The sequence below is a fragment of the Amycolatopsis sp. PSD-21 genome, assembly GCF_055561455.1.
Genome location: NZ_CM145712.1, coordinates 1682391 through 1738525, shown reverse-complemented (window position 1 = coordinate 1738525; position 56135 = coordinate 1682391). Strand labels below are relative to the sequence as shown.

The window sequence follows — 56135 nt, the reverse complement described above, 5'->3', positions numbered from 1 at the left end:
GCGCCGTGAACATCGTCCGGGTACACCCGCGGTTCAGGACCGAAGACCTGCCTCCCCACGACGGAGACGACAACGCCGACCACGACACGTCGGACAACAGCCGCCGCTCGCCTCACTATCGCCACCGGTACTGGCGCGGCCCGTATCGAGCAAACATGTGTATGAACACCTGGGGGCATAGCGAAGGAAACTGCGAACACAAAGAGGTGTCCGTGGGTCGGCATTTGTGTCGTCTGCCACGGCCGTGGGACCACCACGTGGCCAGTCATGGGACCACCGACAGCGGTGCAGAACTGGAACAGGTTATCGCGATGGCGATTGGCGGACGCTGTGTTCCCGGATGGCCGGTCAGCGGCTATGAGCGGACGTTCAGGCGGCCCGGAATCTGGCTGCTGATCTTGATAGTGCGGGCCAGCGGCCGAACTTCACCTGTGAACACAGTCAGTGCTGGGCGGCAGCAGCAACCGCGGTGGATTCTCAGACCGTGCGGCGCTCTTGCCGGTCGAGTTCGGCCAGCGTGCGTAGCGGATTCACGATCAGATCGAACAGACAGCTCGTCCGACGAGCCCATTGCATCGGGTTGTTGCCCTCGTCGAACGCAGCGGCGGACGCGAACTGGTCCTGGAGGTTCACCGGCAGCTTGCCGGCCAGAGCCGCACCGAGCTCGCGACGCAGGAGAGCTTGCGGAGACGACGGCCGAATGAATCGACTAAGCCTGTCGGTGGCCGGGACAGGGGTGTCGGAGGTGCCATCGAGAGCCGTGGCGGCTTCTCGCACCCAATCGTCGTCGCAGGCGTCAGGGAGCGGTACGGCGACCTGCTGGACGCTGGCGATCGCGCTCCGTCCCAGGGCGAGTGAGAGTCCGCCGGGGTCCTCGTGATAGTTGAGGTAGCGGGCGACGTCCACGCCTGGAGGGCAGACCTCGTCGAGAACTACGTCACCCATGAAGTCGCTGGGGTCTATGAGCCAGCCCTCCCGCACAACGACGGACGGCACCAGAAGAACGCGGTACAGGTAGAACTGGCTGCCGCGGTCAGCTTGGTCGCGCATCCGCCTCAGCATGTTGTGGACCGCGGACTCGTATGTGCCGACATGGAGGGCTTTCCCGCGCTGGCGCGCGGCCCACGCGGCGACCCGCTTCGCGCCGCCCATCACTCTTCGTGTCTCGGGCGTGAGATCGGCCGCCGGGTCGAAGTCCCTCGTCGGCCAGTCCGGCACCGTGGTCGTGTGGTACCAGGCGAACTGTGCGATCTTGTCGGCGTCGAGCGCAAGATCGTCGGGATTGACCGTCACCCGGGGAGCGTTTTCGTGTTCGCACGTCGTTCCGCACCCAGGGCACACCTCTCTACCTTGCTCCCAGCGGTCGATCCAATCGAGTCCGACCAGCCACTCGTGGGCGCAGATCCCGCACAGCATGCGGCGGTCGCGCGAGAAATCGATCGGCCGTTCCATGGCTCCATTATCCGGAGGGAGGTCGATGGCGGCGGATCGAGCCGTTGTTACCGCAGGTGCAGCGCTGGCGTCCGTGTCGGGTCGGGCCACTCTCGGCCGTCTCATCGCCGACCCATCCATAGAGACACTGCCGTGTTGATCGCGTCGCTCAGTGGCCTGTGCCAGCGGCATCAAGGTCACTGCGCAAACAATCGGAATCGGTCATCCACCGTTCGACCGCACATCGGCATTACAGGACATTCGGTCGCCATCGCCATGATCGCTCCGCGACGCAGATCTGGAACACGTTTCTCTCGGTAGATTACCGCTGTCGCTGGTCCCATGACTGGCAACGTGGTTGTCCCACGACGGTGGCAGACGACAATTTGCGCGGGCCGGTCGGCGCGCCATTCCGCGAGCGTGTCACGGAACTGCGGGGCTCACCGGCTCGTAACTCCGGCACCGGCCAGCCCAAGCCGTAGACCGCGACCTGCACGTCGATGATGAGGCGAGGCGCCCTCGGGCTCGATACGTCGCATGCTCCGAGGTAGTCGGCTCGAAACATCAGATCAGAGCTGGCCTGCCTGTTACGCCTTCTCGGGCCGGCGGTCATGGCTCGAATCGGAAACCGTAGGTTCGGTCGCCGATGGGCACGCGACCGTAAGGTGATCGGCGCTGCAGGAGGATGCCCGCCAGCGCCTGGTCGACGAGGTCTTCAAGATCGGCGATGCTGCGTCGTTCCAAGAGCATGACGTAGTGCGTTGCGTGGGGGCTTTCCCTTGGGCGGTTGCCAGGCGGAGTCTTCATTGATGCGGAGGCAATGTTCGACGCCGTGTCGTGGGCATCTCCAGACGGCGGGTATCTCGGCGTCTGTCGAGAATGGCACGGTGAACTCGTGTCCTTTTCGGCACGCGAAGCGGACTTGAATCCGCGGCGCCGGCCGCGCATCGCGATCCGGTTCGCCAGTGTGCGTTCCCAGGCGGTAGCCCCGCAAGACGCGTCTGGGCATCATGATCTCCGCTCGCGTATCGGATGGGCTGGTGTCGCGAGCCGTTCTCGTGCCCGCTGTCGCTTGGCTATGGGGCTTTGGTTTTGGTCCGGGTAGCGCCGCCGCGTCCACGCAGCACCACGCCGGACTCGGTCAGGATTCGGTGCACGAAGCCGTACGAGCGGTCGGTGGCCTCGGCCAGTGCACGGATGCTGGCGCCCTTTTCGTACTTCTTCTTCAGGTCAGCGGCCATCTTGGTGCGGGCCTCGCCGGTGATCCGGCGTCCCTTGGCCGTGGTGTGTGCTGCCATGTCGTTCGCTCCTCTTCGCGTTCAGGCGGTCGGTTGGTCGGAGTCGAGGGCGTCGCGCCGGGCGATGACGGTGGCCTTGCTCTTGTCGGCGCCGGGGCCGGCGGCGGTGTAGTAGTCGATGGCCTGGCTGTAGCAGCGGTGGGCCTCGGCGGTGTCGCCGAGCGCGGCGTGGACCTCGCCGAGCACGGTGCATAGGTCGGCCAGGTAGCCGACCGAGCCGTAGTCGCGCACGGCCTGCTCGATCGCGGCGAGCTCCGACACTGCCTCGGCGGCTTGCCCGTTCAGGGTCAGGGCCCGTGCCAGGTGCAGGACGGTGCGGGCGTGGCCGATGTCATCGCCGATGCCGGTGAACATGCTCGCCGCCAGCCGCAGGTGGTGGAGTGCGAGCGGGGCGTCGGCGATCTTGGGGTGCAGGGCGGTTTCGCCGAGGCGTCGGTGTCGCAGCGCGATGCTGCGGGCGTCGTTCATCCCCTCGGCGATTTCGAGGGCATGTTCGAGGTCAGGGAGGGCGGCGTGCGGGTCGTCGGCCTTGAGGTGGGCGCGGGCGCGGGTGGACAGCGCGCCGGAGTGCAGCCACGGGTCGCCGACTTCGGCGGCGCGCTCGACGGCGATCGTGCAGATGGCGACGGCGGCCTCGTGGTGGCCGAGGTTGGTCTCGCCGAAGCCCTGGCGGGTGCGGCAGACGACCTCCAGGATGTGCCCGGCGTCGGCGGCGGCATTGGCCCCGAGGAACTGCGAGCTCACCAACTCACCGGCGGTGTAGTTGGGGCGCAGCGGGTTCCACAGGACCTCGCCGAACTGGTACACCAGCTCCGTCCAGCCCTGGTCGGCGGCGTCCTGTTGAGCGGCGAGAAGGTTGGCGCGTTCGGTCTCGGCCCATTCCAGGGCGGCCTTCGCGTCGGCGAACATGCCGGTGTCCAGATCGGTGTAGACGGGGCTGAACCGGCGAGGGAAAGGATTGATGATCTTGTCGGCCGCCGCCGCGCGCCGCAGGTACCACTCGATCATCCGGCGGCGCACCGCAAGCCGCTTGGCCTGGTCATCCTGGCCTGCCAGGGTTTGCACGTGCTCTCGCAGGACGTCGTGCAGCCGGTAGCGCTCGTCCCCGGACTCGGTGACGAGGTTCGCCTCCACCAGCCGCCCGAGCCCGCGGCCGACGTCGGTGACCGGCACGTCGAGCCCGGCGGCGAGCGGCTCGGCGGTGAACTCGACGCCGGGATGCTCGGCCAGACCGCGGTAGAGCCGGGCGGTGGTGGCGTCTAGGTCGTGTCCTGCAATTCATCGTAGCCAGAGGATGATGGCGGCGATGGTGAGTTCTGCCTGGTAGTAGGCGGCGCGTTTGGCGTAGCGGGTGGCTAGGTCGCGGAACTGTTTGAGCCGGTTGAAGCAGCGTTCGACGACGTTGCGCTGCTTGTACAACTCGGCGTCGAAGGCGGGCGGGCGTCCGCCCCGTGAGCCGTGCGCGGCGCGGCGGGCGATTTGGTCGTCGCGTTCGGGGCTGACGAACCGGATCCGGCGTTGTCGCAGGGCGTGGCGGGTCGAGGGGTGCGAATAGGCCTTGTCCGCGATCACCACCTCGGGACGGCGGCGTGGGCGGCCAGGCCCGGTGCGAGCGACACGGATCCCGTCCAGCAGCGGCACCAATTGTGGATTGTCACCAGCCTGCCCCGGGGTGAGCACAACCCGCATGGGCAGCCCGCGTCCCTCGACCACGAGGTGGATCTTGGTGCTCAATCCGCCGCGGGAACGTCCGAGTCCTTCGCCGTCGACCGCGATCGCCTCGATGGCGGGCGTGCAGCCCCCTTTTTCCGGGCTCCCGCAGCATGCTGGTGAGCCCGGACCACCGAGGAATCGACACTGATGACCCACTCCACGTCCCCGACAGCGTCGTCTTTGACGATCACCTCGTCCAGAATCCGCTGCCAAGTACCGTCCTTGGTCCACAACCGCAGCCGCTCATGGGCGGTCTTCCACGGCCCATACCGTTCGGGCAGATCACGCCAGGGCGCGCCGGTCCGAAGCTTCCACAGAATCGCATTGATCACCTGCCGGTGATCCCGCCACCGCCGCCCCGGCCCCGACACCGCCGGCAGCAGCGGCTCAATCCGCGCCCAGGCCCGATCCGTCAACTCACCCCGACCAACCACGGACAAGATCAAACCCCATCCGCAGCTAGATCATTTACAGGACACGCCCTAGGTCCTCGTAACTCATCTGCAGCACTCCTTCAACGGACAGCTCGTGCGGGTCCAAAGCGCCAGTGGACGCCTCGGCGAGGTGGGTCAGCCGGGTGATCAGGCGCGCCGGGTCGCGCCGGGGGTAGGCGGCGAGATGGGCTCCGGCGATGGTTAGGGCCAGCGGATGCCCGTGACAGCGGATGGCCAGCGCGTGCAGCAGCTCCTCGCCGATGGGCTGTCGATCCTCGTCGAGGAGGCCGGTCAGGAGCGCGGCGCCGGTGGCGGCGGGGAAGCAGTCGAGGTCGAGGTGGCGGAAGCCCGCGATGGCCAGCTCGGCGAGCCGATTGCGGCTGGTGACCAGGATCGTGCCGCGCGCCGTGGCAGGTACCAGGGGCTGCACCTGCTCGGCGGAACGGGCGTTGTCGACCAGCATGGCCACCGCCTTGTCCGAGGTGACCGTTCGGTACAGCGCGACCAGCTCGGCCACCTCGCCCGGCAGGTCGTCGGCGGCGACGCCGAGCGCGCGGAGCCATCCGGCGAGGACCTGCGCGGTGGCCGGTGGCGGGTGGCCGCTCCAGCCGTTGAGGTCCACGTGCAGCACGCCGTCGGGGTGGCGCTCGTGGTGTCCGTCGAGCCAGCGCACCGCCAAGCCGGTCTTGCCGACCCCGCCCAGGCCGGTCACCACCACGCGGGTCGGGCCCGCCGTGGTGAGCAGACGGTCCAGCCGCTCCAATTCATCTGCGCGGTCGACCCAGGTGTGCGCGGGCGGCGGAAGCTGCCGGGGAACCGGCACTCGGTGCTCGGGAGCGTGCAGGACGATGGTGTCGGCGGTTACCGTGCGGGCTTGCAGCACCTGGCCGTGGACCGATCCGGACACGGTGTTGATGTGCTCGGCCTTGTTCATGCGCGCTCCGCGGGCTCGGGACGGCGGTCGGCGAGCACGGCGTTGCCCCACAGGCACTCGCGTACGGGCAGGGTGAGCCCGTCCGGTCGCCACAAGCCGATCGGCGCCACGCCGTCCGGGTGTGGTTGCCACGGTCCCAGCAGGTCGGCGAACTGCCGCCGGCTTCGGTGGACGAGCGTGATCCCGGCCCTGGCGAGACAGTCCTCGATCGCACCGGCCGATTCCAGCCCGAGGACGATGCCGTCGGCGTGTGAGGCGGCCAACAGCGAGCCGGGTGCCAGCCGCTCGTGGTACCTGGCCAATGCGGCGGCCGGATCCTCGGCGTCGGGCAGGCAATGCAACACCGACCCGGCCACCACGCCCACCGGGCGAGTCAGATCGAGCAGCCGAGTGGTCACGGCATGGTCGAGCACCTCGTCAACGTGCCGCAGGTCGGCCTCGATCACCCCGGTGCTCGGATCGTCCGCATGGACGATCAGACCGAGACCGGCGATGGCTATGGGGTCGCGATCGACGTAGACGACGCGGACGTCAGGACGTTCAGCCTGGGCGAGATGGTGCACGGGGTGGGCGCTGAACATGCCCGCACCCAGGTCGAGGAACTGCTCGATTCCGGTCGTGAGCATGTGAAGGACTGCGCGGCGGACGAAGGCGCGGCTCTCGCGGACGAATACGTCATACCCAGGCACCAGCGTGGTGATCTTGTCGGCCACGGCGCGGTCGGCCGCGAAGTTGTGCCCACCACCGAGCAGGTAGTCGTAGATCCGGAACAGCGACGGCGCGTCGGGGTCTACCTGTTGTTCAAGACCGGACGCGCTCTCATGCGTCGCCATCACCGTGACGTTCTCCCACCCCGTCTCGCCATCACGAGCCGACTCACCGTGCGTCTGGTCGACCCACCTGCCGTGACCTGCGGCGCACCAGCACCAGTCGAACCGGCTGGGTCGATTCGTGTGGGCGATTAGACGGCTGTATCAAGATCTGAACCAGAGCGGCGGCGAGGCGCTGGTGAGGCGCCAATGAGGCGACACCACACGTGAGCTCGACAGCAGCGGCGGCATGGTTCACCCGGTTGAGTGGGAGGGCGGATAGGTAGGCTTCGAACGTGCTGGCCCTGACGGGACCGCTTCGACGAACGGCGCTTGGAGGGCCTGCTCATGGGCGAGCTCGGTGTGATCCGGAGTTACGCCTACTGGTCGGATCGCCGTATCCGGGACATCGCGTCGGCAAACGGCATCGCCCTCGAACGGCGCGTGAGTTGGAAGGCCAAGACGGCGTCGATTCCCTTGATCGGTGGGCTCGAATTTGCGCAGGAGGCGCGCACGCTCGACCGTGCTGAGGTCGCACGTCGAATCGAAACGGCGATCGGAGACCTCGCAGTCGAGGACTTCGTCACCCCGCCGCCGGCGGTGTTCGCCAAGGGCGTCGGCCGTGTCGAGTTCGCCCAGTTCACGGGCGGTATTGAGAAGCGACAAGGCGTCGTGATGTACGTCAGCACTCGCAGCAGCACTGGCGTCCGCGTCGATGTGTGCCTGTTCGGCAGCCTTGAGAACACCGCCGACTACGTCGGCGGCTCCGACAAGCCACCGGAAGGATGGTCGTCCTCCGCAGCTCGGGCGATTGCTCTGTACATCCGGAGCCGCGGCACGATCAACAATTCACAGTGGGACGACCCAGAGTCCATCGCGGTCGAAGCCCTGAAGATCGCGACCGAGCAGGGCGTGACCGGAACCTGGGACGAACACGAGGACAAGCCCTGGACGCGGGGCTTCACGCTCGGCCACGCGACTGAATCCGAGTGGTTCGCGCAGATCTACAGCGACGTCGTGCTCGACAAAGACCGGTGGACCTTTGACCGCGACGGCGGCATCAGCCCAGACGTCGAACGCATCCTCATCGGCGCTCCACTGTGGGTACGGACTCCGGGCGCACACGCCGTCACCCGCTACCGGGACCTACGTCGAGGGAGCGGCGGGGAACATGACGGTCGGCTCCTGCCTGGCCTGGATGGCCAACGCCTACGTCGTTGACGGGACACAATGATCGAGTGGGCGACGACTGGGAGCTGCGCTGGGCATCGGGAGCCCGGCGGTTCTACGTCGCCGAGATCGTGCGGCAGGCGAGTTACGCCTTGGCCGCGGTGCAACAGGCTCTCATTCTCAGCCGGGATCCGCAGCGGCGTTCCGAGGCGTGGCCTGCGGTCCAGTCGTTCCTCACCGCGTCCGCCATCATCAGCAAGCTGTTGTGGCCCGTCAGGGCCGATGGAGCGGATCCCAAGTCCCGTTGGCGTCGCTTCCGCGCCGACCGACTGCGGACAGAGCTGATGATCAGCGACACCTCGGCCCTCCGGGACAGGAAGGTCCGGGACTCCGCCGATCACTTCGACGAACGCATCGACGACCTTGTCCGCGACCAGCGCATCCCACAGTCGTGGACAGACCTGGCGGATGCGGAGTTCGTGCGGCAGCCAGCCCCGTTCCGCGCCATCGACCCTGACACTGGCGAGGTGCTCGCAGGCCATGATCGAATGGCTCTGGGGCCAGTCATCGCGGAGCTGAATGCGGTTCTGCGGCGGTGCGAAGACATCGAGCCCGGATTAACCAGCGCTCCAGACATCGCCATGCTGCTAGCCACGCTGAGGTGGCCGCCGCTGCCGTCCCTGTTCGCCCCCACCGAACGCCCTGACGAACCGGTCATTGCCGGGGCTACGTTTGGAACGACCGGGCCTCAGTCCCTGGAAGAGCTCATCGCACTGGTTGCCGACCAACTCTCCGACCACCCGGAGCCGAACCGACCACACGGCGCAGACGGATAGTTACTACGACCGGCTGGCTCAGTTCTCGTCGAAGTGCGCCTCGGCGGCCCGGCGGATCTGCGCTAGGCGCTTCGAGACGGCGCTGTGGTTGGCGTACCCGAGCACGTCCGCGATCTCGGTCTTCCTGGTCACGCCGCTGTTGAGCAGCACGACGATCTGCCGGTTCCGGGCGTCCAGCAGTGTGAGGAAGTCGTTGGTGACCAGGTTGTCCAGCACCTCGCTCTCCGGCCCTTGGACCGGGATGGTGTCGGTCAACTCGACGAACTTCACCGTGACCTTGCGTCGTTTGCCGTGCAGCTTGCGTTCGAAGTCTTCGCGTGCGTACGACCAGTGGCTGGAGAAGTCGTCCTCGATGCGGTGGGAGCGGACGGCGTCCAGGATGCCGCGGAGCTGGCCGGTCCGGTCGGCGGCTTCCACGGTCTCGACCACGGCGTCGTGGGCGTCGTCCTCGCCGAACCACACGGGCCCGCCCATCCGCGGGTTGCCGGCGATGGCCCCGGCGAGCACGCTGCCGTCCTCCAGGAGGACCGGGCCGGGCGTCTTGCCCTTGTCGACCTCGGGGAAGTCCCGCAGCCGGTCTTGGATCGTGGCGGTGACCGCGGGCACCCAGAAGTCGAGGTTGTGGGCCAGCAGCCGGATCGGGTCGTCGGCTGAGAACGCCTTCATCTTCGACCCCGACATCAGGTGCGGCCAGACCGTCCACGCCCAGGCGCGGGCGAGCCGGGCTTCGAAATCGGTCGGCAGGAAGTCGTCGATGCCGGCCCAGTCGGCCATGAACGGCCACTGGCCGCCACGCAACAGCGGGAGTCCGAACATGTCCAGGATGCGCTTGGGCAGCAGGTGGAACAGCGGCGCGTACTCGAAGTACCGCGCCCGCGTCCGGGGCACGAATGTGACATTGACGTCGCCGAGATCGGCGATCTTCGCCATCGGCTTCGGCAGGTCGTCCAAGTCGAAGAAGCGCCGCCGGAACTGGGCCGCTTCCCACAGCATGTTCCACTGCGCGAGTGCGACGAAGTCCCGGTCCGAGGTGTGGGACATCGGGAGCGTCGCGTACTCCGGCGGAGCCGGTTCGCGCGGGCGGACGACGCCGCCGAAGATGAATCCGGCTGAGATGTTCCGCAGGGATGGGAACTCCTCCGGAGTGGCCTCGGCCTCGGGGAGGAACACGTCATCGCGCCGCCACGCCAGCACCTCGGCCGCAGTCGGCTCGCGATCCTCGCTCACCTCATCCTCCGCCGTTCGCTGCTCCGTGCGCTGACCGGTCCGCTCGTCGATCTGGGTCATACCTACATCACGACAGTCTCCGCGGGATTCGTTCCGAGCGCCGCGAGAGTCACCGGACGTCACCGCACTCCTCGCCTCCGACGCAACCGCCGAGGACGCTCCTAGACCTCAACCGGACACCGTCCGACACACTCGAACGTATGTGCGAAGAGATGGTACGTTGCTGGTCATGGACCCGCGGCTACTCCGAACTGCTCAACCGGACGGCAGGCTGGCATACGGGCGCGACAGCTCCGGCAGGCCCGTGGCGCTCCTGCCGGCCAGCTGCAAGCTCGGCTTGCACACGCTCCCTCCATCCGAGTATCGGGCGGTTGTGCACGATGGCGAGGTCCATATCAGCTGTCCGGCTTGCGCTGCCGAGGGTGCTGATCATTGCTGGCGGCTGACTACCAATGGCCCGACTCCCGACCGCGCTGAACTGGACGAGGAGACCTATCGCGACCTCGTCCTCCGTCGAGCGAGGACAACACCGTCGTTGGCGGGTGGCCAACGTGATCAATAGCCCGTTCACCACCTGGGAAGGCGACGACGTTCACGGCCGAAGGCCCGTGCTCACCAGCGTCTGGGTCCTGCTGGACGACCTGTTCCCTCGCCCGCCCGATGCCCCTCGACACGTCATCGTGACTGGCCTGGATCTGACGGGCAAGGTGCAAGGCCGGCTCCACGGACGCTTTCCCAGCGTCGACGGCAACTGGCTCGGAGTGGTCAACTACGAGATCAGCTACGCCGATGGCCGCCGCGAGAAGCTGCACCTGGTCGACCAGTTGCTGCCGTTCTCGGTGCTGCGAGAACCGAAATAGCTCGATCGAGCATGCGCCCCGCGCCGTAGAGTTCATGCCCTACGGATGGAGGAGTGAGCGGTGGCGGAACCGGCGGCAGTACCCGACTTCGACGAACGGCTTGCCGGATTCCAGTCGACCACGTTCAAGGAGCTTCGGCCTGGTCAGAGGCAGGTACTGGCCGCCTACGCGGCTCACCACCTCACGACACCGGACGTGGCGATCGAAATGCCGACCGGTGAGGGGAAGACCCTGTTGGCGCTGTTGATCGCCGACTACGCCCTCGACCAGGGAATGTCGGTTGCTTACCTGACCGGCACCCGCCAGCTGGCAGAGCGGGTTGAGGACGAAGCCACCAAGTTGGGCCTGGAGGTCGTCCGGTTCGCCGCGAAGGACTACGGCGGCGCCAAGCTCGACGACTACCACCAGGCCCAGGCGGTGGGCGTGATGAACTATTGGGTCTACTTCAACAGCAGGCCCGTTCCGAAACCCGCCGACCTGGTCATCTTCGACGACGCCCATCTAGCGGAACAGCCGCTCAGCGGGCTACAGACCCTGCGCATCCCCGACAAGCCTGGCCCTGCTCGCGTCCTGTATCGAACGATCTGTGATCTTGTCGTCGCGCACACCGACGCATACGCCGGACTGCAGGCGATGCGCGATGGCACCGCTCGGCCGGGCACCCCGCCCGAGCTGCTGTCGTTCAGCGACTGGGCGGCGATCGCCACAGCGTCGCGGGACGCGATCGAGGCGTCGCCGCTGGTCGCCGACCTCGCGCTCAAGGACGAGTCGGACGAGATCAAGGCAGAGGTCAAGAAGCTCCGGGACGAGATCAAGTGGGTGTGGCCGAAGGTCCGTGAGCACCTCACCCACTGCGGCGTGCTTGTCGGGCCGTCCGGAATCGAGATCCGCCCCTACCACCCGCCGACGGCGCTGAACGCGGGGTACAGCCAGGCCAAGCAGCGGATCTATCTCTCGGCGACCCTCGGTTCGATGGACGACCTGCAACGCCGCATCGGCGGCGGCCGGGTCACCCGGCTGGAGACCGAGCAGCCGCTGCTTTCCGGCAGCACCGGCGAGCGCATGTTCGCGTTGAACCCCTCGTCCGAGCAGGCACTCGACCTCGGCGTGCTCAGCTGGGCACTCGAACAAGTCCAGGCAGCCGGTGGGAAGGCGGCCTGGCTGTGCGCCAGCCACAGCGAAGCGGACACACTGCAAGCGATCCTCGGTGGGCTCGGCCATCCCGTCTACCGCCTCCGGGCCGGCGACGACACCGCAGTCGACGGCTGGAGCCGCGCTCCCCAGGGGCAGTTGATCACTGCGGGCCGCTATGACGGGCTCGACTTCCCCGGCGACATCTGCAAGCTGGTGATCATCACCACGGTCCCGCAGGCCAGCAGCGAGTTCGAGCGGTTCGTGGTCGCCTACCTCGGTGACGCGACCTTCATGCGGCACCGTGTCGGACAACGAGTCACCCAGGCTCTCGGCCGGGCCAATCGCACCGCGACCGACCGCTCGCTGTACCTGGGACTCGACCCGACGTTCGCCCAGATCCTCGCCGACCCAGCGGTTCGCGCGTCCATTCCCGAAGGCACACAGCCGATCGTTCGCGCCGCGCTCGAACTCTACGACCAGGGCTCGGTCGCCACGACCGACGCCTGCCGGGCGTTCTGGCAGGTGGCCCAACCGTCCGGCCCCACCGAACCCGTCAAGCAGGCAACGCCGCGGCGACGGCCACGCCCAGGACGTAGCACCGGCGGCAGCGGTGAGGTCGCTAGCGCCGACGCTGAGGTGTCGGCGGCCACCGACCTGTGGATCGGCGACCACGGCCGCGCTGCTGAGCGAGCACGCGAAGCCGCGGACCTGCTCGCATCCGCCGGAGAGACCGAGCACGCCGCGTTCTGGCGCTACGTCCAAGCCCACGCACTGTTCGACCGCGGACGGAACGAGGACCTCGCCGCCGCGCGCACCGCCCTCGAAGACGCCACCACCAACGGGCCTCGCACCGCGTGGTTCCGCCGGTTGGGCCGCACGGTCGCCGACCTCAAGGGACACGAGCGCACCGCTGACGACACCGACCGCCTCTTCCTCGTGTGGGATGAATGGCGTCGTGAAGCCGGAGGCCGGCTCGACCGCGCACTCTCCGACGGGCGCACCCTGCTCGCCGGCAGCCACGATCAGCAATGCGACGGCCTCAAGGTGCTCGCACGTCTGGTCGGAGCCAGTGGAGAACGACCGCCCAAGACCGAACAAAGCGCCACCGACTGCCGGTGGACCTGGTCAACCGTCAAGCGCGGCGAACGTCGCGTTTGGGAGGTCAAGACCGGCGAACCGCACCCGGTGTCCCGCGGAGACGTCAACCAGCTGCTCGGCCAGATCGAAGTCGAGACCAAGCGCGCAGCCAAGACACGGGTCTACGGCTGCTTGCTCACCCCGGCCACCACCGTCCAGAGCGACGCCGCCGAGGCAGCCCGCGACAGGATCACCCTCATCAATCACGACGCCGCCGTCCGGCTCTACAACCTGCTGGCCGACCGCCTTCAGCAGTACGCAGCGCTCTGCGGCGACGGCAACGCCGAAGCCCGCGGCGAGGCTCGCACGAAGATCGAGGCCACACTGCCGCCTGACGGCTGGCTGGGCAAACTGCTCTCCCCAACCCTCGGGAAGATCATCACCGTGGACGACGTGGCGAGCTTGTTCCCCTCGCGCTGACCCGGCCTTCACCGCCGTCATCCTGAGTTCGACCGGGCCACGGCCGCAGGCGGCAACTGTTCGCGATCATCGGAATGGACAACCGCAAGGTGCCGTTGTGGGTGCATCCTGCCGTCTCCTGCAGGTGTGGCGAGGTGCTGGATCGCTGGTTCGGGATCGTGAATGACCACGATCCCGGCGACAGCGTCGGTAACCCACGTTGGCGGGGTCCGGCCAGCGAGCAGGTCTTGGACATAGGCCGGAGGTCGGTGACGTAGCCCGCCGAGGACGTGCGCCAGGTAGGGCACGCCGAAGTGGCCGCGATCACTCGGTAGGTGAGTGAACACTGCGTCTTCAACGCCGTCGTCTGCGTCTTCCGACAGCGCCGCTGAGAACTGTCCCATGCGGATGGAGTGCACGGCTTCCAGCATGGTCTTGGCGACCCGCCGGGCGCCGAGCTGCGGACGGCGCATGAACTCGGCGATGTCCGGGTGAACAGCCGCTAGGGGAGGCAACGGTGGCTGTGAGCGGCCGGGGTCAGCGACGTCCTCAAGTGGCAACGACCAGTGAAACGCCTCGACCGCGACGTTGTCACGCACCCGCGGCATCAGGTAGTGCGGGATGATGCTGGGCACGATCGACACCCCGGCCCGCTCCCGGTCGCGGCAGTTGGCGCCATCGTGATGCGTCAGTCCGCAGGCGAGGCCCGCACGGTATGCGGGCGTACCGCAGTACAGGACGTGAGCAGCCGGGACGCTGAACGTCATGGATGAGACGAGGAGCTTGTCGATCTGCGCGGGCTCGGTCTTCCTGCGGCGGTAGCCGAAGTCGACGTGCCAGCCGGTACCGCGGCGCTTCAGGATCTTGGCCTGGGTCAGCAGTCCGAAGCTGGTCCCGGTCGTGTCGATCCACCACCACAACCAGTCGGCGCCCACGGCGCTCTCTTGCCGCTTGGTGAACTTCCAGTACCGGACATCGGGAAATGCTTCCGTCAGCAGGATGTCCGTCGCGGTTTCCTCTGCCCACATGTCCTCGGCCTGGAGCACCTTCGACATGTGCTGGTCGACGGCGAGACGCCCGCGCTGGAACGCCTGGTACGGATCAGGCCGCCCATCGCCGCTGATCATCCTGCTCTCCAACCAATCACCCGGAGCGGGGCAGGCGCCTGGCCCCGCTCGTGCTCACCGAACGATCCTTCCACGGCCGGGGCAACCGGCCACGCTGGCGAGCACCGCCGCTCACGTCACGCCGCCAAGGCCGTCGGCACACCCCTCGCCGCATCCCCAGCGCCCGCGTCGACCGGACCCCCTGCGACCTCGGCTTGGTACTCCTCGCGGACAGCCTTGACAAGCCGCCGCGCCCGAGTCGCGCCAATCCCAAGCCGTACACGAAGCGTGTCCGCGGAGATCGGCTTCTGGTGAGCAGCACGGTGCGCCGCGTCTTCTCGCCGTGCCTGCGCCAAGAGCGCTTCCGGTGTCCGCCCAACGACTGGTCGCTCGCCACCTTGCTGCGGGACGTCCTCGTCGAGTTCGGGCCCCGTCTCCGGCGCACCGTCATCCGAGTCCACAGGGACAGCCGGCTCAGGCCGATCGCCTTCGCGTGCGGCTGGCACATGACTCGTTGCGCCGATCGCCTGCAATAGGCCAGGGCCGACCTCCGACCAGCCGATCAGGAGGAGTGGCCCTACCGCGTCGAAGGCCGCCTTACCAAACTCGCCTGCGACCAGAGGCTCTGCCACGTTCAACGCGAGCGTGACCACGCTTGCGAAGATCAGCAGCCGACGAGCAGGCCGCAGCACCTCCGGGGATGCACCGGCGAGCGCCAGGTGCCGTGTGCCGAGCAGCAGCCCGAGGATCGAAAGATCAACAGCGGGAGCCACCAGTGGCGCGACCCAGGCGGGCACGCCGAGCCGGAGCGCAAGGTTGAGGACGTTGCCGAAGCCGAAGAGAAAAGTGAGGCCAACGACGATGCCCATGATCACGGTGACGGCTTGAACCACAGCAGCCCTCTCCGAGCCTGATCGCGTCGACACAACTGCACGCCTGGTCATCGAGCACCACCTGCTTCGACGCGCGGACGCCCGTGGGTGTCTCGGGTGGGGATGCCGCGTTCACGCAGCTTATTCAGCACGGTGGTGTGGTTGACGCCGAAGTGGTCGCCGACTCGCGCCAGGGACCAGCCGAGCTTGTAGAGGTGGATGGCGTCGTCGACCTGCTCAGGCGAGAGGCCGCGGCGGCGCATCGGCACGCCGTGCCGATGGAGGATGTTGCTGACCGTCCGCCGCTCGATGCCGAACCGGTCACCGAGTTCGTACACCGTCGCGCCGGACCGGTAGTCAGTGATCAACTGCTCGACTTGATCGGCACGGAGTTGCCGGGCCCGGCGAGGTCGGTCGCGCTTGATCACGGTCGGCTCGGGGGTATCGAGGCTGGGAAGCTTCTCGCGGAGCTCTTCCAGCGCCCTGACCTGGTCTTTTATGTTCGAGTAAGGTCCCCTAACCTCCACAATACGAAAACCCTCCCGAATCAGCGGAAACTCCCGCAGGTCAGGGAGGGTTTTCTAGTTTAACTGATGATCTTCTGTGATCACCTGAAGATCCGCCGCGGATCGATTCAGGAACCTCAGCTGGAGGATTTCCGGAGGATCGATCTTGCTGTTCTGCTTGCTTGATGATTAGCAGTAGGCGCCAGGCCGAGGGCGCGTGTGGCTCGCGGTGAAGCGAGGCAGGGGAATGTCTCAGCTACTCCGCTTTTCACCGCTGCTTTCCCACCACCGTGGCGCGGTGGGGGTCAACGAGCGTTCGCGCAGATCACGGCCGACTGGGGGGCCAGCGTTCACGCAGATCCGGCCTGCCGCAGCACATCCAGTCGACAACAGCCGTGCGCGCTTTGCGCCAGCGTCTCTCGAGGCAGCGGAGCAAGCGTCGCTCGACTTCGGGGGCAACGTGGCTGTAGGTCTCGACGATGCGGTTGTCGAGCCGGTGCCCGAGCCGTCGGGCTTGGGCGATCTCGGGGATACCGTCGGCGATCATCCATATCTTGTGGCTGTGCCGGAGTCCGTGGAACGTCAGGCCCGGCCTGACCGGCTCGATCGGCGCAGCGGCGTCGGAACGGCGAAGGTTTCCGTCCACCGCGGGGCGGAAGACCCGTCGATCGAAGTCACTGCGGCGCAACCAGCAGCGACGCGGACTGGCGAACACGAAGTCGCCATCGTGACCGTCCAGGTGATCCCGCAACAGATCGATCAGGAACGGTGGCAGCGTGATGGTGCGTGCCGACGCTGGAGTCTTGGGCGGTCCGAGCCAGAGCCGATGGTTGCCTTCATGCAACGGCGTTGTCGAGTTGCGCAACACCCCACCCGGGCCGGGCCGGCAGCTGGCGGTAGCCCTCGCCGACGCGCTCTACCTCGGTTTGGAGAAACTGCTCACGGAACCGGCGGAGACAGCCCGTCGGCGGCTGCCGCCGAACAGGCCCATCATGATCAGTCTGACGCCGACCACCGCACTCGACGACGATCAGCCGATCAGGTTCGCCGGCATCATCGCCGGCCAGCCTCTCGTGATCTACAACCTGGCGGCCATCACGAATACCGACGTGGCGGCCCTTCACCGGCACTGCGGCCAAGCGATCGCCGGGGCCATTCTGGCCGCGCTGGGCGAGATGCCAGACCCGCCTGACGACGAGATCCTCGACATCGATCAGACGATCAGCGGCTCCGGCACCGCGGTGGAGATACGGGATTCCATCATCCGGCGATGGAACTCATACCCGAGCGGCCCGCGGCTGGTCCACGAGCGCACGCCGTTCACCAACACTGGCGGAGCCGGATTCGGACCGCTGACCGACGGTGGCCGAGCGAGGGCTTTCCGTGCGCTCGCCCAGGTAGTGCACCGGCGCGGCGCTCGTTCCGAAGTGCTGACCGGCGATGCAGCGGTACGCCTGATCCGTGGTGAGCTGGTGCCCCGGGCTGCTGAGCCTGCTCGACCACGAGGTCGGCCGGCCCGACCTGGACCATGCCCTCCCCGCGGCGGCCGCGTTCGTGGAGCACACGTGGGCCGCGAATCGCCGGCGGGATTCCCAGCGAGCCATGATCGGATCCGCCGACGACGGTGGAATTGTCGATTCAGCGTTGGAGGACACCGTAAGCTGGCGGGCCAGCAACCTGGTCGTCGAGCACATGCTGGCGAAAACGCCCAACGGCACCTCACGGCTCGACGAGCACGACTGGAGACGCCTGGTCGACATCGCCGCCCTCGCCCTCGCCCTCGCCCTCGAACTGGCCGACGCGGAAGCAGTCGGCTTTCAGGACGTGAACGCGCAGGTCCTCGCCGTTGGCGTGCTCTCGGTGTGGTCCGGCGAGCCTCGCGCCGACATGGCTGCTCTCCAGCGAGAACGACTGAGAGTCCACCTGGCCCAACAAGCCGACGGCCTCGAGTCCGAGCCCTCGCGGATGAAGTGAGCACAAGCCATGCGGAACAGCCGTTCACTCCGTTGCGAAGCCTGCTGTACACAGCGCTTGAGAACGGCGGCAAAGAGGAAACACTCGCCGCCATACCGAACTGATGCTCGACGTCGAGAACGCCATACGAACCACTCTAGGCTTCGACTCCGACGCCCTCCTCGCCGTCTTGCAGACCACCGCCTCCTGGCCAGCGGCTGAGGCTCCGATCATCGAGGTCGCGCACACCGATCTCGCTCGCTCCGCAAGCGACTGGTCCGGTGTGACCATTACCGAGATCACTGCAGCAATTCGAGCCCTCACGCTCGATTCACAGCGGTTGAAGACGTCTGGACTGGACTTCTGGAACGTCGAACGACGACAAGACCGTCTCGCCACCCGGCCACTCATCGGCCTCTCAGCGATCGGCCGCGCCGAGCGCCTTCTCCTGCTCCCACGCCAGGCAGCCGCCTCGCAACAGATCTTCGCGAACTACCGGATCGCAGTCCGGCTACCCTGGCCCCATCGATCACTACCACCCGAACTGAAGGCCAGCCTGGCCGAGCTGGCCAGGTTCCGTCAACGGCAGTTCGAACACGAAGTCACCGAGGCCGCCCGACGCCAGGGCCTACGGCACCTCCGGCTAGGCCGACTGAAGGCCAAGGCGGCGAAACACGGGCTCGACATCCCCGGAGAAATCGACCTCCTCGCCGCCGAACCAAACAACTCTGGGTGATCGAAGTAAAGAACACCCAAGCGCCCTTCTCCATCGATTACACCTCCTACGACCTCAGAGACTTCCATGGAACTCGTGGCGACATCCGATCCCACGCCAAGCAACGAAAAACTCCCGAGAAGACATATGTCGGGAAACTCCCCGCCAAAACAGCCGCGGGCCGCTCACAACTCGCGGCCGCGCTGAACGCAACCGGCGTCGACAGAAGCCCGGAGGTCTGGACCGTCCTCGCCGTGGTGGTCACTCCCGACCCCAACGTCGCGGCATTCGTCAACGAACCCCGCGTCCCATTCGCCCGCGTCGCCGGGCTTGAACGCCTACTCTCCGGCGAAACTCCACCCACACCTATACCAGGTTTATCTCATCCTGACGTTGCATTCTGGACACCGCCAAGCCTCACCTGGGCCTGCAGGTGGTCGAGAACGCGTTCAAGACAGGCTTCGTGCGCCGTGAAGCGCTGTGGTTTGCGTGGATGTGAGAGACCACCACCGTCGGGCCGTCGCAGCGGCTCGACAGGAGCTGAGAGCAGGCCGGTCCGGGAGTGCCGGGATGCTACGAACAGCCCTGACAACGTCAGGACGTGCCAGCACTGCCAGATAATCCGGATCCGACGAGCGGGATCGAAAAGAGTACTCGAGGAACCGACGTTCTAAAGCCCCTCAATTCTTTACCGGCTCGAACCTGGTGGATGCGTGAGGTTCACCCATTCACGAGGAGAAACCGGACAAATTTCTCAAGTGCAAGCGACCGACAACGACTCATGGCCACGTTCCGACAAGCTCTTCAAGGTTTACGGGCGGCTCGTCAGATCTTCAGGATTGCCAGCGGTCCGACTACAGGACCTCGGACTCTGCAGCAAAATGTCGACCAACAGGAGCCGGCTTGGAGGAATCGAACCTGGAGTTACTTGTTACAAGAAGAGTCAGCACGGGGCCCCTCAAGTGGAACACTGTCCGGTGCCCTGCACAGACCGACCGCTCTTGATGCACAACCTACCCCACAACAACGTGTCCACCGTCACAATAGCACAGCTGCAAAAGCAACCATGGTCAACTAGGCCAACCTTCACGGTCGCACCCTTTACTGAACCGTGACCTGTCGCTGCCTTGCGCAAGCCGGTCAAGTCGCCCTCTGCGGCAGCCAAAGACCATGCCTGTAGCGAATCGGCGTCGTCTGCGACTTCGGAACATGAGGACACCACAGCGCCCCGCTCTCCGGAGCCTTCGCAAGACCACTCGACAGCGCCAGTGGTTGTCCGGCGCGAATAGAGAACTCCCCCTCCGAGGCGTCCCCCAGCTGAGTCAAAACTCGTCCGCGAACACCTGCCAACCTGCCCAAACGATCGTGCAAGTGCACGTGCACGTAGGTGTCAGACATGAACTAAGCGTTGTAGCCACAACAACGATGTCCCCCTTAAGGGGCGCCAGTACGCCTCACGGACAACTATCCGCCGACGCAACACCACAGCGTGATCGTGCCTGCTTAAACGGTCCACCAGAAGCGAGAGTTAGTCACAACCCGGAAGAACTTCCCAGAAGCCTGAAAGATCTGGTTCGGATATCCGCTTCCGTTGGCGTAAGTTAGGGTGCTCACAGTTGGAAAACTCGACTATGGAGTACGACCGGCGACGCACGGTATGGTTGCTACGGGGAAGTCCCAACAGCACGGCGTTGGGTCACTCGATCGGGGAGCGAGCGGATGGGCGCTGAGCCGAGGCCACGTAAGCCTGCCGATTGTGTCGACGAACCCTTCACACTCGTAAGCCCGACACCTACCTCGGTCACGCCTTACTCACTTGCCGACGTACCTCATCAGCTGCCACCGCCACCACACCGGTTCGTCAACCGCACGCGCGAGCTCCAGGCCATCACCGATCGTGTCGAAATGTCGAGGCAGGACCGGGCGACCGTCGTGGTTCTCAGTGGCCTCGGCGGCGTCGGGAAGACCGCCACAGCTCTGACGTGGGCCCACCGATACTTGGCCCGCTTCAGCGGCGGACAGCTCTATGTCGACCTCGCCGCCTACCGGCGCCCTGGTGGAGTGGAGCTCGCTGAAGTCCTGGGCAGTTTCCTTCGTGCACTTGGCGTCAGCGACGACTACGTCCCGACCTCTCTGCCCGAGCGGGCAGCCTTGTTCCGGACCAGAACCCAGGCGCGGCCACTGCTCGTACTCGCCGAAAACGCGGACCAGGCAGCACAGATCCGACCCTTGCTCCCCGGCTCACGGAACAGCGTCGTACTCGTGACCAGCAGGCGCAAGCTCGGCGGCCTGATCACAGAGGGAGCCGAATTCATCGAGGTCTCCCCACTGACAGTGTCCGAGAGCAGACTACTCTTCGCCCAGATGCTCCCTGCGAGAGCGATGTCCGCCGAGCCGGCGGAACTCGAGAAGCTCGCTCACTTGTGCGGCGGCCTTCCCGTCGCTCTCTGCATCGTCGGCGCCCAGCTCACCCAGCATCGAACGTGGTCTGTACCGCGTCTCGTTCGATACCTGACCGACGATCGCCGTCGTTTGGACCGCCTGGCTGTCGACGACGACACGGGGGTCAAGAGAATGTTCGACGCCGTCTACACCGAGCTCACCCACGCCGCACAACTGATGTACCGCCTGGTGGCCCTGCATCCCGGCAGGGATTTCACGACAGGAGTCGCCGCCGCGGCAGCGGATACGTCGATCGACAAAGCGGATGACCTCTTGGCGATCTTGTCCGGCGCCAATCTGCTCGAAGAGCTACCCGGCGAACGTTATCGTTTCCACGACCTGATCCGGCTTCACGCGCGCGAGATGGCCCAGCACAACGAAACCGCAGACGAGATGGACGCGGCGGCGAAGCGGATGGTCTCCTGGTACTTCGACCGGGCGATCGCGGCCGATCGCTCGATACTCGGCGAAGGACGCTGGCGAGTGTCCAGGCGGAAACCCGATCCCACGACACCGAGTTCGAATCGCACGGAATCGATGAGATGGCTTGAGACCGAGCAGACGAACCTGATCCACGCGGTTCGCCTGGCATGGGACCTGCAGGAATTCGAGCAAGTTTGGGTCTTTTGCGAATCCCTGTGGGCGCTCTATCATAGCCACAAGAACTATGGAGATTGGCTGGAAACGCATCATCTCGGCGTACAGGCGGCACAAAAATGCGAGAACGCACCCGCCGAAATCAGAGTGCGTAACCAATTGGCTCGTGCTTACATCGAACTACACGACTTCGAATCCGCAGGCAGAGAACTCCGCGAGGCGGGTCGGGTACCGACCGACGATCTCCGGTCGCAGGCGATCGTTTCGGAGTCACTGGGGCTCCTGTTCCGAGACCAGGAACGTTTTGAAGAGTCCGCCGAGAACCTGCGACGTGCCCAGACACTCAACGAACGACTCGGGAGTGATCGCGGCGTCGCCATCCAGACGTATCAGCTCGGCGACGTACTGGTGAGAGCCGGCCGGGTGAATGACGGCCTTCACTTGCTCACCAAGGCGATGCAAGTAGCGAGCCGAATAGAAGACGAGCTTTCCATGGCCAAGGTCGGAATAGCCATGGGTCGCGCATACGGGCGACTGGACCGCTGGACAGAGGCGCAGGATATTCTGCACCGGACCGCGAGTACCATGCGCGTTCATCGGCAACCGGTGAAGGAAGCCCAAGCTCTGGAAATCCTCCTCGACGTCGCGCGTCACGGAAAAGATCGCAGCTTGTTCCGCGACTCCGCGGAAAGACTCATCCAGCTTTACGAAGCTGCCGGAAACCCCAGGAGCACCACCGTCAGGGATTTACTGGAGGATGTCGATCGAGGGGCGACCGCTTAGCGAACCCCGGCACCGTCGGCTCAGTCCTCAAGTGGCGTCATGAGGAACTTCGTCTGCACACCACCTACGTCGACTTCGACAGTGGCGGGCGCGTCGGCCCACTGGCCGTTGGTCCGCCAGCTGTGCACAACCGCGGCGGCGACCAGCACGTCGCCATGGGCGACGCAGACCGCCGGCCCGTCCCGCCACCTCAGCATGCTGCCTTCGGGACAGGCGTACGCGACGAGCCCGACCGTTTCGGGGTACCGCCGGAAAGTGGCGGCGGCCCATTGGTCGCCCTCGGACACGCTGAGGACGGGCAGGTGCACGATCACCTCACTTTCCTGTCTCATCAGCCGGTCGACCTCGTCGTGAGCGGTGACCTTGAGGAAATCGCCGCCGAGATCGATGACCCGCTCGACGGCGATACGCGGAAAGCATTTGACGGTGATCACCGGGCTGCGCTCGCGATGCGAGAGCTCGGCCAGCACCATCCAGGCCGTGAGGGCTCGATCACGAGACGGCTCCGGGTCGTCGACACGGATCATCCGAGGAGGCCCGGTCGGGACGGGCCTCGCCGCTGCGCGGAGTATGGCATTTCGAAGGATCTCCCAGGAGCAGTTTCGTTTCTGGAACATCGCCTCGGCGATGACGGCCACCTTGGCCGGATCAGGCGGGGTGAGAGTGCGTTCGATCTGCGGCAGCAGGTCCTTTGTGAGGTCGAGGTAGCCGGCGTCGGCGCAGAGCCTTGCGGGCGGTGAGGTCGGGTCCAGTTCGGGACGGCCGTCGGCAAGCAGTAAGAACGGGCGCCCCAGGGCGGCGCCGTAGTACGACACCGATCCATGATCGCCGAGCAGGATGTCCGCGGCGACGACGCCCGCTTCCCACGGGGTACGTGGCGGAATGTAGCGCAGTCCACTGTCGCAATCGTCCTGGAGGCAGAGTTCGATCTCAGCCGGCGAGTGACCCGCCCACACGTTCGGGTGAAGAATTGCCAGCAGGCGATACTCGTGAACGGGCAATTGGGCAAGCAGCGACCGGATCAGGTCCTCGCGACTCCCCCACGCGCCGAACTCACCCCAGGTCGAGCTGACGACCACGAGCTTCTGGGCCCCGGTCAGCCCGAAGGGCTGCCGCAGCTCGGTTCGCGCCTCATTCGAGCACACGATCCGATCGAACACCGGGTCACCCAGGACCACGGCTCGTTCCGCGGCTTCGGGACAGCCTCGCCGCAGACGCTCGATCTGCTCGGCGTGGGAAACGAAGATGAGATCGGGGATCACTTCACCGCCGACCATCAACTGCCCACGCACGAGGCCGGTCGCGATCGTGTCGCTTCCAGTGGACCCCGGGACCAGCCGGTTGTAGCCGGCACCGTGAGCGCAAACGATCTTGTAGCCATGGAGTTCGGCGAGCCGCGCGGACGCCTGGGCGGCCAGGATCACGTCGGACGGAGTCCTTGTCGCCTCCTTCCAGGGGAGAACCACGTGGCCGAGGCTCTCAATATGGCGCCGCAGTTCACGCGCGAAGACCGAACCGGCATCGATTGTGAACCGGATCTCTGGCACGTCCGGCCGGAGCACGTGCAAAAGCCCGAGCAACCTGTCCAATGTCGCGCCGTTACGCACAACGAGTAGCAAGCGATAGGGAGGCTTCCGAGTCATGGGATTGACGCGGTCACGTCCTTGATCACGCACAGGCAGTATCCCGATCCATGTGACCGTCGCCCGATCGGTTGCTACCGGGCGGTACTCAGTGGTACTCCTTTACGGTGACCCCAATCTGCCATATAGCCGTCGGCCAACCGGCGCGTACCGGCCATGTGGCGCAATGCTAGCCGTCCGGCTCATTGAAACCTAGTGCGAGAAGGGTTCCTTCATGCCCAGGGGACGTAACCCGGTGGCTGCGCAGCGAAAACTACGCAGCGAACTACGGCGGCGACGCAGCGTCAGGAAGCTTACCCAGAAGGAGGTCGCCGACGCTCTGTCCTGGTCGATGTCGAAGGTGATCCGCATGGAGACGGGATCCGTCGGCGTGTCGATCACCGACCTCTGGGCTCTGTTGCATCTCTATAATGTGACCGATCCCACAACGGTGAGCGAGATCGTGGAGATCGCCAGGATGGCCCGCGAGAAGGCGTGGTGGGACGACTATCGCGAGTACGCCTCCCCCGAGCTGATCGACTTCATCGCCACGGAGGCCGCGGCGGCGAAGATGTACCAGTACCAGTCGTTCCTCGTGCCCGGGATCCTTCAGACGCCCGAATACGTTCGCAGCCTCGGCAAGGTGTTCGAGCTCGACGCCGAAGACATCGAGCACGGAATCGCCATGCGCTCGTCGCGGCAACGACTCCTCACCGAGCCCGACGGGCCCGAGGCCAGGTTCGTGCTCGACGAAGCAGCGATCAGTCGCTCGATCGGCACTTCCGACGTGATGCGCGGTCAATTCGACCACCTGCTGGAAATCGACAAGTTGCCGAACGTCACCATCCAGATCGCCGCGTTCGCCAACGGGGTGACCGACGGCATGCAAGCGTCCTTCACTCTTTTCACCTTCGACGACGATCGAGAGAGACCGCTCGTCTACCTCGATCAGGCCTCGCACCCACTCCTCATCCAACGGGACGCCGAAGAAGTCGAGCGATACCGTCAGCGGTTCGACAAGGTGCGAGGATCGGGACAGTCATCGCTCCCTGAGGATCTCGAAGACGCGTTGGGCCGTGTGCGCCGAAAAATCGACCTGTGAACCGATCGAACCTTCTTCTTTCACCTCTTTGGCCCAATCGACTCACGCAACGTATCGGGATTCCTCCGCCAGCTCCTGCGACGGCCAAGTAGAATCGGATACTCCGGAACTCAAGGAGTGCCCGGCCGGGAGCCAGCGCTTCCGACCAGCACTGCAGGTCGGGAGGGGCCTAATGACCGGAGCGAATCAGCACATCGACGACTGCGATCACGACGAGTTGGCGTGGTTCACGAGTTCACACTGCCACCCGAGAACTGACCCGAACTGCGTCGAAGTAGCCATCACCGAAAAAGCGGTCCACGTACGAAATTCGCAGGAACGGCACGTCGGCGAACTCACGTTCCGACCTGAGGTTTGGCGGGCGTTCATCAAGTCGTTGCAATAGCCCGCCTACCGGGTCAGAACGGGTGCGGCAAGCACTCGAACACCCAGCCCGGCATGTCAATTTTTCGGATTTTTGGATTGTCCGGGATATGGGTCGTCCGCAGCGACAGCAGATCTAACGGGCCTGGATCCGCACCGCGTACTCCACGGACGGAATTCTTGGCCCGACCGGCGCGGGCTTCGAACAACGGCCGAGGCTCGCCGTGCACGCCGACGTCCTGGACCCTGCCGTGGGGAACGAGGGTGTTCTCGGAATCCGCATGCTGCAGATGTTCGTCGGTACGCGCTGGGCGCCGGCTCGGGCACAGGCCCAGACCGCGCTGAAAGCCATCACGTTCGCACGAGACCAGGCGGCGTCCAGGAAACAGATCGCGACCGAGGTGGCACAGGGCCCCCTCGCCGATGCGGAGCTGCGGGTGACGTCCGCCCTGGAGCGCCTCGCGTCGTTCGGCAAGGTCGACGTCGACGTCGCGGCGACGAACAAAGTGGCCGACTCCGCGAAACCGGCACACGAGATCTCCGTACGCCTGTTCACGGCCCGCACCACGGCGGCACAGGTCGACGACCAGATAGGGGTCGAACGCGCGCGTCGCAACACGGCGGTGGAGGACGCCCTCGCCCGCCGGTTCTTCAACGCGATGATACCGACGAAGTGCCCGCGATGTTCGTCCGCGGTGACCGACAAGCGTCGCACCGCGGAAAGCCATGAACACGCCTGCTCGCTCTGCTCGGCCGAACTCGACCTCGACGCGTTCGACGAAAACGTCGTCGTCGCCTCCGACGTCGAGAACCACGCCCGTGCGGACTTGATCTCAGCCACCGAAGAAGCTGAACGACGATCGACGAGGAACCCGTCGGCGACGCCTCGACGCCCTCCTGGAAGCCTCCGCTGCGGCCGCCGCAGCGGTCGAGACACTCACGAAAGACCTGGCAGAGGCAGAGCAGCAACGTCGTGACGCCAAAGCCTCGGCACTGGCCACTCAGCAAAGCGCAGCGCAAGCCCGCGAAAGGTTCCAGGCCGAACTGGATCTCGCCCGTGCCGAAGGCGCGCTGGACAGCATGCGGAGTCCGGGCCCGATCGACACGGGCGCGATACCGGCGCAGCACGGGGTCGCCGTGAGCCGGAGCGCGGTCCTGGAAGCAGCCGACCGAGTCACGGCAGCATGGCTCAAACGCGACCAAGACCCATTGCTCAACGAAGTATCCTAGGAGATCGCGCGCCTGGTACGCAGCTTCGGTGCCGACAACATCACCGGCGTTTCCCTCAAGGGGAACGCGAACATGGACGTCCACAAAGGCGGTACGAAGAGCGGCTACGGCAAAGTGACCAACGGCGAGAAACTTCGGCTGAAGCTCGCGACGGCCATCGCCCTGATCGCCCACGGCCACCGGGCAGGGGTCGGCAGGCACCCCAGACTCCTGCTCATCGATTCCCCGGCGGCGAAGGAGACTCCCGTCGACGATCTGAGGATCATGGTGGAGGCGATGCGCGGCGCGGCCGAACAGACGAGCATGCAAGCCAGGCTTCGCAAACGAAATGGCTGAGCACCAAGAAGTTCACTGACGTCAAGGGCAGGACCACGTAGGAAGCGCACGTTCTCTGCTCCTGAACCCACCGACACGACATTCTCCGCGCGATGACACAGGCCGGAAGCCGACCGCCGGTGGGTTCATCACCACTGCATCGAACCCCACCGGCGGAGTTCGGGCAGCGCAGCGCAACGGCCTCCGATCGCGGCGCTCCTTCGACCGAGCCCCATCGTGAGCATCAGGGTGGCCTGGTCGCCCCGCGCCGGCAGCGAAGAACTGGCTGCGCGATCGAAACGACGAGCAACCGGCCGAGCCGGCTGACAGCCGACGGGACCCCGAACGTGGCCATTTTCTGGCGCCTCGCGCCTTGGTCACCGCACGTCGTCAGCCCAGTCAGTGAACAACGGGAAGGGACGGACAGCCTCACAGCGGTCCTGCTCGGCACCGGCCGCCGTCCGGAGCTCGGATCCCGGAGGCTGCGCGAGGCAGGCGTCGATGAACTGCCGCACACTGACGACGGTGAACCCGACTCGGAGCCGAGCCATGCGGGACACGAGCAACGGGTGGGTTTCCCAGGTACCGTCACGGTGCCGCTCGACCCACCCCGTTCGATCGGTGGTCGGCCGTCACGAAGATGATGTCCCGGCGCCTTCGCCGTGCATCGTCCAGGAGTTCCAGCCAGATCAGGCAGTCACTGAGCCGTTGGGCCACGACCTGTTGTGCCCCTTCACAGCGCCACCGGGCGGAATCTTGTACCTGATCATCAGCCCGGCGACCCGTTCCCGCCGGGCCGCCTCGACTTCGCCGGGCGGTTCCCCGACCCTCAATGCCGACCTTGGAATGCGGCCGAGGAACTCCACCGCCGCGCGCGCCGACTCGCCGTATTCGACTTTCCGCTTGGTAAAAAGTTGACTTAAAGATATCCGCGCCTCGGCCACTTTCAGTAGAAAATCACGAAAACCGTCCGGTTCCAGTCCGAAGTGGTCGCGACGCGTGCGCACTGAACACCACCTGCTCGAAACTGTCCAGTATCTTGGCGCCGTCGCGTTCCAGATCGCGGATCGTGTCACGGCGGATATCGGGCGCGAGCCGCCGCACCTCGCACAACGCCTGGTACGGAAGGAAAGCCTGCGCACCGAGTCCAATGACAGAACGCAGGAGCTCCGCGCACTCCTGCTCGTCCGCCTTCCACAAACGCAGGGGCGCGCACGCGTCCAGCACGACATCGGCGCCCCGGGTCATCATCGCCGAAATATGCGGCCACAGTCGATCTTCGTTTTCCGGGAAGCGACGAACCACAGCCAACTCGGACTCCCTTCGAACGACCCGGAAACGATCTTCTGCTCACACCACGCATAATGATGGGCAGAAACAATACGATATGCCGGAACGGCCACGGCGGCGGGGACCGCCGGAGGGGACGCGCGGTGGAAGGTGTGCATGACGAGCTCGCGCTCGGCAACGTCGAACTCAACGAGTCGGTCCCCTTCACTTCGCCCCCCACGGCCGACACGGGACTCCCCGGGCGTATGCCAGAGGTGAGCTACCTCCTCAGCGCGTACGCGCCGTTCTACCGACTGGTGCTCGACATCCTTCAGGAGGAGGAGCGGAGGCTGGGTTTGCACCTGCCGACGGCTCTGGTCGCCGAGAGGTTCACCGCCAGGCTGACCGAACGCGACGCGAACGCGACACCGCCTGACGTGGCCGCGATGCTGGCCCAGCTCTACGTCTGGGGCAATGTCGACCGGAGCCACAACACCCAGCGGAAAGGCACCTACCAGGAGTATCTCCGGAAAGACTACCTCTACCAGCTGACCCCGGCCGGAACGCAGATCCACGAGCACCTGAGCCGGATCGACGCAGAGCTCGGGACAGCAGGCGCCCTACAAACGTCGCTCCTGCCGGAGGTGCTGGCCGCGCTCCACGAACTCCGCACCAGCCTCAGTTCACCGGCCGAGCGCCGCAGCGCCGGTGTCCGCGACGTCTACCGGGCGCTGCAGCGGGTCTACCACGCCTTCGAGCCGATGTCGGGCAACGCCAAGCAGTTCATCCAGGGCCTGAACCGTGCACTCGACGTCGGCACGACGCTGAACGAAGAGATCTTCCTGAACTACAAGCAGGTCGTCGTCGAATACCTGCAGACCTTCGTGCTCGCCCTCATGCGATACACGGAGCCGATCACCACGGCGATCATCGAGATCGAAACCGCCGGGCTTGCCGAGCGCTTTCCCGACATCGCCCGAGTGGAGGCCGCTCCCCAGTTCGGCGTCGACTTCGAGCAGGTCGTGGAGTCCGACGGCAGGCAGCTCAAGGAGCAGTGGCACGGACTCCGGCGCTGGTTCTTCGGCGATCACGACCGCCCCGCGGTGGCCGAGACGCTCCAGGACCGAGCCGTGGACGCGGTCAACCGGATCGTGACCATCGTGCGTCGGCTCAACGAGCAGCGCTTCCACCGGGTCGACCGCAAGGCGGACCTCCTGACCCTCGCTCGATGGTTCTCTGGCATGGACGATGCCGGGCAACGCACGCGGCTGTGGCGCGAAGCGTTCGGGCTCTACTCCGCCCGGCACCTCGGGGTCCCTCACGACCCGACGTTGGGCTTCGAAGTCCGCCCACGGCAGAGCTGGTGGGAGGGTGCGTCGGCTCCGGTCGACGTCCGGGTCCGTGCGCAAGGGCCCCGGGCCACCCGTGGGCGGCCCCAGTCCGTCCCTGATCCCCGAGCCGCGAAGGCCCACCTCGCCGCCCGGCAGCGGGAACAGGACCGAGCGGTCGAGTCCGCCGTCCGCCTGCTCGCCGACCGCGGCCCGATGCGGCTGTCCGCACTCCCCCTGCTTTCGCGCGTCCAGTTCCAGTTCGTCCTGCGCTGTCTCCAGCTGGCGCTCGCGAGCGCGACACGCACCGCACGCAGCAGCGACGGCCGGTTCGAAGTGCGTCTGGCGGGCTCCGAGACGTCGACCGTGGTAGTGCTGCGCACCGAAGACGGGTGGCTGTCCTCGGTCGATTACGAGCTCACCGTCCACGATTTGCGATCGGAGCGGACATGACGACGCCGGGGACCGACGAAGACGAGTTCCGGCGAGGGGTCCGGACGCTGCTGATGCGGCCCCTTCTGGTCGGCACGGCAGGTGACGGCCCGGTGATCGCCCTGGTGCACCGGCACGAATCCGCGCTGCGAGACTGGTTCGACCGCAATCTCGGCTGGCGTTTGATCGTCAACCGCGACATCGTCCGCCTATTCAAGGTCCCCGAGCAGTGGCCGGTGAGCCCGGCGGATGCACCGAGCCAGGCCCGTTGCGTGCTGTACTGCCTGATCCTCGCCGTCCTCGAGGACTGCGGGGAGCAGACCGTCATCTCCGAGCTCGCGGAAAAGGTGGCGCTGCTCGCCTCGACCCGCGAAGGCACGCTCCGGTACGACGCGGACCGGTTCCGATCGCGCCAGGACCTGGTCGCGGTTGTTCGGATGCTCATCGATCAGGGAGTCCTCTCCCCGACCCGGGAAAGCTCCTCGACCGAGCGGGACGAAGACGGCTTCGTGCACGGGGAAGGAAACGCACTCTACGACGTCAACCACCGCGCGGCGGCCCTCGTACTCAGCAGTCCGGTCGCACCGAGCCGGGCCGGCACGCCCGACCGCCTCACCATCCAACCTGTTCCCGACACGCCCGAGGCACGCAACCGCAGGCGACGACACATGATCGAGCGTTATCTCGTGGACACCCCGGCGATGTACTTCGCCGAACTTCCCGACGACGTCGTCGACTACTTCCAGGCCCAACGCTTCCAGCTCCGGAAGCAGCTCGAACTCGTGACCGGCGGGGTGGTCGAGGTCCGGGAGGAAGGTGCCGCGCTGATCGACGACGAGCTCACCGACCTCGCGTTCCCGAGGGAGCGGACGGCGCCGTTCGCCGCACTCGCTTTCGCCGACGCACTCGCCCGTGAGCCCGGCGTACCTGACTCCTCGCACGTGCCCGGGCACCGGCTCGACATCATCGCCGAGGACGTCACCGAACGGGTCCTGGCGGTGTCGAAATCGATCGGGGGCCGACCGGTCAGCACGGCCACGGTGCGCACGACGGCGTTGGAAATCCTGACCATGCTTCGGCTCGTCGAGCCCGACGGTGACGGCGTCGCCGTGTTGCCGCTGCTCGGCCGGTACCGCAACCCGGCGGTCTCCACGGTCAGGCCGGAGGCCACGACGCGGGAGGAGACCGATGACGAACGCTGAGAGTCAGCACACCGGGCGACACCTGGATGACCTGCTGGCCGGCCGGCCGCCAGTGCCCAACCGGGACCGTTTCCAGCCGCTGCGGCTCGGACTGATCGGCATCTGGGAGTACGCGGAGCAGGAGTTCCACTTCCACGACGGGCGCCTGATCCTGAAGGGACGCAACGGCAGCGGCAAGACGAAGGTGTTGGAGGTGACCAGCCCGTTCCTCTTCGACGCCGACCTCACGGCCCGGCGCCTGGACCCGTTCGGCACGGCGGCGCGCTCGATGCGGGACAACCTGCTGTTCGGCGACCAGACCCACCGGATCGGCTATGTTTGGTGCGAGTACGGCCGGATGACCGAGTCCGGCTCTCCCGAGTACTGCACGATCGGCGCGGGTCTGCGTTCTCAGCGATCTCGCCCGGGCGCCCCGGAGTCGTGGTACTTCACGACGTCTCTGCGACCGGGAGCGGACTTCTCGCTGCTGGACGCCGAGCGGAGTCCGCACAACCAGGCGCGGCTGGCCGAACTGCTCGGCGCCGAAGCCGTCTTCCCGACCGCGGCCTCGTACCGCGCGATCGTCGCGGACCGGCTCCTCGGTACGACTCCGGAGCGCTTCCACGCGCTGGTCGAATTGTTGATCGCGCTCAGACGGCCGAAACTCAGCGAGAACTTCGGCATCGACAAGCTGACGAGCATGCTGACCCACGCGCTGCCACCGGTCGACGAAGGCATGGTGGACGAGCTGGCTCGGGGGTTCGACGAGCTGGCGATCGACCAGGATGACCTCGCGCGCATCGAGGCGGGCAGCCAAGCGATCGACCTCTTCCTCAGTGTATACCGCGAGTACGCACGGCACGTGGTGCAGCGCTCGGCCGCGCAGGTACGGAGCTCCGTGACCACCTACGACGACGTGACCAGGCAAAAGACGGCGGCCGACCGGGAACTGGCCACCGCCACCGCCCTTCAGGAAGAACTCCACCGGCAACGCGACGAACTCGACCTCCAGGCGGTCGCGGCCAGTGCCCGGATCCGAGCGCTTGAGCAGCGTCCCGAGATCGAACAGCACGCCGTCCTGCTTCAGCTTGAACGGCAAGCGGAATCCGCCGAGCGTGCTGCGGCAGCAGCACAGGACAACCTGAGCGAGGTGGCCGCGGAACACCACGAGGTGACGCGTGAGCTGGATGCCGCGAAAAGTCGGCTCGCGGAAGAGGAAACGACAGCGACGGAGGCCCAGGAAAACGCCGCCGCGCAGGCCGAGCGTTCGGGGTTGGGGCTGGAGCACGAGATGCAGGCGGAACGCGTTTGGACCGACACGAACGCGGTGGACCGCTCCCTCGGCGCCGTCGTGACCGCACGGCGCAGTGCGGCCGCGCGGGTGCGGGTGCTCCGGGGCGCCGTGACGGACGCCGACCTCGCCGTCGACAAGGCCGGGTCGGCCCGCGACGACGCTGTCGCCCGCCGCGCACGCACAGTCGCCGAAGTGCTGGGCCGGCGTTCCGGGCTGGACGCCGAAGTCGAGGCGGTGACCCACGCCGTGCTCTCGTGGATCGACGATTGCCGGGAGATCACCGTCGACCCCCGCATGGCCGCTGAGCTCATCGACCTCGTCCAGACCGCGGGAGAACCCGGAAGCAGTTCCGTCCAAACCGCCGTCTTCGCGATCGCCACCGCACCGGAACGAGCACTGCTCGCAGCGAAATCCGACGTCGAGAGCGCGATCGGCACCCAGCGCACCGAGCTGGCGGCGATCGCGGCCGAGCGTGACCTCGTCGAAAGCCGGCACGACGAACCGCCACCGGCACCGGCCGTGGCGCGACGCGACCGCACCCCGGTGCTGCCCGGCGCACCTCTCTGGAAGCTGCTCGACTTCGCTGAGGGTCTGTCGGAAGAAGACCGTGCGGGGACCGAGGCGGCACTCCAGGGCGCAGGACTGTTGGACGCGTGGGTATTGCCGGACGGAACAGCGCTCGCGCACGACACACTCGAGGTAGTGGTGCGTCCAGGCGTCGCGCTCGCCGGCGGCAGTATCGCGTCTGTGCTGACGGCGGTGCCGAGCGGCGGGGTTCCCGAAGACGCTGTACGCAAGTTGCTCGGATGTATCGGCCTCCGCGAGGCCGGGGAGCCGGAGCCGCCGGGTACCTGGGTATCACGGTCCGGCAGCTGGTCGATCGGCCCGCTGCACGGCCGCACCACCTCGACCACCGCCTCCTACATCGGTGCCGCAGCGCGCGAAACGGCGCGGCGGCAACGATTGGCCGACCTGGCCCAGCGGCACACCGCGACCGAGACAGTGCTCGACGAGCTACTCGAGAAGCGCCAGGAGATCGAACGCCGACTCGCCCGGCTCGACGAGGAACGGAGCACCCTGCCAGACGACCGAGCTGTCCGCGAAGCCCGGGGCAAGCTCGACAACGCCCTCGAACTGGCGTCGGCCACCGAAGCCGAAGCGCAGGAAGCGGAACGGCGGTGGAACGCCCGTCGGGACGAAGCACGCGCTGTCCAGCACGAGCTGGACGTCTTCGCCGAACAACACCAGATCGATCCCGCCGAGAACGCGCTCGCGGCGCTCGAAGCCGCGCTGACGAGCTACCGCGAAGCGGTGATCACCCTGGTCGCGCAGGTGCAGCGAGTCCTCGATCTGCGCTCCGTCGCCGTCGCCGTGCGCGAGCGGCACGAACGACAGCGAGCCGCGCTTCGACGCCACGAAGAAGCGGCGCAGGAAGCCCGCGAGTTCGCCGCCGAAGCCAGAGAAGAGTTCCAGGCTCGGGACGACCTCGTCGGCGCGGACGTCGACGAGATCCTCCGCGAACTCGACACCGCGCGGACGTCGCTGACCGAGATTCAGGAGAAGGCCAAGGCGCTGCGCGACGTCATCACCGAAACCGCTCACCGCGTCGGCGCGGCCGAGAACGACCTCAGCCGACTCGAAGAGGACCGCGTCCGGCGGGAGGCGGAACGGGCCGCCGCAGTGGCCGGATTCGACCGGCTTCGTACGCACGGATTCCTCACGTTGGTCGAGCTGTTCGCGACAGCTGCGGAGAAACCGACGCTGACCCGCACCGTCGACGAGGCCAGGCGAGCCGCACATCTGCTGCGAGAGGTCGACGACTCGGAGAAAGCGCAGAACGCCGCGCGCAACTCCGTAGACCAGAAGTTCCGCGACCTCCAGCAGGGTGTCGGCTCAGCAGACTGGCGACCGTGGGGCGAGAACGAGGGAACGCTGTTCCTCGCACGGATCACCTACAACGGGGTCGACCACGACCTGACGCGAATGCGGGAGATCCTGAGCGACGAAATCGAGACCCGGCGCACGCTGCTCGACGACCGGGAACGCGAGCTCTTCGGCAAGGTCCTCGTCGGCAAAGTCGGTGAGCACCTGCGCAGCTGTCGCCGAGAAGCGCTGGAGCTCGTCGATCGGATGAATCTGCTGCTTCGTCAGCGCCCGACCGCGTCCGGCCTGCTGATGGAGCTGAAGTGGGACGCCGATCCGGAGGCGGGCGAGGACACAGCGCACGCGCTACGCCTGCTCGACAGCCAGGCACCGCGCTACCTCGCGCCCGAGAATCGCACCGAGTTGATCGACTTCCTCGTCAAGCGGGTGGAGACCGTTCGCGACCGGGACTCACCGGGCGACTGGAAGACGCGGCTGCGCGCGGCGCTCGACTACCGCGGCTGGTGCCGATTCCGGATCCGGGCGCGCAAGTCCGACGAGCCATGGCGTGCCCTCACCGACGGCATGCACCAGCAGGGGTCCGGTGGTGAGAAGGCCGTGATGCTGCAGCTCCCGCTCTTTGTCGCCGCTGCGGCGCACTACCAGGCGCTCGGACCGACCGCGCCGCACCCGGTCTACCTCGACGAGGCCTTCGCGGGCATCGACGCCGAGATGCGCGGCCACTGCATGGGCCTGCTCACCGACCTCGATCTGGACTTCGTCATGGCCAGTCACGATGAATGGGGCTTCCACGCGGAAGTGCCGGGAGTGGCCACCTACGAGCTGTTCCGGGATCCCGGCCAGGAAGGCGTCCTGGCGACGCCGTTCATCTGGGACGGAAAACGTGACCATCGCCTGCCCGACCCGCTCGCCGTACCCACCGATGATGACGTCGTTGCCTGAACACATCTCGGCGGCGAGGACACCGCTATCGCCGGGAGTCGCCACCGAGGTTGCCCGATGGGCCGCGTCGGCAGGCGGCAAGCAGTTCTGCACCGCCGCGCGCAAACGGCTGCACAACAACGGGAAACTCGCGTCACCCCTTCGGCTCCCCGAGCTCACCGACGAAGAGTGGAACGACATCCATGACCTCTTCGGCCGAGAAGCCTGCCGTCGCCGAGGTGAGGTCAAGCTGACCGTGGCCGACCGGGTACTCCGCGCGGGAGCGCTGGGCATCGGCCTGCGCCGGCTGCTCATCGAAACCGGCGGCAGCATCATTACCGGCTCCGGGCGCGCCAGATTCCGGCGAATCGCCAAACGGCGCGAAGTGCTCCAGGCCCGGTCTTCCCTGGCGGAAGCGATAGCCGACACTCCGGAGCTCACCGACGAACTGCTCTTGCTGAACTCCCTGGGCAAGGAAGACAAGTTCGTAGTACCACCCGGAACCAAGACCGGCTCGGCGCACTGGAAGCCGTACAACTCGGCTCTGCGCGTCGCAGCCGTGTATTACCAACGTGTCGACAAGGGAAAGCCGATCCCCGAGCAGAGCTTGCCGACGACCGCACTCGACAGCTCGAAACGGTGGTCTGCGGGGTCCAAGGCGGCGTTCCAGAACCTTATCGGAAAATCACTCGAGGAGGCCGTCGAACTGAGGGACAAGCCGATCCAGATGCGCGGCCCGCTCACCTGGGTCGTGGACGGAGTCGCCGTCGCCCTCGCGCAGCTGGCCATGCCTTGGATCTCCCTCCCCCTCCGAGAGCTCCTGAAGGCGGACGTCATCGATGCGCGGCCGCGCGGCCTGCTCCTGGTGGAGAACCACGAGAACTTCGAACAAGTCTGCAAGAACACCGACGTCGCCGGGCGGTGGCTCGTCATCTGGGCGGAGGGGTACACCGGTGACCTCGTACACCGCTTCATCGGGAAGTTCCCGGGTATTCCGCTGGCCGCCTGGTGCGACTTGGACCCGGACGGAATCGGGATCATCGGACGGGCTGAGCAGGCCACCGGCCGCACGATCACACCGATCGGCATGGACGTGGACCTGTGGAGCACGGTCGTCGCGGGCAAGTCGCCTTCCGCCGAAGACTTGGAGCAATGCCGCCAAGCAGCACGGATCGTCGAAGTGGTTACCCCACCCGCGTTGCGCGAACTACTCGAGTGCTTTCGACGCACGGGCGCACGAGCCGAGCAGCAGCACTGCGCCGTCTACGACGAAGTGCTACCCGATTTGCCGGCGATCCTCGCCGCGCTCGAAGCAGGGGAACAGGCCACTCAGTAGCGCCAGTCACACCATAAGCGGTTCTCGCGTCCACTCGTCGAGTACGAACTCCGCTCCGACGCAGCGGGCACCAGGCCGGAATTCCGACGAACATCAAGCTCTGCCGCCGCCGATTCGGACTTCAGGCCGAGCCTATGTGGATGCCACACCAGGCGCCCGTCTGTCGCCCCCGGATGGTCAGCTTGGGAAGTGACACTATCGTGGCTGTGCGCTGACCGACACCGCGGCCATGAATATGCTGCACGCAAAGAGGCGACCACTGTGGCAACCCAGTCCGACGAACGCGAATCGACACCCGCTAAGGACATCGCGGACTGAGGGCACCGGCAGCGCGACCATGCGACTCGTGCCCTTATCGTCGCGACGTCCCGTCGGGCCTCTGGGATGCGACCGAGTACGTCAAGCTGCCCCGTTATGACTGGGAGATCGGAGCGCAGCCGACAGGCGTATTCCAGTACCACATCACCAACGACGGAACGCGAAGTACCGATCACCGGTGCCCTTGTGGGCCTCCAGCTCGGCTGCAGCCGCTCATGACATCGCAGGAATCGCTGCTCCGTCTCAAGAAGTCGTCGAAGCCATCGCGAAGATCACTCGGATCAAGAACTTCGCAATGAAGCCCCACGATGCGGCGGGGCTCCGAACAACATCGACGGCAGTTACTACCGAGCCGACCTGACGTGCGTCGGCCTACAAAGCGCGTGCCCCACGCCCGTGGAGCTGAGCCTCCGAAGAATGCGATGCCAACGCGGTCTTGGTGAAGTTCGATAGCGTCTTCACTCAGTTCGGCCCCGTCTCCCGGTTCCCCGCCGTCACCCTTTAGCCACGAGCCGTATGCCGAGCGCACGACCCGGCATACGAAACCCCGACGGCGCCCATGTCATCGTCGTCGCTCGATGCCAGATGCAACGCGGGGTGATCACGATGGCCACAGCCACCGGCCTACGGCAAGGAGGCAATCCTTGGCTTTGACGTTCGAACCGGGCGGCCGCGTCGAGGCGGTGCTGCGACTCGGGACCCTACTGATCCCGGCGATTGCCGGCCTTAGGCCACCGAGGTCGCGGCTCTGCACGCTGCTGGAGCACCAGGCGAGCTTGCGTGTACGACTTGCCGACGACGGATTCAACTGGCCGCCCGAAGCGCGCCGACCTGTACCCGCAGGGCTGGCGTCTGCGCTTACCATCGACAAGGCCTCGGGTCCGCCGCGGCGGTGATTACCCACGGCCGCTAGCGGCGGTGGGACTCTCACACCAATCTCCTGGAGCAGAATCTGGAGCACGACGTCGGTTACAACAGCGCCCACCGACACCGGACCGCATCGAACGGAGCACAACTGCGCCAGCCGACCAGTGGGTTCTCGATAACCGCAGGTCAGCGCCATGCCGGAACCTGGCAGTGAGGGGGTCAGGGGTTCGAGTCCCCTTAGCTCCACAATACGAAACCCTCCTTGATCAGCGGAACTTACGCAGATCAAGGAGGGTTTTTTCGTTTGGCCGATGATCTTCGATGATCACTCGAAGGTACGCGGCGGATCGATCCACTTCCCGCCATCGACACTCATCGTCTCTTCGCAAGCGCGTGGTCGGTGCTGGAGCAAACCCGGACACCGACCGCGCGTGAAGACTCACCTTGTCGATTCGAAGCCCCCTGCGACAGACCAGCCTCGGATGAGATGTCACGAAAAACATCACGGAAGGGGTTCACGCTCGACCCCGCCGCAGCCTCTTAACTCTGTCAACAGCCCTTCAGAAAGCGGTGAGAACCAGATGTCCCCCACCCTGACCTTCGTATCAGCCCTGGTGGGAACGCTGATTTCCCTGGCCGCACTGGCGCTGCGGCTCCGTTTGCGAGCAGCGCACGACAGACGGCATCAGGAGACCTTGCAGGTCCTCGCTGCACGCCTTCCTCCCGAGGGCATGATCGCCCTCGACGATATTCGCGACGACGGCAGCCGGCTCAGGATCCGCATCAGCGCCCTGCCGACCGAGCTCGTAGAGGACGACGATGACCGATCCTGACTGGGCCGAGGCGCCAGCTCGATCAGGCGCAGCGACTCTCGGCTTAGAAGCGACCCAAGCCGAACTCGATTTCAGCGCCTTCTATCGCGAGAACGTCAAAGGCTTGACCGGCTTCCTGCTGGTACAGGGAGCTCGGTTGAGCGACGCCGCGGATATCGCCCAGGACACGATGGCCCAGGCCTACCAACGCTGGCGCACGATCAACCATCCCCGTGCATGGTCGTACCGGGTTGCTTCCCGTGCTCTGATCAGGAAGATGACGGCCGTCGAGGAACCCGCCGAAGAGGTTCCCACCCCCTCGCCGTTGCTGCGCACGACAGGAATCGAAGGCTGGGAACAAACCCAGGAAGTCGTTCGACTACTGAGCTTGTTGCCGCCACGCCAACGACAGGTCATGGCCTGGACTATCTACGGGTACACCCCGACCGAGATCGCTCGCGAACTCGCTATCGAGCCCACCGCGGTTCGTGCGAACCTCAAGAAGGCACGCCGCGCACTGTCAACGCACATCCGCGAACAGGGGGGAGACCAATGACCGGAACCCCTCGCCCTGAGCACGACGAGCAGATCCTCAACGAGTGGGTCGAGTCCCGCCTTTTCTCTCTGGACGAGGCGCTCAGCGAGATCCTCGACCTTGACACCGGACTACGCGATGTCGAATATGTCGGCGAAGCAATGCGCCTTGATCAGGCACTCACGAAAGTGCTTGACGTTGAGGCTGGGCTAGACGCCATCGCGCCGAAGCCCCTACTGGAGCCCGACCGAGAATCCGCCGCCGAACTCGCTGAACCGACTGTGGCCGGGTCACTGGTCGCCACATACGCGATGAACCTGGTCGGGAGTTCTCCCGGCCGACGCTTGGAGGCCCGGGCACTGTTACCTCACCGCGAACTCGCCGACGTCCGCACCGCTGCGCAGGCTCACAAGCCTGAACAAGTCTTCGCGCAGCGCGCCCACGCCCTCACAGAAATCGAGCGCGCTATCGATCTCACCGCGAGGGTGAAATCCAATGACGCCGTGAACATGTTCGCACTCCCCATCGAACCGACTCTCGACAACGCACTGCAAACCGTCCGAGGTCTTGAACTCTCTTTCGAGACAGGGGCGTCTCTGTCAAGTCTGGCCAGGGAAATGTTGCTAACGTCAGAGCAACTCGAGAAAGCCCAACGCCAGGTTCGTCGACAGGTGGACTTGATCACTGTCGAGAACATCGGCAAGTCCAGCCAGGACGCACTCCACCGAGGGTTTGAGTACATCAACGCACTGACGCAAGCACTCGTTGCCGCAGAGAACCACACGCGCCAAATTTTCGAAGGAATGCGCCGACTCACCATCCTCGAACTCGCTCTCAACGAGGCCTTCAATTCCGCACGCAACGATCCCAGACTGACCATCGCTTTGAGGCACGACCTCGACTTTGTGCGCACACATGCCCCGGATCGCTCGTTCGCAGCCGCGCTCGCATCCGCGATAGACCACCTGAACGAGGCCATGACGAACTTCTCGGGAGAAGATTTGTCGGCTCTCAATATGAATGACGTGTCACTGGAGGGTATACTGTGGACGACGAATACTCGATGGCCTCCCGAATGGAAAGATTGGATCCGGGCAGCTTCGATAGAAATCGAAGCCGGCATCTACGAGATCCAGCAAGACCCTCGCATTCACACTCCGACATATTTTTGAGTCGCACATGTCGACTGCGATGACGAGAAGATCCAGTGACATCAACCCGGGCCTCCGCTCCGGATTATTGAAAACGCTCTCTCGGAATCGCAACCGGTGGCTGCCGCTAGCTCGGAGATCGACCAGGTGTCACTGCGCAGGGCATCGCGGCTCAGCTCGTCTGCCATTCGAGCAGGGAGGTCACCCGGTCCGGACCGACTTGGACTTGAACAGGGGCGGGAAAGGCCGACCAGGACTCGCGATGTTTCAAAGCAGGAAAACCGAACCGAGGTTGGCGCGGATCCGGCCTTCGGCGTCCAGTTGCCGGAACCCCGAACTCAGCCGCAGGCAGCGCAGGTCGAGCGGACTCCAGAGTCGTCGCTCATAGGTCGGCCTTCAGTGTCGCGTTGGCGTCCTTGGTCAGAACCATCACGTCCTGATGGCGATCCCACGCGGCCTCGTTGTAGCCGGCGAGGCGGAGGTCGGGCGCCTCCAGCGCGCGTTGCACCGCCCAGCCGGGCGAGCTGAGCGAGATGCCGTACCCGTCGTTGCCGTCGTAGTTCTCGTAACCGAACCCGCAGGCCTTGTACGTGGCGAGCATGCGGTCGGTGGCACGCGCGTCCAGTCCGTAGTCCTTGCCCGCTTCGGCACGCATCGCCATCCGGCGGCCATGCGTGGTGACGACCGCGACCCCACCGGGAGCCAGCGCGCGAGAGAAGTAGCGCAGCAGCGGGCCCCAGTCCGGGGCATCGAGATGGGTGAGCACCGAACCGCACCAGAGCAGATCCACGCCGGTGACCTGTTCGATGTGGTCGACGTTGGGGGCACCGATGACCGCCCGTGCGCCGAACGCCTCGGCACAGGCGGCCAGTGCCGCCGGGTCCATGTCACAGGCGATCAGCTCCGCGGAGGGGAAGGCGGCGCGCAGCGAACGCATCACCCGGCCGTAGCCGCATCCGAAGTCCAGCACTCGCTTGGGTTCCGGCCGTCCGGTGACGTGCAGCGCGGCGAGCACCGCGCGCAACGCGTCCTTGGACACGCTCATGTAGTGCTCGATGTTGTTGCCCGCGAACATGCTGTCGCCGTCGGCGATGGTGGTGTCCACTTCCGCCATGATGCGCACGACGGTCTCGTCCAGCGTCTCGTTCATCTGTCCCCCTGGGTGACCGGCCCCGCGCCGCGGTGTCTTCGGTGAGCGGGACCGCCAACCGTATCGGTCCTGGATCTTACGTGGAGGAGAGAGGCCACAGGCTCTCGGCTTCCTCCTACGTGATCGGGATCAGATCGCCGCCCATGCTGGCACGGTCGAGCTTGCGGCGGGCGTGACTGCGCTGCAGTCCGAGGCCGTGTGAGTCTCTCCAGGTCGTGCCCCTGCTGCCCGGATCGGTCTTCGGCCGTCGTCCCTTTCCACAACCGGCGGCCACCGCCCTGGCCGCGACGGCGACTGGGCCGTGCTTCGACGGCTCGACCTTCAGCAGCGTGCCCCTTCGAGGCGGATGGTCGCCCCGTCAACGACGGTTCGAGTGCCCTCCGGCCGGAGCGAAGCGACTCCAGCGCTTCTACCTGGGTTTTTGCGTATTGCACTTAAGCTCCCCCGGCGGTCCACGGTACGAAACACCGCCCACCTGGCAGATTCGCCGAGGTCGGGCGGTTTTTCGTTTGCTACTTTTGAGAAATCGGCGTGTCGAACCTCAGTAGCTGGAGCACGCACGAGGGGACAGGCCATGGGCGTCTACGTGTCGGTCAGAGGATGGCTGGAGTGCGAGGAGAAGCAACTCGCCGCCATCCAGGAGATCATCTCGGCGCACGACGACGGCTTCTACACACGCGGCTGGAGCCTGCCCCGCGAACCCTTCAACTGGACCTGCTACGTCTTCTACGGCGGCGATATCCGGCAACAAGCGGTTGATTGGCTACTCGGCCAGCTCGGAAGCATCGCGCGACTCCCCGCGTCCGACCCGGACAACGACCTGGTCCGAGGCTTGTTCTTCGCCAGCCACGAGGCCGACGGCATGAGTGAGTGGCGGATTCACCAAGGGCAGGTGCTCATCTCGTCAGATGACAAGCGATACCGCTACCTCGATGATTAGTGGCACAGACCCGGCTTGATCGACGAGGGAGCGCCCGGACGATGAGCACGAGCAGAGCGGTGGCCTGGGAGGGTTTCTTCAACACCAGGGACCTCGGCGGACTACCCACCAAATCCGGTGCCACGACGCGTCATGGAGCGTTCTTCAGGGCGGCGGACCTCCGTTTCGTCACGGAGACGGGTTGGGCCCGAGCACGCGAGTGCGGTGTCCGCACGGTGATCGACCTCCGCAACGCGGACGAGATCCGGCCTACGGAAACGCCGCTCACGGCACAGGCGGGCTCGGCACAGTTCGCCGCCGCGTCGGAAGGTCCCGCCATCCCGACCGGCGTCGACCGGATCGAAGTCCCGCTCGACGACATCGACGACATCGGGTTCTGGCAGCACGTCAACCGTGAGCGGCTCAACGGCTCCCCGCTCTATTACCCCGTCTTCCTCCAGCGCAAGGCCGAGCGTTGCGCGGCCGTCATCAAGGCGATCGCCCGCACAGATCCCGGTGGTGTCCTGTTCCACTGCGGCGCCGGCCGGGACCGGACCGGGCTCGTCGCTCTTCTGTTGCTCGCGCTGGCCGATGTCGAACCCCAGGCGATCGCCGCGGACTACATCATGTCCGCCGAAGGCCTCAAAGCCCTGTTCGCAGCCATGGGAACCGCCGACCAAGGGCCGTCCATCCAGGCCGCCCTCGCGGATCGGGGCACCACGGCCGAAGAGGCCGTCATCGCGACCCTCGACGGATTCGATGTCGAGCGGTACTTGCTCAGCGCCGGCGTCACCAGCGATGAACTCGGCACTGTTCGCGACCGGATGATCGAACGAGCCTGAATCATCCGTCGTCGTCGGGAAGCCGGTCGAGGGCCCGTTCGAGCGCGGGCCCGATGACATCGAGCTCGGCATCGGTGAGCGCACCGATGAAGTATCGCCGGACAGCGGCGACGTGGGCGGGAGCGGCGGCGACGATGGCCGTCCGGCCCGCCTCGGTGAGCCGCGCCATCGACCAGATCTGCGTTGCCATGCCGGCGATCCAGGCCCTCGACGACTACGCCGTCTACGTCGTGACCGATGCCTGCGGCGGGGTGTCGGCCGAAGCGCACGACATGGCCGTTCGGCGCATGGTCCAGGCGGGTGTGGTGCCGATGACCTGGGTCGCTGTCCAGGCCGAGCTGCAGCGTGACTGGGCTCGCGAAGCGACCATCCCGGCGCTCGTGGAGATCGCCGCGCAGCACCAAGGCGGTACCGGAGTCGCCTTCGCCTGGGAGACACAGCTGCTCAACACGCCCGCCACCACCGCCTAGTTCCGAGAGGAAGCGAGACCGATGACCAGCCCCGCGACAACGAGCTGGCCGAGCCTTCGGGTATCGGACTGGACCCCCACCCGCGAGACCCTGCACATGTGGACCCAGATCGTGGGCAAGATCCGCATGGCGCACGCTCCCCTGGTCAACCATTGGTGGCAGGTGACGCTGTATGTCAGCCCGCGCGGTTTGACGACCTCGGCCATCCCCTACCGCGCCGGGGCCTTCGAGATCGAGTTCGACTTCGTCGGCCACCGGCTCGAGGTCCGCAGCAGCGACGGCGGCACGCGGAGCTTCCCGCTCCGGCCGATGCCGGTCGCCGAGTTCTACGCCCGGATCATGCACACGCTCGACCGGCTCGGGATCGAGGCGCCGATCCGGCCGCACCCCAACGAGGTCGAGCCCGCGATCCCCTTCGCCGAGGACCACACCCACGCCTCCTACGACGGCGAGGCGGCCGCCCTGTTCTGGCGCCAGCTGTTGCAGGCGAACCGGGTGATCGGCGAGTTCCGGTCGCATTTCGTCGGCAAGGTCAGTCCCGTGCATTTCTTCTGGGGAGCCATGGATCTCGCCTGCACCCGGTTCTCCGGGCGGACGGCCCCGCCACATCCCGGAGGAGCGCCCAACTGCGGCGACTGGGTCATGGTCGAGGGCTACTCCCGCGAACTGTCCAGCTGCGGGTTCTGGCCCGGCGGCGGCGAGGAAGGCGCCTTCTATTCCTACGCCTACCCGGAACCGGAGGGGTTCGCCGATCAGCCGATCGGCCCCGACGGCGCGTACTTCAGCACGGAGTTCAAGCAGTTCCTGCTGCCGTACGAGGCCGCCCGCACCGCACCCGACCCCGACCGCACCGTCGCCGAATTCCTCCACCGCACCTACGAAGCCGCCGCGAACCGCGGGAACTGGGACCGCTCCGCGCTGGAAGACGACCCCTTCCGCTGGCACGGAAACCTTACGACGTAAAGAAACAGCGGCACCTGAGGGCTTAGTGTGGCTTCGCGCCCCACGCCGTGCGGAAGTACGTTCGGGTCCGCGCGCCGCAGCCCGAGTGCTCGCCACCGCGGAATCGGCAAGCCCGCGACCGTGCCCCGAGTTGCCGGACCGCCGCCGCACGGGAATTCTCGACATATGACTGCCGTGACCATTCCCCGCCCTGTCGCCGGTGACGTCGTCGACCTCATCCTCGACGATCACCGCCTCTTCGAACAGCTCCTCCGTGATCTGCGGGACGCGACCGCGGACCGTGAAGGGGCCCGGGCCGCGCTGTCGGCGGCACTGATCGCCCACGGTGAGGCCGAAGAACAGGACGTCTATCCCGCCCTGCGGCGCAAGGACGCCATCGACGAACACGAGCAGGAACACGGAGAGGAGGAACACGCGGAAGGCAACCAGGCGCTGTTGAACCTGCTGGAGTGCAAGGGCACCGACACCCAGAAGTTCGATGACGCGGTCGAGAAGCTGGCCGAGGCGCTGATGCACCACATCGGCGAGGAAGAGCAGACGATTCTCAACCCGGCGCGTACCGAAGTGAGCGAGAAGGTCCGGCAGGATCTGGGTACGGCGTGGGCCTCGCGCCGCAACGCGTTGCTCGACCAGGACTGCGGATCGATCGAGTTCGTCAAGAAGGTGGTGGCCCGGGCCGAAAAGTCCGGTTTACTGTCCTCTGAGGACGACGATTCCTGAGTCCTGTCCCGAAATCCAGGACGGGTGCCAGTCTCGGCCCGAGGTTTGCCTTTGTCACGGCTGGGTATCTCTTCTTCATTGCGCGATGTGTCCGAGTTTGTCGCCTACGACCGAAGGCGGGTGGGACGGATGTCGACACGACCGGGGATTTCTCCGCGCAATGAGGCAAAGCCCTGCGACGTGGCCTACGACCTGGAAGCGACCCCGGGCCGGGACGTACGTTCCGGAGTCCGCGATCTGCTGGCCTCACCGTCGACGACGCGGTGCTGGTGACCGACGAACTGGTCAGCAACGCCAACCGGCACGGTGACGCGCCCCGAGCCTGCCGGCTGGAGCTGAGGGACGACGGCAAGCGGCTGCTCATCGAGGTCGACGACTCCTCCTCGCACCAGCCACGAATCGGAACACCGCACGCGGGCGGCGGGCGCGGGCTGATCCTGGTCGACCGGCTCGCCACGACCTGGGGGGTGCGCAACCGAGGCGAGTACAAGACCGTCTGGGCGGAGCTGACCCTGGACCGTGACGGCAGCAGCGGCCACGCCCCGCATCTGAAAGCGGCACAGTCCTGGGCAAGCCCATGACGGGATACCCGACCCGGGCCGGCGAGGACGGTCACGCCCTCGTCGGCTCGATCCCGTCGCCGACCGCGCGTCCGCCCGGGATGGACGCCCGCAGCCATCGGCTGGACGAGCACGCCCTGGTGACGGTGACCGGCGAGGTGGACAACGACACCGCACCCGAGCTCCAGAAGGCGATCCTGTCCGTACTCGACGACTCCCGCAGCCGGGCGTGCGTCGTCGATCTGACCCAGGTGGATTTCCTCAATTCCGCCGGTCTCGCCGCCCTCGTGACGGCCCACAACCACGCCGAAGGGCTCCGCGAGCCGCTGCGCATCGTCGTGGACTCCAACAGCCCCGTCATCAGACCGATCGAAGTCATCGGTCTCGACGTCGTGCTCCGGCTCTACCACACCATCGACGAAGCCCTCGACGCCGCGAACCGGCCGGCCGCTAACGGTCCGCGGTGAGCAGGGCCTCGAGGATCCGGGTGGCCGTCGCGCGCAGCCAGCTGTGGGCGGGATCGCTGTGATGCCGCTGGTGCCAAAGCAGATGCAGCGGCACCTCGGGCACCTCGAGCGGGAGCTCCAGTGTGACCAGGCCGAGTTGCTGCCGCGTGGCGCGGGTGACCGCGTCGGGCAGGGTGACCACGAGGTCGGTGTCACGGGCTAGTTGCAGCGCGGTGGCCGTGGTGGGGGCGGAGGCGATGACGCGGCGCTCGTGGCCGAGTGCGGCGAGGGCGTCGTCGATACGGTCCCGCAGACGTCCGCGCCGGGAAACCGTGAGGTGCTCGGCCGCCGCGTAGCTCTCGGCGGTGACGGGCTGTTCGGTGAGCGGGTGCCCTGGGTGGACGGCGAAGGCCAGCCGGTCGTGCCCGACGAGGTGGTGGCGGATGTCGGGCAGGGACGGCGGGCCGGTGCCGGAGGCGAGGTCGACCTCGCCTCGGCGCAGCTCCGGGGTGTCGTCGCCGGGTTCGGCGGTGAGCCGGAGCCGCACCCCGGGGGCCTGCCGGTGCACCGCGGCGATCAGCTCGGTTCCGCAGGCGGTGGTGAGCGCGTCGTGCCAGCGGACGGTGAACACCCGCTCCAGGGTCGCCAGGTCGAGGTCCGGCTGAGCGGACAGCACCTTGTGCGCCTGCTGCACCAGGGCGTGGACCTCGGTGCGCATGGCCACCGCGCGCGTGGTGGGCGTCATGTGCCGTCCGGTGCGGACCAGGATCTCGTCGCCGGTGGCCTTGCGGATCCGCCCCAGCGAGCGGCTCATCGCCGGTGCGGTCACGTGCAGGCGGGCCGCGGCGCCGGCCACGCTGCCCTCTTCCAGCAGCGCGTCCAGCGCGGTGAGCAGATTCAAATCCAGTTGCATGGCGGTAACTGTACAAGTGCAGAACATGCACTTGTTGTTAATGCTCGACGGCTCTAGCTTTGGGCTCACGGGGCAGAAAAAGCCCGAATCCCAAGGAGAACGCCATGAGCACAGTCATGCCCGCCGACCTCGACGCGAGGCTCCTGTCCGCGGTGACCGCAGCGGTGAAGGACGCCGGGATCACCTTGCGCGACCGCTACACGACCCATGCCCGGGGCGTGAGCCTGGCCGAGGTGGTCGGCGAGATCTACTCGAACGACGAGGCGGTCCTCGCCGTCATGCGCGAGCCGCTGCTGGCGGCGAGGCCGGGGTCACAGTGGGCGGAGGACGAGCTGGCGGGCGGGGCGCTCCCGCCGGGCGAGTGGTGGGTCGTCGATCCGGCCGAGGGCAACATCAACCACGTCCACGGCATGCCGGACTGGGCCGTCACCGCCACCTTGGTCCGCGACAACCGGCCCGTCCTCACGGTCGTGCACCTCCCGCTGACCGGGGAGACCTACACCGCCACCGCCGGCGGCGGCGCGCACCTCGACGGCCGTCCTTTGACCGTGTCGGCCAAGAGCGACCTGGGTGCAGCGCTGATCGGCACGGGACAGGCCCGGCCCGGCGAAACCGTCGACACATTCCGCCGGATCGGCGAATCGGTCACCGCCATGCTCACCGCCGGCCTCGTCGTCCGCGTGTCCGTACCGGCCACGCTGCAGCTCATCCACGTCGCCGCCGGCCGGATGGACGCCTTCTGGCAGTTCTCCGACGTCCGCTCCGGTCTCGTCGCCGGCGCCCTCCTGGTCACCGAGGCCGGGGGCACCGTCACCGACCTGGACGGCGAACCGTGGAGCGCGGCCAGCCGCGACTTCCTCGCCGCGGCCCCTGGTGTGCATGCCACCGCGCTCGACGTCCTTTCCCCGATCTGACCGATCCGCGAGGAGCACCACGACATGACCACCATCGGCATCCTCGGCGACGGCCGCGTCGGCACCAACCTCGCCCGCGCGCTGACCGCGGCGGGTCACCACGTGACCCTCGGCCGTCGCGGGAACCACGCCACCACCGCCCACGGCGCGGACGTCGTCATCAACGCGACGCCCGGCGACAGCACGCTGGAGCGGCTCACCGCCCTGCGAGCCGAACTCGCGGGCAAGATCCTCGTCGACGTCTCCAACGCCACCGTCGACGCGGCCGACGGCCTGCCCGGTGACCTGTGCTACCCCGGCGGCAGCCTGGCCGAACAGCTCCAGGCCGCCCTGCCCGGCACCCACGTCGTCAAAACCCTCAACACCATGCTGTTCCCGGTCATGACCGCCCCCGGCGCGCTGAGCACCCCGCCCACCGCCTACCTGTCCGGAAACGACGAGCAGGCCAAGAAAACCGTCGCCGGGCTCCTCGGCGACCTCGGCTGGGATCCCGGCTGGATCGAAGACCTCGGCGACGTCACCACCGCCCGCGCGACCGAAGCCATGATCCTCGTCGTTCCGCATGTCTTGCGCCGCAACGGTTTCACCCCCTTCGCCGTTTCCATCGCCCGATGACCCGAGGACAGGAACCACCCATGACGACCACCGTCCCCGCCGATGTCGCCGAGCTGACCGAGATCACGGCCTACCTCGACTTCGCCACGAGCGCCCCGGCGCCGCTTCAGGACGCGCTGGGGCTTGGCGTGTTGCGCACCGGTCCTGCGCGGGCGATGGCCATTCGTGAAGACCCAAGCTGTTTCTTCGCCCGGGCGGGTTTCGGCACCGCTCGCCCCATCACCGTTGACGACCTGCTCCCCGTCTGCGACTTCTACCGGGAACAGGGTGTGGCGCGGGGATCGCTCATGATCGCGCCGCAGCTGCTGCCACCCGATTGGGCGGGCGTCGCCGCGGAACTGGGCCTCACCGAGGGCGGCCGGTTCGTCAAGCTCGGCCGCGACGTCGAGACCGCGCGCGCCACGGCCGACCTTCCTGCGCTGCCGGCGGGCTGGCGGGCCGGCGTCGTCGATCCGCGGCAGGCCCACGAGTGGGCCACCGTCATGCAGACCACCTTCGGGTTCACCGCGCCGGACCTGATCGAGATGGCCGCTTCCTTCGTGGGCAAGGAGAACTGGCGGCAATACGCGGTATGGGCCGGCGACCGGATCGTCGCGGTCGGGAGCGTCTTCTTCACCGGCGAATGCGCCCACATGTTCGCGGGCGCCACCCATCCGGACGCGCGCGGCCGAGGTGCCCAGACCGCCCTCCTCGCCGCCCGCCTCCGCGCGGCCGCCGCCGAGGGCTGCCGATGGATCGTCGCGGAGACCGGGGCCGAGGGACCCGGTGAGCACAATCCGTCCCTGCACAACCTGCTGCGCGCCGGCTTCGTGCCGATGTACGACCGCTTCGACTGGCACTGGCACGCGTCATGAGCATCGATCGCGTCGAAGCCTCCCGCCGGATTCAGGCGCCACCCGCGAAGGTGTTCGCCCTCCTGACCGATCCGCGGGGCCATGTCGCCATCGACAGCTCCGGCATGCTCCAGTCCGCGACCGGTGACCTCGTCCGCGCGGCCGGGGACGAATTCGTCGTGCGCATGGACCGGGAAGCGCTGGGCGACGCGCCGATCGGCAAGTACGACGTCACCGTGGTCATCACCCGCTACGAAACCGACGTCCTGCTCGAATGGACGGTCCTCACCGCACTGACCGCCGGCCCGGTCGGGCATCGCTTCGGCTACCGGCTCGAACCGCGGGGCACCGGGACCCTCGTCCGGTCCTATTGCGACTGGAGCGGGATGGATCCGCGCTACCGCAACAGGATCCCCTTCCCGATCGTGCCCGAGGCCGCGTTGCGCGCCACCCTCGGCATTCTCGCCCGCACCGTCGAATGAACCCCTTTCGCAGACAAGGACGGCCATGACCACCCGCATCACGCCCCGCACCATCCCGCCGGCGCCGGTGAACCGAGTCCGCTGGCGCGTTCCGGCCAAGCTGCGCAAGAGCGTCCTCGTCACCCATGTCGTGTCGGCGGGCGCATGGATCGGCATCGACGTACTCGCCGTCGTCCTGGTGGCGATCGGCTGGACGAGAGCGGGAGACGACCGCACGGTCGTGTACCAGGCACTCGCGGACTTCTTCGTCGTCCCCGTCCTCCTGACGGCGCTGACCGCGGGAGTGGTCTGCCTGATCACCGGCCTCGTCTTGGGCCTGGCGACCAAATGGGCGCTCCTGCGCTATTGGTGGGTCGCGGTGAAGCTGGTCCTCAACCTCGTCGCCTGCGGGATGATGCTGGCCTTCCTCGACCCCATCACCGAGCTCTCCACCGGCGAGCAGCCGTTGCGGGACATCTGGTTCGTCTCGTTCCTCGCCGCCACCGCCCTGGCCATCCTGACCTTCGCCACCGTGCTCTCGGTCTTCAAACCGTGGGGCCGGATCCGGATCCTCTAGGGTGACCGCATGTCGCTGGTGGGAAGGGACGTCGAGCTGGCACGGATCCGGCGTCTGCTGACGAACGCGCGTGACGCGCGTAGCGGGGTGCTGTCGCTGCGGGGCGCGGCGGGTATCGGGAAATCGGTCCTGCTCGACCAGGCCGTGTCGATCGCCGAAGCCGAGGGTATGCGCGTGGTCCGCGGGGCGGGCGTCGAGTCCGACTCCGAGCTGGCGTACGGCGGCCTGCACCAACTTCTGTTTCCGCACCTGGATCGGCTGGACGCCCTGCCTGCTCCCCAGGCCACGGCCTTGCGGTGCGCTTTCGGACTGGCCGAGGGGGACGAGGCCAACCGGTTCCTGATCTCCGCCGGCACCCTGTCGTTGCTCGCCGATCTGGCCGAGGACGCCCCGCTGCTGTGCGTGGTCGACGATCTGCAATGGCTCGACCAGGGTTCGGTGGAGGCGCTGCTGTTCGCGGCCCGCCGCTTCGTGGCCGACCCGATCGCGATGCTGTTCGCGGTGCGCGAGACGTCGGCGCCGTTCGAAATCGCCGGTATCGAGGTCGTGGATCTGTCCGGTCTCGCCGCGGCCGATGCCGCCCGGCTGCTGCACGACCACGCGCCGGAACTCGTCGAACCGGTGCGGGCCCGGGTCCTCGCGGAGTCCGTCGGCAATCCCCTGGCGATCATCGAACTCGGGTCGTCGCGGCTCGCGGCACACGACGCCGACGAGCCCGACCCGGCCGAACATGTGCGCCCACTGCCGGTGACCCGCCGCGTCCAGGAGACGTTCCGCCGCCAGATCGTCGAGCTTCCCGAACCCACCCAGCGCGCGCTCCTGGCCGCGGCGGCGGACACGGCGGCGCCGCTCGCGACGATCCTGCACGTGATCGAGGCCCTCGGTGGCACCCCCGGCGATCTGGCGCCCGCCGAGCGCGACCGGCTGCTCCGGATCGACAGCCGGATCACGTTCCGTCACCCGCTGGTCCGGGCGGCCGCCTACCAGGACGCGCCGCTGCACCGGCGGATCGAGGTGCATCGCGCGTACGCCGACGCGCTAGAGGCCGACGCCGATCGCCGGGCGTGGCACCTCGCCGCCGCCACCACGGCCCCCGACGAGACGGTGGCCGCCGAACTCGAAGGCGCGGCGGAGCGCGCCTGGCACCGAGGCGGCGCGATGGCGGTGTCCGCCGCCTACGACCGCGCCGGCAGGCTCAGCGCCGACCGGGAGCTGAAGGCCCGGCGTATCGCCCTGGCCAGCCAGGCCGCGTTCGATGCCGGCAAGGCCGACCGCGCCGCCAGGCTGGCCGCCGAAGCGCTCTCGCTCACCACCGACACCGGGGTCCGGGCCGACGCCATCTACACACGCGGCGCCGTGGAGTACGAACGCACGTCCCCGCGGGCCGATGCGGAGCTGGCGATCGGGGCCGCGGAGCTGGTGCGCGACACCGACCCGGAGCGCGCCGCGCTCAACTTCTTCGAGGCCGTGCACGCCGCACGGCACGGAGCGGCGCACGACCTGCTGCGGCGTGTGGTCGACCTGATGCGCGGGTTCGCCCCGCCGGAGCACTGGGCACCGGTCGTCACCGCCCTTTTCGGTTGGGCTGAGCTCTTCGCCGGACGCCCGGAGCAGGCCGTCGGGCCGATGCGCGAGCTCTACACCACCACGAGCGGCGGCGGGAACGACCTGATGCATCGCGTCACGGCCGGGTTCGGCGGGCTCCTGATCGCGGACGACGACGGCGTCGCCGCCGGTACCGAGGACATGCTGGCCCAGGTGCGGGCCACCGGGGCGCTGGGCTGGATCCCGTACACCCTGAACGTACTCGCGGTGGCGCGGATGTTCCGCGGTGAGTTCGCGGACGCCCGCGCGTGCGTGGCGGAAGGCGCGTCCGTGGCCGCCGAACTCGGGAACACGACCGAACGCCTGGCACACCGGTCGCTGGAGGTGTGGCTCCACGCCGTCTCGGGTGACGAGCCACGCTGCCGGGCTCTCGCCGAGGAGGTGCTCCCCCGGGCCCGGGCCCGGCACCGGGTCAACGCCGAGATCGCGGACTGGGGTCTCGGCATGCTCGACCTTTCCGCCAGGCGGTTCAAGGAAGCGATCGACCGGCTCGAGAAGGTGCACCAGGGACCCGCGAGCCGTGACCTCCTGATGCGGGCGGTGCCGGATCTGGTCGAGGCCGCCGTGCGCTGCGGCGAGCCGGATCGCGCCCGCGAACCACTGGCCACCCTCCGGCACTGGGCCGAGCACGTCGACCGTCCGGTCGCCACCGCGCTCGCCCTGCGTTGCCGGGCACTGCTGGCCGATGACGCCGAGGCGCTGTACACGGAGGCGCTAAGGCTTCAGGAGCTGCACGGCGGCCCCTACGAGCGTGCCCGGACCCAGCTGGTCTACGGCGAGTGGCTGCGCCGCCAGCGCCGCCGCACCGAGGCCCGCGCCCATCTCGCGGCGGCGGTGTCCGCGTTCGAGGACCTCGGCGCGGAGCTCTGGGCCGAGCGTGCCCGCGGCGAGCTGGCCGCCTTCGGCGAGCGGGGCGACGAGCCCCGGCGCAGTGGCCCGCTCACCCTGTTGACCCCGCAGGAGCTGCAGGTCGTACGGCTGGCCGCCACCGGTCACACGAACAAGGAGATCGCCGCGCAGCTCTTCCTCAGCCCGCGGACCGTCGGCCACCACCTCTACAAGGCGTACCCGAAACTCGGCGTCACCGGCCGCGCCGGGCTGGCCGGCCTGGTCTGACGGCTTGCGCCGGTCATCGGTCGCCGGAGATGGGTCACGATGACCGATGCGTCACCGCTGTGCCTCCCCATAGCGTTTCCGGCAGACACAGACCACGAGGAGACGACAATGACGAAGTACTTCCTGAGCCTCCCCCACGACTCCGCCGAGGAGCCGACGATGGAGAACATGGACCCGGCGGAGCTTCAGGAGATCATGGCCGCGGTCGGTGCGTTCAACACCGCCGTCGAGGAGGCGGGCGCGTTCGTGACCGCCGGTGGTCTGCAGCCGCCGTCGACCGCGACGACGGTGGACTACTCCGGTGACAGCCCCGTGCTGACCCCCGGCCCGTTCGTAGAGGCCAAGGAATACCTCGGCGGGTTTTGGATCATCGAGGCCGAGAACGACGACGTCGCGATCGAGTGGGCCAAGCAGGCCTCGCGTGCGCTGCGCAGCAAGGTCGAGGTGCGTGCCCTCCAGGAGGAGCCCGGCGCCTGACGGTGCGCGGAGGCCGATGTGCCGGCGCGGATTCGTGGGTCCACCCGCGCCGGCACATCGGCCTCACCGTCCGGCTCGACCTATTGCGTTGTCGATGCGCTGTCGCTCGGCGTCGCGGAGCTTCCGGTAGTGCGCGGCTCTGGCCCGGTCACCGACCTTGCCTGCCGCTTCGGCGGCGCTTTGCAGCACCACCAAGGACAGGCCGGGTATGTCGCGAGCCTGACGGTCCGCCTCGGCGAACACCGACTCGGCGAGCTCGCCCTCCGCGGAACCGGCCAGCAGGAACAGTTCCTCGACGTACATCCGGCCCAGCCCCACCTCCTGCCACCCGGACACGCCGTCCAGGGCCCGGCGGCACTCGCACAGCGCCTCCCAGGCGGCGTGGTGGTCGCCGGCCTGGCGCTCCAGTCCGGCGAGGGTCCGCCAAGCCGACGCCGAGTCCCAGTCGTTTCCGGCGAACGCCAGGCTCTCGCGCTGCGCCCGCGCCGCCTCCGCGAACGCCCCCAAGCCGGCCAAGTAATGGCGGAGCAGGCCCAGGGTCTCCTTGTCCCGCTCGCGGCCCGCCGCCCACCGGTCCAGCTCCTGACGGGTCAGTTCACGGTCGCCGGTCAGCTGGGCGCGCCTGACCCAGGTGAGCTGGTCCTCGGCGGCCGGATCGGCGGGGAATCGGGAGCGCTTGCGCTCCGACCACTTCGTCAGGTCCTTTTCGGAAACGCAGGGCCTGCCCTTCTCGTCGAGCAGACGCTCCAGCACGGCGTCACGGTCGGCATGCCCGCTGTCGCGGACGAAGGCGATGGTGCGCCGGACTCCCGTGGCGAAGAGGTGTTCCTGGTCGTAACCACACCAGGTGTCGAAGTTCGCCACCTTGATCTCCCAGTGCAGCCACACGTCCTCGACCTGCCGGTATTCGGCGAGCAGGAAACCGGCCAGCTCGGCTTCCTCGCTCAGCCCCTGGAACGGCGCCTCGTGACGGCACACCGCCTCCTGGCGTGCCAGCCATCGCACCAGCGGGAGATCGCCGGGCCGGCGGTCGTATTGCAGCGCCCACAACACCTTCGCGCGCCGCACCGCGTTCGCGTCGCCGTCCTTGGCACGCTCGTAGCGCACTTCCTGCCAGGCATCGGGCGATTCCCGCATCCGCTCCAGCTCGCGCCTCGCGCTCTCCATCACCCGTCAAGGATCGCAGACGGCGTCCTGGATGGGGCGGATGGTGCGACTGTCCACAAGGGACCCAGTCGTCAAGGCGAAGGTGGCGTGTTGCGAAAGCCACTTTCGCAACCTTCAACGTTGCGAAAGTGGCTTTCGCAACACGTCGGCAGGGGTAGATCGCGACGTGGGGCCCGGCGATGTCCCAAGGGGGTCGCGAAAGCCACTTTCGCGACGCCTGATGTCCCGAAAGTGGCTTTCGCGACGTGGGCACGAGGCGGGCCCGGCCGAAGCAACCACCGAGTTGTCCTCAATGGATCGACGGACTCAATGAGCCGTCAGCGTCTCCGGGGAGCGGTGTAGCGCGGGGCCGTCGGACGCTTCGCGGTCGTCTTGCGGTGGGTCGTGGTGCGATGGGTCGTCGTCGTGCGCGTCGTCTCCGGCGTCGTCCGGGTCGTGGTGGTCGCCGGGGTCTGCGGCGGCCGCGTCGTGGTCTGCACGAGGCCTGTCGTCGGAGTCGTAGGGGTCGTCGTGGTCGTCGCGGGCACCACCTGCCCCTTCCCCACCCCGCCCGCGCCGCAAGCGCCGAGCAGCGCGATCGCGCCGATGACCAGGCCACACCACCACACTCGCATGGCCGGACCCTAACAGCCCGGCCCCCGGGAATCCGGCGAACGGCGAACCCGGCTAAACCGCGGCCCGCAGGCGGTACAGCTCCGCCAGCGTGGCGCCCTCCGCGCCGATCCCCGCCCCCGCGCCCAGCCAGGTGACCGCCTCGTCCTTCGGCAGCCGGGGGATCTCGATCTCCGCGAGACAACGGCCCGGCCGGACCACCGCGGGGTGCAACCGCGCGACGTTCTCGTTGGTGGTCAGGCAGACGAGGATGTCCAGGCCTTGACCGAGCAATCCGTCCGTCAGGTTGAGCAAACGGGACAGTGCCTGCCCGGAGTCGCGTTTCGCGTCCGCGCCGACCAGTTCGTCACAGTCTTCGAGGATGAGCAGCCGCCATTTCCGCTTGTCCGCCCGCTCCTCGCCGAGCACCACCGACGTCAGGTAACCCGGATCGGCGAACAGGACCTCGGGGTCGAGGAC

General features: G+C 67.0%; 54 protein-coding genes and 1 pseudogene (1 of these 55 only partly in view). 34 read left to right on the top strand and 21 right to left on the bottom strand.

Annotated features, from left to right (window positions below; all coding sequences use genetic code 11):
• Positions 1 to 477: 477 nt before the first annotated feature.
• From ACZ1DY_RS08565 to ACZ1DY_RS08550, 4 genes and pseudogenes are all read right to left on the bottom strand, one after another.
• The gene (locus ACZ1DY_RS08565) at positions 478 to 1452 is read right to left on the bottom strand and encodes a hypothetical protein (protein ID WP_098085241.1); all 975 of its coding nucleotides are present in this window, start codon (positions 1450 to 1452) and stop codon (positions 478 to 480) included.
• Between the two features lie 588 nt (positions 1453 to 2040).
• A pseudogene (locus ACZ1DY_RS08560) lies at positions 2041 to 2440 on the bottom strand (RNA polymerase-binding protein RbpA).
• 67 nt (positions 2441 to 2507) lie between these two features.
• Positions 2508 to 2729, bottom strand: a complete 222-nt coding sequence (locus ACZ1DY_RS08555) for a helix-turn-helix domain-containing protein (RefSeq protein WP_391356907.1) — start codon at positions 2727 to 2729, stop codon at positions 2508 to 2510.
• Positions 2730 to 2750: 21 nt separating this feature from the next.
• Entirely contained in the window at positions 2751 to 3794 is a 1044-nt protein-coding gene (locus ACZ1DY_RS08550; RefSeq protein WP_391356910.1) for a tetratricopeptide repeat protein, read from the bottom strand.
• On the opposite strand from ACZ1DY_RS08550, the gene ACZ1DY_RS08545 reads away from it, so the two are divergent.
• Entirely contained in the window at positions 3795 to 3992 is a 198-nt protein-coding gene (locus ACZ1DY_RS08545; RefSeq protein ID WP_391356913.1) for a hypothetical protein, read from the top strand.
• A 15-nt stretch (positions 3993 to 4007) separates the two neighbouring features.
• On the opposite strand, the gene ACZ1DY_RS08540 is transcribed toward ACZ1DY_RS08545, so the two are convergent.
• The 3 genes from ACZ1DY_RS08540 to ACZ1DY_RS08530 form a co-directional block, all read right to left on the bottom strand.
• A protein-coding gene (locus ACZ1DY_RS08540; protein ID WP_377478175.1) for an IS5 family transposase occupies positions 4008 to 4876 on the bottom strand; the annotation gives its coding sequence in 2 pieces (ribosomal slippage) (positions 4008 to 4508 and positions 4511 to 4876; 867 coding nt in all).
• A gap of 34 nt (positions 4877 to 4910) precedes the next feature.
• Complete coding sequence (locus ACZ1DY_RS08535) at positions 4911 to 5810, bottom strand: hypothetical protein (RefSeq protein ID WP_465484096.1); 900 nt, start codon at positions 5808 to 5810, stop codon at positions 4911 to 4913.
• Entirely contained in the window at positions 5807 to 6643 is an 837-nt protein-coding gene (locus ACZ1DY_RS08530) for an SAM-dependent methyltransferase (protein ID WP_391359907.1), read from the bottom strand. Before ACZ1DY_RS08530 ends, ACZ1DY_RS08535 begins: the two co-directional genes overlap by 4 nt.
• A gap of 324 nt (positions 6644 to 6967) precedes the next feature.
• Between ACZ1DY_RS08530 and ACZ1DY_RS08525 the strand changes: the two genes are divergently transcribed.
• Entirely contained in the window at positions 6968 to 7840 is an 873-nt protein-coding gene (locus tag ACZ1DY_RS08525; RefSeq protein WP_127516251.1) for a hypothetical protein, read from the top strand.
• A gap of 17 nt (positions 7841 to 7857) precedes the next feature.
• A complete protein-coding gene (locus tag ACZ1DY_RS08520; protein WP_391359904.1) occupies positions 7858 to 8625 on the top strand; it encodes a hypothetical protein in 768 nt (255 codons plus the stop codon).
• Between the two features lie 18 nt (positions 8626 to 8643).
• Here the strand turns inward: ACZ1DY_RS08520 and ACZ1DY_RS08515 are convergent, their stop codons facing one another.
• On the bottom strand, positions 8644 to 9912 hold the full coding sequence (locus ACZ1DY_RS08515) for a sigma-70 family RNA polymerase sigma factor (protein ID WP_172964539.1): 1269 nt from the start codon (positions 9910 to 9912) through the stop codon (positions 8644 to 8646).
• A 482-nt stretch (positions 9913 to 10394) separates the two neighbouring features.
• Between ACZ1DY_RS08515 and ACZ1DY_RS08510 the strand changes: the two genes are divergently transcribed.
• Positions 10395 to 10712: a hypothetical protein gene (locus ACZ1DY_RS08510; RefSeq protein ID WP_216641980.1), complete on the top strand. Its 318-nt coding sequence runs from the start codon at positions 10395 to 10397 to the stop codon at positions 10710 to 10712.
• Between the two features lie 60 nt (positions 10713 to 10772).
• Complete coding sequence (locus ACZ1DY_RS08505; protein ID WP_098085224.1) at positions 10773 to 13403, top strand: DEAD/DEAH box helicase family protein; 2631 nt, start codon at positions 10773 to 10775, stop codon at positions 13401 to 13403.
• A gap of 17 nt (positions 13404 to 13420) precedes the next feature.
• Here ACZ1DY_RS08505 and ACZ1DY_RS08500 read toward each other — a convergent pair whose 3' ends face one another.
• The 4 genes from ACZ1DY_RS08500 to ACZ1DY_RS08485 form a co-directional block, all read right to left on the bottom strand.
• Positions 13421 to 14509, bottom strand: coding sequence for a hypothetical protein (locus ACZ1DY_RS08500; protein WP_098085221.1), 1089 nt, complete (start codon positions 14507 to 14509; stop codon positions 13421 to 13423).
• Positions 14510 to 14625: 116 nt separating this feature from the next.
• Positions 14626 to 15432 carry an MATE family efflux transporter gene (locus ACZ1DY_RS08495; protein ID WP_228822309.1) on the bottom strand — a complete coding sequence of 269 codons (807 nt, stop codon included), beginning with the start codon at positions 15430 to 15432 and terminating at the stop codon, positions 14626 to 14628.
• Positions 15429 to 15788 carry a helix-turn-helix domain containing protein gene (locus ACZ1DY_RS08490; RefSeq protein WP_098085218.1) on the bottom strand — a complete coding sequence of 120 codons (360 nt, stop codon included), beginning with the start codon at positions 15786 to 15788 and terminating at the stop codon, positions 15429 to 15431. The genes ACZ1DY_RS08495 and ACZ1DY_RS08490 overlap by 4 nt, the downstream gene beginning before the upstream one ends.
• 403 nt (positions 15789 to 16191) lie before the next feature.
• Complete coding sequence (locus ACZ1DY_RS08485) at positions 16192 to 16731, bottom strand: tyrosine-type recombinase/integrase (RefSeq protein ID WP_465484095.1); 540 nt, start codon at positions 16729 to 16731, stop codon at positions 16192 to 16194.
• 596 nt (positions 16732 to 17327) lie between these two features.
• Here ACZ1DY_RS08485 and ACZ1DY_RS08480 point away from each other — a divergent pair.
• The 3 genes from ACZ1DY_RS08480 to ACZ1DY_RS08470 all read left to right on the top strand — a co-directional run bounded on the left by ACZ1DY_RS08480 (position 17328) and on the right by ACZ1DY_RS08470 (position 22356).
• Entirely contained in the window at positions 17328 to 17840 is a 513-nt protein-coding gene (locus tag ACZ1DY_RS08480; RefSeq protein WP_465484094.1) for a hypothetical protein, read from the top strand.
• Between the two features lie 103 nt (positions 17841 to 17943).
• Entirely contained in the window at positions 17944 to 18555 is a 612-nt protein-coding gene (locus ACZ1DY_RS08475) for a hypothetical protein (protein ID WP_465484093.1), read from the top strand.
• A gap of 1698 nt (positions 18556 to 20253) precedes the next feature.
• Positions 20254 to 22356: an ATP-binding protein gene (locus tag ACZ1DY_RS08470; protein WP_465484092.1), complete on the top strand. Its 2103-nt coding sequence runs from the start codon at positions 20254 to 20256 to the stop codon at positions 22354 to 22356.
• Positions 22357 to 22376: 20 nt separating this feature from the next.
• Here ACZ1DY_RS08470 and ACZ1DY_RS08465 read toward each other — a convergent pair whose 3' ends face one another.
• Positions 22377 to 24032 (bottom strand): hypothetical protein, encoded by a 1656-nt coding sequence (locus tag ACZ1DY_RS08465; protein WP_465484091.1) that lies wholly within the window; start codon positions 24030 to 24032, stop codon positions 22377 to 22379.
• Between the two features lie 181 nt (positions 24033 to 24213).
• Between ACZ1DY_RS08465 and ACZ1DY_RS08460 the strand changes: the two genes are divergently transcribed.
• The 4 genes from ACZ1DY_RS08460 (at position 24214) to ACZ1DY_RS08445 (ending at position 27009) form a co-directional block, all read left to right on the top strand.
• Positions 24214 to 25080 carry a helix-turn-helix domain-containing protein gene (locus tag ACZ1DY_RS08460; protein ID WP_465484090.1) on the top strand — a complete coding sequence of 289 codons (867 nt, stop codon included), beginning with the start codon at positions 24214 to 24216 and terminating at the stop codon, positions 25078 to 25080.
• 172 nt (positions 25081 to 25252) lie between these two features.
• Positions 25253 to 25465: a DUF397 domain-containing protein gene (locus ACZ1DY_RS08455; RefSeq protein WP_465484089.1), complete on the top strand. Its 213-nt coding sequence runs from the start codon at positions 25253 to 25255 to the stop codon at positions 25463 to 25465.
• Positions 25466 to 25724: 259 nt separating this feature from the next.
• Positions 25725 to 26420 (top strand): hypothetical protein, encoded by a 696-nt coding sequence (locus ACZ1DY_RS08450; protein ID WP_465484088.1) that lies wholly within the window; start codon positions 25725 to 25727, stop codon positions 26418 to 26420.
• A 325-nt stretch (positions 26421 to 26745) separates the two neighbouring features.
• On the top strand, positions 26746 to 27009 hold the full coding sequence (locus tag ACZ1DY_RS08445) for a hypothetical protein (RefSeq protein WP_465484087.1): 264 nt from the start codon (positions 26746 to 26748) through the stop codon (positions 27007 to 27009).
• A gap of 356 nt (positions 27010 to 27365) precedes the next feature.
• On the opposite strand, the gene ACZ1DY_RS08440 is transcribed toward ACZ1DY_RS08445, so the two are convergent.
• A complete protein-coding gene (locus tag ACZ1DY_RS08440; protein ID WP_465484086.1) occupies positions 27366 to 27539 on the bottom strand; it encodes a hypothetical protein in 174 nt (57 codons plus the stop codon).
• Positions 27540 to 27945: 406 nt separating this feature from the next.
• Positions 27946 to 28299 carry a hypothetical protein gene (locus ACZ1DY_RS08435; RefSeq protein ID WP_465484085.1) on the bottom strand — a complete coding sequence of 118 codons (354 nt, stop codon included), beginning with the start codon at positions 28297 to 28299 and terminating at the stop codon, positions 27946 to 27948.
• Positions 28300 to 28421: 122 nt separating this feature from the next.
• Here ACZ1DY_RS08435 and ACZ1DY_RS08430 point away from each other — a divergent pair, with 122 nt between their 5' ends.
• The 8 genes from ACZ1DY_RS08430 (at position 28422) to ACZ1DY_RS08395 (ending at position 40337) form a co-directional block, all read left to right on the top strand.
• Complete coding sequence (locus ACZ1DY_RS08430; protein WP_465484084.1) at positions 28422 to 30038, top strand: TIGR02677 family protein; 1617 nt, start codon at positions 28422 to 28424, stop codon at positions 30036 to 30038.
• Positions 30035 to 31219, top strand: coding sequence for a TIGR02678 family protein (locus ACZ1DY_RS08425; protein WP_465484083.1), 1185 nt, complete (start codon positions 30035 to 30037; stop codon positions 31217 to 31219). The genes ACZ1DY_RS08430 and ACZ1DY_RS08425 overlap by 4 nt, the downstream gene beginning before the upstream one ends.
• On the top strand, positions 31206 to 35318 hold the full coding sequence (locus tag ACZ1DY_RS08420) for a TIGR02680 family protein (RefSeq protein WP_465484082.1): 4113 nt from the start codon (positions 31206 to 31208) through the stop codon (positions 35316 to 35318). The genes ACZ1DY_RS08425 and ACZ1DY_RS08420 overlap by 14 nt, the downstream gene beginning before the upstream one ends.
• Complete coding sequence (locus ACZ1DY_RS08415; RefSeq protein WP_465484081.1) at positions 35311 to 36633, top strand: Wadjet anti-phage system protein JetD domain-containing protein; 1323 nt, start codon at positions 35311 to 35313, stop codon at positions 36631 to 36633. Before ACZ1DY_RS08420 ends, ACZ1DY_RS08415 begins: the two co-directional genes overlap by 8 nt.
• Before the next feature lie 314 nt (positions 36634 to 36947).
• The gene (locus tag ACZ1DY_RS08410) at positions 36948 to 37250 is read left to right on the top strand and encodes a DUF6283 family protein (protein WP_465485629.1); all 303 of its coding nucleotides are present in this window, start codon (positions 36948 to 36950) and stop codon (positions 37248 to 37250) included.
• Between the two features lie 1149 nt (positions 37251 to 38399).
• Positions 38400 to 38651, top strand: a complete 252-nt coding sequence (locus ACZ1DY_RS08405) for a hypothetical protein (protein ID WP_465484080.1) — start codon at positions 38400 to 38402, stop codon at positions 38649 to 38651.
• Positions 38638 to 39186: an RNA polymerase sigma factor gene (locus ACZ1DY_RS08400; RefSeq protein WP_465484079.1), complete on the top strand. Its 549-nt coding sequence runs from the start codon at positions 38638 to 38640 to the stop codon at positions 39184 to 39186. The genes ACZ1DY_RS08405 and ACZ1DY_RS08400 overlap by 14 nt, the downstream gene beginning before the upstream one ends.
• Entirely contained in the window at positions 39183 to 40337 is a 1155-nt protein-coding gene (locus ACZ1DY_RS08395) for a hypothetical protein (protein WP_465484078.1), read from the top strand. The genes ACZ1DY_RS08400 and ACZ1DY_RS08395 overlap by 4 nt, the downstream gene beginning before the upstream one ends.
• Positions 40338 to 40698: 361 nt before the next feature.
• Here the strand turns inward: ACZ1DY_RS08395 and ACZ1DY_RS08390 are convergent, their stop codons facing one another.
• Positions 40699 to 41466 carry a class I SAM-dependent methyltransferase gene (locus ACZ1DY_RS08390; protein WP_465484077.1) on the bottom strand — a complete coding sequence of 256 codons (768 nt, stop codon included), beginning with the start codon at positions 41464 to 41466 and terminating at the stop codon, positions 40699 to 40701.
• A 574-nt stretch (positions 41467 to 42040) separates the two neighbouring features.
• Between ACZ1DY_RS08390 and ACZ1DY_RS08385 the strand changes: the two genes are divergently transcribed.
• Together ACZ1DY_RS08385 and ACZ1DY_RS08380 are read left to right on the top strand one after the other, a co-directional pair.
• On the top strand, positions 42041 to 42406 hold the full coding sequence (locus ACZ1DY_RS08385) for a hypothetical protein (RefSeq protein ID WP_465484076.1): 366 nt from the start codon (positions 42041 to 42043) through the stop codon (positions 42404 to 42406).
• 41 nt (positions 42407 to 42447) lie between these two features.
• Positions 42448 to 43227 carry a tyrosine-protein phosphatase gene (locus ACZ1DY_RS08380; RefSeq protein ID WP_465484075.1) on the top strand — a complete coding sequence of 260 codons (780 nt, stop codon included), beginning with the start codon at positions 42448 to 42450 and terminating at the stop codon, positions 43225 to 43227.
• A 1-nt stretch (position 43228) separates the two neighbouring features.
• Here the strand turns inward: ACZ1DY_RS08380 and ACZ1DY_RS08375 are convergent, their stop codons facing one another.
• Positions 43229 to 43417, bottom strand: coding sequence for a hypothetical protein (locus ACZ1DY_RS08375; RefSeq protein WP_465484074.1), 189 nt, complete (start codon positions 43415 to 43417; stop codon positions 43229 to 43231).
• Between ACZ1DY_RS08375 and ACZ1DY_RS08370 the strand changes: the two genes are divergently transcribed.
• From ACZ1DY_RS08370 to ACZ1DY_RS08350, 5 genes are all read left to right on the top strand, one after another.
• Positions 43416 to 43697, top strand: a complete 282-nt coding sequence (locus ACZ1DY_RS08370) for an isochorismatase family protein (RefSeq protein ID WP_465484073.1) — start codon at positions 43416 to 43418, stop codon at positions 43695 to 43697. The two genes, ACZ1DY_RS08375 and ACZ1DY_RS08370, sit on opposite strands and share 2 nt — an antisense overlap.
• A gap of 21 nt (positions 43698 to 43718) precedes the next feature.
• Positions 43719 to 44660 (top strand): DUF5996 family protein, encoded by a 942-nt coding sequence (locus tag ACZ1DY_RS08365; protein ID WP_465484072.1) that lies wholly within the window; start codon positions 43719 to 43721, stop codon positions 44658 to 44660.
• A 165-nt stretch (positions 44661 to 44825) separates the two neighbouring features.
• Positions 44826 to 45380 (top strand): hemerythrin domain-containing protein, encoded by a 555-nt coding sequence (locus ACZ1DY_RS08360; protein WP_192746200.1) that lies wholly within the window; start codon positions 44826 to 44828, stop codon positions 45378 to 45380.
• 173 nt (positions 45381 to 45553) lie between these two features.
• Positions 45554 to 45961, top strand: coding sequence for an ATP-binding protein (locus ACZ1DY_RS08355; protein ID WP_465485628.1), 408 nt, complete (start codon positions 45554 to 45556; stop codon positions 45959 to 45961).
• Complete coding sequence (locus tag ACZ1DY_RS08350) at positions 45958 to 46407, top strand: STAS domain-containing protein (RefSeq protein ID WP_465484071.1); 450 nt, start codon at positions 45958 to 45960, stop codon at positions 46405 to 46407. The genes ACZ1DY_RS08355 and ACZ1DY_RS08350 overlap by 4 nt, the downstream gene beginning before the upstream one ends.
• Here the strand turns inward: ACZ1DY_RS08350 and ACZ1DY_RS08345 are convergent.
• The gene (locus ACZ1DY_RS08345; RefSeq protein ID WP_465484070.1) at positions 46391 to 47299 is read right to left on the bottom strand and encodes a LysR family transcriptional regulator; all 909 of its coding nucleotides are present in this window, start codon (positions 47297 to 47299) and stop codon (positions 46391 to 46393) included. The genes ACZ1DY_RS08350 and ACZ1DY_RS08345 overlap by 17 nt on opposite strands.
• Positions 47300 to 47403: 104 nt before the next feature.
• Here ACZ1DY_RS08345 and ACZ1DY_RS08340 point away from each other — a divergent pair, with 104 nt between their 5' ends.
• The 7 genes from ACZ1DY_RS08340 (at position 47404) to ACZ1DY_RS08310 (ending at position 53897) form a co-directional block, all read left to right on the top strand.
• A complete protein-coding gene (locus ACZ1DY_RS08340; RefSeq protein WP_465484069.1) occupies positions 47404 to 48213 on the top strand; it encodes an inositol monophosphatase family protein in 810 nt (269 codons plus the stop codon).
• Positions 48214 to 48237: 24 nt separating this feature from the next.
• A complete protein-coding gene (locus ACZ1DY_RS08335; protein ID WP_465484068.1) occupies positions 48238 to 48828 on the top strand; it encodes an NADPH-dependent F420 reductase in 591 nt (196 codons plus the stop codon).
• 20 nt (positions 48829 to 48848) lie between these two features.
• The gene (locus ACZ1DY_RS08330) at positions 48849 to 49682 is read left to right on the top strand and encodes a GNAT family N-acetyltransferase (protein WP_465484067.1); all 834 of its coding nucleotides are present in this window, start codon (positions 48849 to 48851) and stop codon (positions 49680 to 49682) included.
• A complete protein-coding gene (locus ACZ1DY_RS08325; protein WP_465484066.1) occupies positions 49679 to 50143 on the top strand; it encodes an SRPBCC family protein in 465 nt (154 codons plus the stop codon). Before ACZ1DY_RS08330 ends, ACZ1DY_RS08325 begins: the two co-directional genes overlap by 4 nt.
• 25 nt (positions 50144 to 50168) lie before the next feature.
• Complete coding sequence (locus ACZ1DY_RS08320; RefSeq protein ID WP_465484065.1) at positions 50169 to 50699, top strand: hypothetical protein; 531 nt, start codon at positions 50169 to 50171, stop codon at positions 50697 to 50699.
• 9 nt (positions 50700 to 50708) lie between these two features.
• Complete coding sequence (locus ACZ1DY_RS08315) at positions 50709 to 53420, top strand: helix-turn-helix transcriptional regulator (RefSeq protein WP_465484064.1); 2712 nt, start codon at positions 50709 to 50711, stop codon at positions 53418 to 53420.
• A 108-nt stretch (positions 53421 to 53528) separates the two neighbouring features.
• Positions 53529 to 53897 (top strand): YciI family protein, encoded by a 369-nt coding sequence (locus ACZ1DY_RS08310; protein ID WP_126737700.1) that lies wholly within the window; start codon positions 53529 to 53531, stop codon positions 53895 to 53897.
• Between the two features lie 63 nt (positions 53898 to 53960).
• On the opposite strand, the gene ACZ1DY_RS08305 is transcribed toward ACZ1DY_RS08310, so the two are convergent.
• The 3 genes from ACZ1DY_RS08305 to ACZ1DY_RS08295 all read right to left on the bottom strand — a co-directional run.
• Positions 53961 to 55067: a hypothetical protein gene (locus ACZ1DY_RS08305; RefSeq protein WP_465484063.1), complete on the bottom strand. Its 1107-nt coding sequence runs from the start codon at positions 55065 to 55067 to the stop codon at positions 53961 to 53963.
• Positions 55068 to 55381: 314 nt separating this feature from the next.
• Positions 55382 to 55678: a hypothetical protein gene (locus tag ACZ1DY_RS08300; RefSeq protein ID WP_257488716.1), complete on the bottom strand. Its 297-nt coding sequence runs from the start codon at positions 55676 to 55678 to the stop codon at positions 55382 to 55384.
• A gap of 52 nt (positions 55679 to 55730) precedes the next feature.
• Positions 55731 to 56135, bottom strand: partial view of a DUF5925 domain-containing protein gene (locus ACZ1DY_RS08295; RefSeq protein WP_465484062.1) — the final stretch only. It continues 660 nt past the right edge of the window; only the last 405 of its 1065 coding nucleotides appear in the window; the start codon falls outside the window, past its right edge; its stop codon occupies positions 55731 to 55733.

What these genes read in the sequence shown, in the direction of transcription:
- ACZ1DY_RS08345 (WP_465484070.1), bottom strand. Translation starts at nt 47,299, where the DNA reads ATGCAACTGGATTTGAATCTGCTCACCGCGCTGGACGCGCTGCTGGAA.
- ACZ1DY_RS08425 (WP_465484083.1), top strand. Translation starts at nt 30,035, where the DNA reads ATGACGACGCCGGGGACCGACGAAGACGAGTTCCGGCGAGGGGTCCGG.
- ACZ1DY_RS08470 (WP_465484092.1), top strand. Translation starts at nt 20,254, where the DNA reads ATGGGCGCTGAGCCGAGGCCACGTAAGCCTGCCGATTGTGTCGACGAA.
- ACZ1DY_RS08370 (WP_465484073.1), top strand. Translation starts at nt 43,416, where the DNA reads ATGCCGGCGATCCAGGCCCTCGACGACTACGCCGTCTACGTCGTGACC.
- ACZ1DY_RS08350 (WP_465484071.1), top strand. Translation starts at nt 45,958, where the DNA reads ATGACGGGATACCCGACCCGGGCCGGCGAGGACGGTCACGCCCTCGTC.
- ACZ1DY_RS08325 (WP_465484066.1), top strand. Translation starts at nt 49,679, where the DNA reads ATGAGCATCGATCGCGTCGAAGCCTCCCGCCGGATTCAGGCGCCACCC.
- ACZ1DY_RS08320 (WP_465484065.1), top strand. Translation starts at nt 50,169, where the DNA reads ATGACCACCCGCATCACGCCCCGCACCATCCCGCCGGCGCCGGTGAAC.
- ACZ1DY_RS08315 (WP_465484064.1), top strand. Translation starts at nt 50,709, where the DNA reads ATGTCGCTGGTGGGAAGGGACGTCGAGCTGGCACGGATCCGGCGTCTG.
- ACZ1DY_RS08390 (WP_465484077.1), bottom strand. Translation starts at nt 41,466, where the DNA reads ATGAACGAGACGCTGGACGAGACCGTCGTGCGCATCATGGCGGAAGTG.
- ACZ1DY_RS08405 (WP_465484080.1), top strand. Translation starts at nt 38,400, where the DNA reads ATGTCCCCCACCCTGACCTTCGTATCAGCCCTGGTGGGAACGCTGATT.
- ACZ1DY_RS08400 (WP_465484079.1), top strand. Translation starts at nt 38,638, where the DNA reads ATGACCGATCCTGACTGGGCCGAGGCGCCAGCTCGATCAGGCGCAGCG.
- ACZ1DY_RS08395 (WP_465484078.1), top strand. Translation starts at nt 39,183, where the DNA reads ATGACCGGAACCCCTCGCCCTGAGCACGACGAGCAGATCCTCAACGAG.
- ACZ1DY_RS08330 (WP_465484067.1), top strand. Translation starts at nt 48,849, where the DNA reads ATGACGACCACCGTCCCCGCCGATGTCGCCGAGCTGACCGAGATCACG.
- ACZ1DY_RS08475 (WP_465484093.1), top strand. Translation starts at nt 17,944, where the DNA reads ATGCTCGACGTCGAGAACGCCATACGAACCACTCTAGGCTTCGACTCC.
- ACZ1DY_RS08300 (WP_257488716.1), bottom strand. Translation starts at nt 55,678, where the DNA reads ATGCGAGTGTGGTGGTGTGGCCTGGTCATCGGCGCGATCGCGCTGCTC.
- ACZ1DY_RS08450 (WP_465484088.1), top strand. Translation starts at nt 25,725, where the DNA reads ATGCTGCAGATGTTCGTCGGTACGCGCTGGGCGCCGGCTCGGGCACAG.
- ACZ1DY_RS08375 (WP_465484074.1), bottom strand. Translation starts at nt 43,417, where the DNA reads ATGGCAACGCAGATCTGGTCGATGGCGCGGCTCACCGAGGCGGGCCGG.
- ACZ1DY_RS08360 (WP_192746200.1), top strand. Translation starts at nt 44,826, where the DNA reads ATGACTGCCGTGACCATTCCCCGCCCTGTCGCCGGTGACGTCGTCGAC.
- ACZ1DY_RS08385 (WP_465484076.1), top strand. Translation starts at nt 42,041, where the DNA reads ATGGGCGTCTACGTGTCGGTCAGAGGATGGCTGGAGTGCGAGGAGAAG.
- ACZ1DY_RS08340 (WP_465484069.1), top strand. Translation starts at nt 47,404, where the DNA reads ATGAGCACAGTCATGCCCGCCGACCTCGACGCGAGGCTCCTGTCCGCG.
- ACZ1DY_RS08460 (WP_465484090.1), top strand. Translation starts at nt 24,214, where the DNA reads ATGCCCAGGGGACGTAACCCGGTGGCTGCGCAGCGAAAACTACGCAGC.
- ACZ1DY_RS08555 (WP_391356907.1), bottom strand. Translation starts at nt 2,729, where the DNA reads ATGGCAGCACACACCACGGCCAAGGGACGCCGGATCACCGGCGAGGCC.
- ACZ1DY_RS08310 (WP_126737700.1), top strand. Translation starts at nt 53,529, where the DNA reads ATGACGAAGTACTTCCTGAGCCTCCCCCACGACTCCGCCGAGGAGCCG.
- ACZ1DY_RS08565 (WP_098085241.1), bottom strand. Translation starts at nt 1,452, where the DNA reads ATGGAACGGCCGATCGATTTCTCGCGCGACCGCCGCATGCTGTGCGGG.
- ACZ1DY_RS08455 (WP_465484089.1), top strand. Translation starts at nt 25,253, where the DNA reads ATGACCGGAGCGAATCAGCACATCGACGACTGCGATCACGACGAGTTG.
- ACZ1DY_RS08445 (WP_465484087.1), top strand. Translation starts at nt 26,746, where the DNA reads ATGGACGTCCACAAAGGCGGTACGAAGAGCGGCTACGGCAAAGTGACC.
- ACZ1DY_RS08365 (WP_465484072.1), top strand. Translation starts at nt 43,719, where the DNA reads ATGACCAGCCCCGCGACAACGAGCTGGCCGAGCCTTCGGGTATCGGAC.
- ACZ1DY_RS08335 (WP_465484068.1), top strand. Translation starts at nt 48,238, where the DNA reads ATGACCACCATCGGCATCCTCGGCGACGGCCGCGTCGGCACCAACCTC.
- ACZ1DY_RS08420 (WP_465484082.1), top strand. Translation starts at nt 31,206, where the DNA reads ATGACGAACGCTGAGAGTCAGCACACCGGGCGACACCTGGATGACCTG.
- ACZ1DY_RS08515 (WP_172964539.1), bottom strand. Translation starts at nt 9,912, where the DNA reads ATGACCCAGATCGACGAGCGGACCGGTCAGCGCACGGAGCAGCGAACG.
- ACZ1DY_RS08495 (WP_228822309.1), bottom strand. Translation starts at nt 15,432, where the DNA reads ATGACCAGGCGTGCAGTTGTGTCGACGCGATCAGGCTCGGAGAGGGCT.
- ACZ1DY_RS08380 (WP_465484075.1), top strand. Translation starts at nt 42,448, where the DNA reads ATGAGCACGAGCAGAGCGGTGGCCTGGGAGGGTTTCTTCAACACCAGG.
- ACZ1DY_RS08535 (WP_465484096.1), bottom strand. Translation starts at nt 5,810, where the DNA reads ATGAACAAGGCCGAGCACATCAACACCGTGTCCGGATCGGTCCACGGC.
- ACZ1DY_RS08440 (WP_465484086.1), bottom strand. Translation starts at nt 27,539, where the DNA reads ATGGCTCGGCTCCGAGTCGGGTTCACCGTCGTCAGTGTGCGGCAGTTC.
- ACZ1DY_RS08530 (WP_391359907.1), bottom strand. Translation starts at nt 6,643, where the DNA reads ATGGCGACGCATGAGAGCGCGTCCGGTCTTGAACAACAGGTAGACCCC.
- ACZ1DY_RS08500 (WP_098085221.1), bottom strand. Translation starts at nt 14,509, where the DNA reads ATGATCAGCGGCGATGGGCGGCCTGATCCGTACCAGGCGTTCCAGCGC.
- ACZ1DY_RS08525 (WP_127516251.1), top strand. Translation starts at nt 6,968, where the DNA reads ATGGGCGAGCTCGGTGTGATCCGGAGTTACGCCTACTGGTCGGATCGC.